This window comes from Bartonella florencae (assembly GCF_000312525.1).
Lineage (GTDB): Bacteria > Pseudomonadota > Alphaproteobacteria > Rhizobiales > Rhizobiaceae > Bartonella > Bartonella florencae.
Genome location: NZ_HE997453.1, coordinates 228,497 through 277,050, shown reverse-complemented (window position 1 = coordinate 277,050; position 48,554 = coordinate 228,497). Strand labels below are relative to the sequence as shown.

Genomic DNA, 48,554 nt, shown 5'->3' with positions numbered 1-48,554 from the left:
TCTCTCCTCCCAGCACCCCCACCCATTTATGTAACATAAAAAATAGAAAGGTCATGAGATGATATTTGATGATGGCGATAGATATGTAACAACCCGTGAATGTGCACAGCTTTTTAGTGTATCGACAACAACGATTCGCAATTGGGTTCTTCAAGGTGTATTTCCAAAGCCATATAAGCTAGGGAGAGCAGTGAGGTGGAGAAAGAAAGAGATCTTAGCCTTTACTCCAGAGAAAAATATGGAGCAAATAACAACAAATTAGATAAAATTGTATAAACTGTAATAGGTGGACTAAAAGGTGGTCTAAAAATGGTCGTTTAAAGAAAAAAACTATATATTTCAATATGTTAAAGACACAAAATGGTGCCCAGACGCGGATTCGAACCACGGACACGCGGATTTTCAGTCCGCTGCTCTACCTACTGAGCTATCTGGGCATGCTTCATAAAAAACATAACGCGTGTGCGGTTATAACATTAAAATTTCCTCTGTCCAGTCATCAAAAGAAAAATAATTAATTTTTTATAAGTTTATCTGCATATTCTGGACAATTATAACTACTATTTTCATAAAATAAACTTGCTAGGTATGTTGTGATGCGTTAGGGTATTGTTATCAGAATGTTATTTTATCGTAGTGGTGATGCGAGGAAATCTTTTTAAAGAATCAATACAAGAAACATGATAAAGAGGGATGTTTTTTACAAGTTTTCCATGTGTTTTAGGCTTGCGAAATAAAAAGAAGGCATTTTTGATTTTTGTCTAAGGGGACTATTGGCTCTAGTCTTTATAATATTCGTTTTTCTTTAAAGAAAGACAGGCCATCTATAAAGGGGAGAAATAATGATGATGTTACAAAAACCAAGTTGTCGTCCAAATAATCCTAATTTTTCTTCAGGTCCTTGTAGCAAAAGACCTGGCTGGACTTTTGAAGTGCTTAAAAATGCATTAGTCGGGCGATCGCATCGATCGAAAGAAGCAGAATTAAAACTTGCTGAAATTATTGATTTGACTCGTGATGTTCTTGAAGTTCCTTCTGATTATCGTATAGGAATTATTCCTGGTTCAGATACTGGTGCTGTTGAATCATCTCTATGGTCCTTATTGGGTGAGCGCGGCGTAGATATGGTAGCATGGGAAAGCTTTGGTTTTGGGTGGAGCGCAGATGTTGTTGAGCAACTAAAGCTTCCAGATGTACGTCGTTTTGAGGCGCCTTACGGTGAGTTACCAGATTTAACACAACTTGACTTTGATCGTGATGTTGTTTTTCCATGGAATGGAACAACTTCTGGTGTGCGTATTCCTAATGCAAATTTTATTCCAGAGAAACGAGCTGGATTAACAATTTGTGATGCCACATCTGCAGCTTTTGGGCAATATCTTGATTTTTCAAAATTAGATGTTGTTACTTTTTCTTGGCAAAAAGTTTTAGGTGGTGAAGCTGCACATGGTATGATAATTTTAAGTCCTCGTGCTGTTGAACGACTTAGAAATCACGTTCCAGCTTGGCCTATGCCTCAACTTTTCCATATGACGAAAAATGGAAAGTTAAACGAAGATATTTTTAAAGGAAAGATAATCAATACGCCTTCTATGCTTTGTGTTGAGGATTTTCTTGATGGATTGAAGTGGGCAAAGTCCCTAGGAGGTGCTGCGGCATTAAGAGCACGGGTTGAGAAAAACTTTTCTGTACTTGATGCTTTTGTTCGTAAAACACCATGGTTGGAATATTTGGCAAAAGATCCTGAAGTGCGTTCTAACACATCTATTTGTTTAGATATTGTTGATCCAGTGATTACGGCTTTAGATACTGAAAAGCGAGTATCTTTTATAAAAGCGGTCGTGAATCGTCTTGATGAGGAAGGTGTTGCTTATGATATTGGGTCGTATCGTGACGCTCCTCCTGGGCTTAGAATTTGGGCAGGTATAACAATTGAGGCTTCCGATCTTGAAATTTTAACTCAATGGCTTGAATGGGCGTTCCAAATTGAAAAGGCACAGCTTTAAATAATAACTGGTGATTTTCACAACGCGTTTTTTAATAGAAAAAGGATACGAGAGATTATGAAGATCTTTCGTATTCTTGTATTAGGCAAGTGACTTTTAAATAATTTACATGAATTGTAAAAGATTAAGAGGGGAAATGAATATTTTTTCATGTTGTGGGGAAAGCACAGATTAAGATCTCTAATTTTTTTTACTTTTTATAGCAAAAATGATATATCCAACATATCTTGGTATTCTCTTATCTTTATTATCATCAATTTGCAAATTTAATTACTTGAAGATTGAAAAAAATCTGAAATGAAGAGTCGCACTTGCTCTGAGGTTTCGTTATAAAGAAGTATTTGTTTTTGAATGCTGGTTTTTTTGACCAAACACGACGGAGAAAGTTATGGCCAATGTAGTTGTTGTCGGTACACAATGGGGTGATGAAGGCAAAGGTAAAATTGTAGATTGGTTGTCTGAACGGGCAGATATCGTGGTAAGATATCAGGGTGGTCATAATGCAGGGCACACATTGGTTATTAATGGCATTAGTTATAAATTATCGCTTTTACCGTCTGGTTTAGTTCGTGGAAAGTTATCCATTATTGGTAATGGAGTTGTTGTTGATCCTCATCATTTTGTGGCAGAATTAAAAAGACTATGTGATCAGGGTGTAAAAATTACACCAGAAATTTTACGAATTGCTGAAAATGCTCCCTTAATTCTTTCTTTGCATCGTGATCTTGATGCAATTCGAGAAAGTGGTTTATCGGGTTTAAAGATTGGAACAACAAAGCGTGGTATTGGGCCTGCTTATGAAGATAAGGTGGGACGTCGTGCTATCCGAGTGATGGATTTAGCAGAAAAAGATACGCTTATGGCTAAGATTGAGCGGCTTTTGAGGCATCATAATGCTTTGCGTCGTGGGATGGGTGTTGCAGAGATTGATTCTCAAGCGCTTTATGATGAATTGATGCAAGTTGCAGATAAAATTTTGCCCTTTATGGATTGTACGTGGCGCCTTTTAGATGAAAGTGATCGGATGGGGAAGCACATCCTTTTTGAAGGAGCTCAAGGTGCTTTATTGGATAATGATTTTGGAACTTATCCTTATGTGACATCATCTAATACAGTTACTGGACAGGCATATACTGGTTCAGGTATGGGGATTGGATCAATTCATTATGTCTTGGGTATTGCAAAAGCTTATACAACACGTGTTGGAGAAGGGCCATTTCCAACAGAACAGATAAATGATATTGGCGATTTTCTTGGCATGCGTGGGAAAGAGTTTGGTGTTGTGACTGGGCGAAAACGTCGGTGTGGTTGGTTTGATGCTGTCTTAGTACGTCAGATGGTAACAATTTGTGGTGTTCAAGGTATAGCGCTGACAAAGCTTGATGTTTTAGACGGATTAGATGAAATTAAAATTTGTATTGGTTATGAGCTTGATGGTAAAAAAATTGATTATTTACCCTCTTCTATGGGAGCGCAAGCCCGTGTGAAGCCTATTTATGAGACATTAGAAGGTTGGAAAAAAGCGACAGCACATGCGTTGAGTTGGGAAGATTTACCAGTACAGGCTATCAAATATATACGCTATATTGAAGAATTGATTGGTACGCAGGTCGCGTTATTATCTACGAGCCCTGAGCGTGAAGATACTATTCTTATTACTGATCCTTTTGCAAATTAATGATTATTTTTAGAGTATTGATGGGCTTTCACTATCTTTTTTTGACAAAGAGAGAATTTAACAGCGAGTGAAAGAAAGGTGCAAAATAGCATTGTTTATTTTTCATATTCATTTTAAACTACCACGATAGTTGTATCAATAGAAATAACAATTAGTTTAAAAAGGCTAAAATGAAGGTTTTTTAGCCTCACGACTGAGATTTCTTTCCTCAGTTTGAGAAAGATTATAGAGGATATGGTAGATTTCGTTGGAATCTTAAAAAAGGCAATCAACACGCAAAGTAATATTACACCACAATTGCGTAAACGGATTTATGAACGAGCTATCGAAACATTAGAGCATCAATTTGTTACAGCAAGACTACCACAAGCAATGGCAGATGAGCAAAGAAAGATTTTGCAAAATGCTATTGCAACTGTTGAAGCGGAATATTTAGCAGTTGAAAAGAATCTATTTTCTTCAATGATTGGATGGAATCCTATAGAGAAAGCTGGAGACAACAAGAACATAAAAAACTCTATATTGCCACAAGGGAATGCGTTTTCAGGGTTAGAAATAGAAAAAAGACAGGGTTCTATAAGTTTAACGGAAAACAAGGCGTTGAATAAGCCTTTTGTATCAGGAATACCGGATGCAGAACCTGTCAATATAGAAGCTGATTGGGTTTCTCATCCTGTTGATGAAAAGACGTTGACAACTTCTCCTGTAGCTGCTTCTTCGCAAAAGGATAATCCGCACATCGTTTCACATATTTTTTCCCAAGCTGTACGTCGTGCTAATCGTTCGTCGAAACAAAGACGTATTGTGATAAGTACGGCTATTGTTGCTAGTTTTATTGTCTTAACTGTTGGTATTTGTTTTGTTGGTGCACGTATATTCGTATCAAATGACCATCAATTGCTGGAAGAAAATTTTCAAGCTTCTCATTCATTCTCAAAAACACTTTCTGTCAAAAGAAAGTTAACGAAACGCTTATTAGAGGATGGGAGCGAAATTAATGTTGGTTTAGATCAAACGGCAGATTCTTTGGATGAAGAAGGAACTTCAAAAGTTGCTACCAGTAATTTTCAGTCAAATGAACAGTCGGGTGAAGCTATCTTTTATCAGGCGCGTACAGATTATAATGTAGAAAAAGTAGCAACGGGGAGTGCGCGTTGGACGCTTATAAAGGAATCTCGTGTGGGTGCTCCAGAGGAGTCTGCTATACAAGGTGATATAACAATTCCAGATGAAGGGTTATCATTACGGCTTATTTTACGCCGTAATACTGATCTGTCTTTTCCTGCTGCATATATTCTAGATCTTATTTTTATTCTTTCTGATAAATTTTCAGGCAAAGCTATAAGTAATGTCCAAGCATTAACTTTTAAAGCAAGTGAACATTCCATTGGACAAGCTTTAGCAAGAACTGTTTCAGCAAAGATTGATGATGATTTCTTTCTTGTTGCATTGAGTAGCAATCGTCCATTTCTTGACAGAAATTTACAACTGATGCGGGAATTGGATTGGATGCGTTTGGTATTAACGGATAAAAATGGGCGTATAAATGAATTAACCTTTGCAAAAGGGCCAACAGGTGAGTCTATTTTTAATGAAGTTATTGGACAATGGCTTGCGCAACCAGACAAGTTAACAGTTCTTGGTCAAAAAAAATAACCACCGATACAGGGTGAAATAGAAATCTACGAAAATAATTTCTACCACTAAAAAGGCTTTATAGATTAATTAAAAAAGATAGAGCCAAAATACTTGCTTTTTTCCCTTGCAGGAACGCACAAATAATTAGCTCTATCCTTAATTTTGAAGATTCTATACTTGATTTTGAGATAAAGCAGACGCTTGAATAGAACTTTGCACTTTTTCAAAAGCACGCATTTCAATTTGTCTTACACGTTCCCGACTAATATTAAATTCGTTTGAGAGTTCCTCTAGTGTAAGTGGTCGATCGCTTAAACGGCGTGCTTTGAATATACGCTTTTCACGTTCATTCAGGCTATCCATAGCATTTGTAAGCATAGAACGACGATTTTCCAATTCACTTTGTTCAATCAAAACCTGTTCTTGATTATGAGCGCCATCTATCAACCAATCCTGCCATTCGCCATTTTCACCTTCTTTTGAGCGAAGAGGTGCATTGAGCGAAGTATCACCTCCAAGTCGACGATTCATTGAAACAACTTCATCTTCTGTAACATTCAATTTGGTTGCAATTTCTTTTACTTGCTCTGCGTTAAGGTCACCACTATCAAGGGCTTGAAGCCTACTTTTTAATTTACGAAGATTGAAAAACAAGCGCTTTTGATTGGCAGTCGTTCCTATTTTTACCAAACTCCACGACCTCAATACATATTCTTGTATTGAAGCTTTAATCCACCATATAGCATAGGTTGCAAGCCTAAAACCCCGTTCTGGTTCGAAACGCTTAACAGCTTGCATAAGCCCAACATTACCTTCTGAGATAACCTCACCAATAGGCAATCCGTAGCCTCGATACCCCATTGCGATTTTAGCTACGAGGCGCAAATGACTGGTTACCAATCTATGCGCAGCTTTTAAATCATTGTGTTTACGATAACGCTGAGCCAACATATATTCCTCTTTTGGCTCAAGCATTGGAAAACGACGAACTTCCTCTAGGTAACGATTCAATCCTCCGTCACCTGTCGTTACTGATAGCAAATTCATATGGGCCATATAGCACCCTCCTTTTATGTGAATTCCCTAAGAAGGCAAATTCTATTTCAAGACATTATAAACATCTCTCCAAATTTATCCTAGTATAATTTTCAATTTTGTTCAAAAAGAGATATTTTATTGTGAAATCTTGAAAAGACGAAAAGTTTCAATTTATTTTTTTTAAATGCGTGATGAGTTCAGCCATATCTTGAGGGAGGGGTGAAGAAAAAGTCATAATTTTGCTTGTAGCTGGATGTTCGAAAGTTAGGCTGGTTGCATGGAGTGCTTGCCGGTTAAATTGGTCGATTGCATTCTTAATAATGGGATTAAGCATATTTGATTTTGTTTTAAAAGCGTTGCCATAAACAGTATCACCTATAAGTGGATGTCCGATATGTGCCATATGAACACGGATTTGATGTGTACGTCCTGTTTCCAGACGACATTCTATAAGGCTAGCAACAGATGTTATATCTGCATAATTTCCATATTTTTCTAGGAGAGAAAAATGTGTAATAGCATGACGAGCATAAGGATGTTTGTCATGGACAACCGCCTGTTTTGTTCGGTTATGGGGAGAACGGCCAAGCGATGCATCGATTGTCCAAATATTGCGGTGAGGTGTTCCCCAAATCAAGGCGTGATAACGCCGATCTAATGCGCTGGTGCGTCCATGGTCAGAAAATTGGGTGCTAAGGCTTTTATGAGCAAAGTCATTTTTAGCAACGACCATAACACCACTGGTATTTTTATCGAGACGATGAACAATACCAGGACGCTTAACACCGCCAATACCAGACAAACTATTACCACAGTGATGGATAAGGGCATTTACTAATGTTCCAGTCCAATTGCCATTGCTAGGATGAACAACAAGACCAGCCGGTTTATTGACAACAATAACATCATCATCTTCAAAGAGAATATCTAATATAATAGCTTCACCACTAGGTTCTGCATCACGCAGAATAGGCATTGTCAATTCAATGATTTGGTTGGGTCTTAATTTTGTTTTTGGCTCCTTTATGAGTTGACCATCAACTTTAAGATAGCCTTCACGGATGAGGGTTTGCAAACGTGAACGTGACAAGATATTATAATATTGCTTAGCAAGCCACTGATCAAGTCTTTGCCCAAGAGCACCTTCATCCGTTATTTGCTGTGTTACCATACGATTCCTATTAAGTTTTTAATAAGACTTTTACCAGTATGAAATTGCTTTGGTATCAAGAAATTCTTTAATTCCCCAGTGACCGCCTTCACGGGCACGCCCAGAAAATTTTACACCTCCAAAATAACTTCCCTTGGGTAACCCATGTCCGTTTACTTCTACCATACCAGAACGTACTTGCGCAGCGATACGGCGACATTTATTACGATCTTGTGATTGTATATAATTTGTCAGACCATATTCGGTGTCATTAGCTAAGGCTATAGCTTCATCTTCTGTATGAAAGGGAAGAATCGAGAGAACTGGACCAAAGATTTCTTCTCGGAAGATACGCATATGAGGTTTCACATGAGCAAAGACTGTTGGACGGACATAGTAACCGCGCTCCATTCCGATTGGTAAACCAGTTCCACCCGCAACAAGAGTTGCACCTTCATCAATTCCAGATTGGATAAGATTTTGAATTTTATCGTATTGTTGTTTTGAAACGACTGGGCCAATATGATTTCCCGCTTGGTAGTTTGGCCCCACTTTTGTTTTTTCAGCAATATCTTTGGCTGTTTTTATAGCGATCTCATAGATGCTTTGTTCCACAAGCATACGTGTTGGTGCATTACAGCTTTGTCCGCTATTATAAAAGCAATGTCGTACACCACGTTGAATAGCGTCTGTATCAGCATCTGCGAAGATAATATTAGCACCTTTACCACCAAGTTCTAGACAGACTCGTTTTAAAGTGTTGCTGGCATTTTTGGAAATATCTTTTCCTGCTTTGGTTGACCCAGTAAAACTGATCATTTCTAGATCTGGATGGGCTGAAAGATAAGCACCAACATGTGCACCATCACCATTGATTAGATTAAAAACACCAGCAGGCAAAGCAGCTTCATCTAAAATTTCAGCAAAAAGCATAGCAGAAAGAGGTGCAATTTCAGAAGGTTTTAACACCACAGTACAGCCAGCCAAGAGGGCAGGGATAACTTTAAGAGTCACTTGGTTCATGGGCCAATTCCATGGAGTAATCAATCCTACAACACCGATAGGGTCATAGTGAAGAATCGCTTGATCATTTCCTTTTATTAAAACTTCTTGGAATGAAAACTCTTTGTAAGCTTTGATAAAGTTGCGAATATGAGAACTGCCGGTGGCGGTCTGTGCATTGAGTGCCATATCAATGGGTGCTCCCATTTCCATTGAAATGGTTTTTGCCATATCACTTGAGCGTTTTTCATAGATTTCTAAAATTTTTTCAACAAATCCAAGACGCTCATGAGGCAGGATCGTTTTCCAAGTTTGGAAAGCTACTTTAGCAGCGTGAATAGCTTTATCTGCATCTTTTGTGCTGCCAAGGCTAATAACAGCACAAGCTTCTTCTGTTGATGGATCAATAACGTGGAAATCGTCAGGAGTGCTTGGATCATCCCATAGACCATTGATATAAAATTTCCGTTTATTCAACATGATTTCCTCCCTATTTTTAAATTTTGTTTCATTTAAGCCTTTTTGAACAAGGATAACAAGGATAATCTTATGACAAAGAAAAGAAATGAAATTGTTTTTATGGCAATAAGCATGAAGAGTGAGAAGAGCACGGTTTATGCTAACTATTTGTGCTATTTGCATAAGATTTTTCTATAGGAATTGAGAGGGAAAGAGAAATATGGACGTTTTTGTAGAATATAGCTGCATGACGCTGGAACCATTGCAATTTATTCCATAAATATCAAGAGACTATCATGAGGAAGAATTATAGCATTATTTTTTGTTAAAAAATCACAGTTAGCAAAAGGTTATTAACCTTCATACTGTAGCCTTTATGCATTCTTTTCGAAGAAGCAATTGTTCTCGTTGCTATAAGTTTGTTGGATACCATGCATAATTCAAAAACAAAATCTATTCCTACGCGTCCTTTTTCTGATGAGCATACACAAAGTACATCAGAAGGGAATTCATCGCTCAAGATTGCTGAAACATTTTCTTATCCGGAAGTATGGAAAAAGGCATTTGCTCTTGGACAGAACGTGCGTTTTACGCGAACACCAGAAGTTGAAATTTTGCGTCGTCGTATAGAAACAGATCCCACTTTCGCAAAACAGTTTAAAGTTTTTACGAAAAAAGAGCGCAATAGATCTACAGACATTATAGATTGTAGTGAGAACACACCAAATTCTCCTTCCACAAAAAAGATCATTAATCCTCAATCGATAGAAAATAAGACAGCAATTTGTCATGCAACAGTTTTGAAGCAATTAACACGGCAAGCTGCTCATAAGCCGCTTGGGGAGAAAAAAAAGGAGCATAAATTACGAGAAGAAAATGTGGTGCAAAAAACAAAGCTCGTTTTGCATCTTTCTGATGACGCATTTTTTGAGTGCGGATTCTTTATGCCAGAACAGGTTGAGGCTCAAATTTTAGGAGAGGATATAACATCGATGGATGGCACAAGTAATGAGATTCCAAGCGATGCTGCTGCTAGCTTTGAGGAATCAATTACTGCTCTTTATCGTGTTCTTGAATACCGCTTTCCACAATTCTACGATTCCATTACATCAGAATCTCCTGCGGAGAAGTTGAGAGGGACTGAACAAATTTCTAAATTAATGCACGCAAAAAATGCTACTGTTAAAGAAGTTCAAACCTGTCATTCTGAGCTGGTTGTTAAAGATTATGCTGATCGATTTGTTGAAGAAGCAATGGGTGAGCACCAAAACATTGGAAATATTACTGATAGTACAACAGAAGATATTGCCAAGAATTCAGAAAATTTTTCTATAATGAAATCAAAAAGTAAAGTCTTTCGATCTGCTCGTACATTGTTAGGCAATTATGATTCTGCTTTTACATCCAATATCCAATCTTTTGATAATGGCACTTATGAATTTCCTCCGATTGATTTATTGCAAGAACCTACTTTCCACGAAGGCACGATGATTCCTCAGGAGACCTTAGAGCGTGGTGCTGGACTTTTGGAAAGTGTTTTGGAAGATTTTGGCATTAAGGGTGAAATTATCCATGTTCATCCAGGGCCAGTGGTAACAATGTATGAATTTGAGCCTGCAGCTGGAGTAAAATCATCACGAGTTATCAATCTTTCTGATGATATTGCTCGTTCTATGTCTGCTATTTCTACACGTGTTGCTGTGATTCCTGGACGCAATGTTATTGGGATTGAGTTACCAAATGCGGTTCGTGAAACCGTTTATTTAAGGGAATTAATCCAAACAAGATCTTTTCGTGAAAGTCAATTTAAATTAGCTCTTGCTTTGGGGAAGGGTATTAATGGGGAGCCTGTCATTGCAGAATTAGCGAAGATGCCTCATTTATTGGTTGCAGGAACCACAGGGTCGGGCAAATCGGTTGCCATTAATACAATGATTTTATCGATTCTTTATCGAATGACACCACAGCAGTGTCGTTTGATCATGGTTGACCCTAAAATGCTAGAACTCTCTGTTTATGATGGCATTCCACATCTTTTAACGCCTGTTGTGACGGATCCCAAAAAAGCAGTAACAGCTTTAAAATGGGCGGTTCGTGAAATGGAAGAGCGTTACCGCAAAATGGCTAAGTTGGGTGTGCGCAATATTGATGGTTTTAATGCCCGTGTTGCACTTGCAGCACAAAAAGGTGAAACGATCATGTGCACTGTACAGTCCGGTTTTGATAAGGAAAGTGGAGAAATGCTTTATCATGAAGAGGCAATGGATTTAACTCAGCTTCCTTATATTGTTGTGATTGTTGATGAGATGGCCGATCTCATGATGGTAGCAGGTAAAGAAATTGAAAATGCTATTCAGCGTTTAGCACAAATGGCACGTGCAGCGGGTATTCATCTTATTATGGCCACACAACGCCCTTCTGTTGATGTCATTACGGGTACGATTAAAGCAAATTTTCCTACCCGCATTTCTTTTCAAGTGACATCAAAAATAGACAGCCGTACGATTTTGGGCGAACAAGGTGCTGAAACACTTTTGGGGCAGGGAGATATGCTTCACATGGTAGGTGGTGGGCGCATTGTACGCGTTCATGGACCATTTGTATCTGATGAAGAAGTTGAATCCATTGTGGCACATCTTAAAATGCAAGGAAAGCCTGATTATTTAGCAACGGTAACAGATAGTGAAGACGATAACAAAGAGAGTGAAGCAGCGGATTCAAGTGCTGGAGTTTCTACGGAAGAAAATCTTGATGAGGATGGTGATGAACTTTATATGCAAGCTGTCAAGATTGTCATGCGTGATAAAAAATGTTCAACATCTTATATTCAACGTCGGCTTGCGATCGGTTATAACAAGGCAGCTTCCCTTGTTGAGCGTATGGAAGAAAAAGGCATTGTTGGAGCCGCTAATCATGTTGGGAAACGTGAAATTTTACTCAGTCAAGTACAATAATAAGCAAGACAGTTTTAAAATGCATGACTTTAAAAATACCGAATAATTGTTATTTTTAAAATTAATGCTTGTTTTATTTTATTAAGAGCAAGTGCTTTCTTGCACTTGTTTTTTACTGTGAAATATTAAAAACATGAAATGGGGAGTGACAAAATAGAAGCAATATTTTGTATTAAGGCTGCTGGTACGTAGCGTAGAGTGATACAAAGAAGGGTTGAAGATGTCTTTGGCATTTTTAGATTATCTGGAATGTAAAGAAATTAAACAAGCCTTCCTGCGAAAAAAGATGGCTTTTGTTCTTTCCTCTGATTGTAGAAAAGTTCTTTGGTCAAATGGTGCGGCAGCCTATTTTTGGGGTTTTTCTTCTTTCTCAGAGATGAGAGAAGAATGGTCTTTTTTTGATCAAGTAAAGCGTCACAAGATATCAAAGGCTGCGCAATGTGCGAGTGCTGTTGTTTTAGAGGGTTTAAAGCATACTGTTGAATTTTCCGTAGTTTCTATTGATATTATGGGTGTAGGCAAGGCGTTTTTACTGGAATCTTTTCTGGAAGAAGAAATTTCTCTTATTGCGGGATTGGATGAGGAAACAATGTCTGTTGCCATAATTGATGAACATGGGACAGTGTTGGAGTCTTCCTCTCATTTTTCGTTTATTGATGAAACAGTCAAAATTCTACTACAAACAATTGAGAATGACACCCCCGTCAAAACCATTTTATCCATAGCAGATATTCGTACACAAGTTGGCGTTATTCGCTTGCAGGTGAAACCAGTGCATTTTTTGGTTTTATATGCACCATTAGAATCAGATGCATTGAAGAATGAGCAAGAACCTTTTCGTTTTACGTCTGAATTTTTGCCACAACGCTTTACGTGGAAAATGGATAAAAATGGACGATTTTATGAGGTTTCAAAAGAGTTAGCTGAAATTGTTGGACCGATTTCTTCCTCTATTTTAGGATTGAGTTTTCATGAACTTGCACATCAGTTTAATGATAAGCGGTATCGATTGCTCAGTGGTTTTATTACAGCAGCTCTACCATGGAGTAAACAAACGGTTCAATGGTCTGTTGATAATTGTCTAGAGTGGCTTGATGTTGAATTATCTGCTGTACCAATTTTTGATGACAAACAACGTCTTAAGGAGTTTCGTGGCTTTGGTGTTTTGAAGATACAAAAAGAAACGCAAGAGAAAAAAAATGAAACTCCCTATACCCAAATATCAAATCTTTCGGAGAGTGAACATTCAGCTTTTTGTGAGATTGCAGAGCAATTGCGCGGAGAATTGCATTCTTCTGTAGAATGCACGTATTCTGCACAGGAAACGGTTTTATTGCCAAGTGCACAGACAGTGCCAGCAAATGCTACAGAACAAACTCTTATAAAAGAACCAGCAGTGGTTTTATCATTGTTAGATACAGCGACGAATGGTGTTTTTTGGTTGGATGGCCAAGGCATTATTCAATCGGTCAGCAGTGCTGCTTTAGCATTAACGGGTTATGAAATAAATGAATTATTGGCACAGCCATTATCATCACTCTTTACTTTGCAAAGTCGATTTTTCGTTGAAAAATATTTTAAATTTATTCGTGTACAGGAAAAAAATCAGGTTATTAATCGCAGTGAAACAGTTGTTTTAATGACGAAAAATCGTAAAAATATTATGGTTTCTATAACAATTATACCTTTAGCACGAAAAGATGATTATGCTGTGATATTGCGTGATATGACAGCAACAATTCTACCAATAGATAAACGAGCAGAGGAAAATAAAATCGTTGGTTTTGTTCATGAAATGCGGACACCTTTGAATGCTCTCATTGGTTTTGCAGAAATTATGAAAGATGGCCGTTTTGGTGTGATAGATAATGAACGTTATCGTGGGTATTTACGCGATATTATCTCATCAGGGAAACATATATTATCACTTGTTAATCAATTACTAGAATGCTCGAAAGCAAATTATTCTAACTTAGATAATTATATTAAGACTGCCCCTATAGCTGAAGCATTTGATGTAATAGCTTGTTTGCGTACGAGTATGGCATTTCTTGAAACACAAGCTAATCATAACGGCATTATCATGCGTATAGTTGCTCCAACGCATGTGCCATTTATTAGTGTTTCACAACAAATATTTCGACAAATCATATGGAATCTTCTTTCCAATGCCATTCGTTTTACACCACCTGGTGGGCAAATTATTATCCACGTTTCTTGTGAAAGAAAAGAATGTTTAAAGATTTCAGTAAGCGATAACGGTGTAGGGATGAGCGATGAAGAAATCGTACAGGCCCTACAGCCTTATGGTCAGGTAAAACGCAAAGATGGACGCTCTGGCGACAGTACTTTTATTGGAACGGGCTTAGGACTGCCGATGTGCAAAGCAATGGTAGAAGAAAGTGGGGGCCAACTTTTATTATTTTCAAAACCCAATCACGGAACAACGGTGGAAATATTTTTTCCTCATGTTCCATGAGGCAAACCACGCGTAAATTTATTTTTTCTTAGCCAAAAGATCTCTGATTTCTGACAAAAGTTGTTCTTCTAAAGACATCTTTTGAGAGCTTTTCTCTTCTTCTTGTTTTCGACGGAGTCTATTTATAGCTTTAACAAAGAGAAAAAGAACCCAAGCAATAATGAGAAAATTGATAAGTAAAGTTATAAAATTACCATAGCTAATAGTCGCTCCAGCTGCTTTAGCAGCACTCAATGTCGCTTGTTTTTCACCAGCAAGCTGAATAAACATATTAGAAAAGTCGATTCCACCTGTAATAAGTCCAATGACTGGCATAAAAATATCATTGACAATTGAATTGACTAAGCTACCAAAAGCGCCCCCTATAATCACACCGATAGCCAAATCAATCATGTTACCTTTTAGGGCAAATTCTTTGAATTCTTTAAGCATTGTGTTTTCCCCTTTATATAAAAGACATACGACAACTTTAATTACCGCTTTTTATGAAAAAGGAAAGGGCGGTTTTTATTTTCTTGGTCAGCATTATATTACAAACACTCAAGTTTTTTCCAAAAATATTATAGTCTGTTAGAAAAGCTCACAAAAGCTTCTGTTTGACTTCAATGGGTGTAGAATTTGGAATGAGAGAAGTTTTTTTATAAACACAGAAAACTATTTTTGTTTTATAAAGGCATTAAAAAGCTTTTGAGATGAATATAGTAAAAAAGCTATTTTTTATTTTTAAAAACCTTTTATTATTCTTAATTTTCTGGTGATTTCAATTTTAAAATATCTCAACAATTACAAACAGGCAAAACTGATTTTTCAAAGATCACAAAGCATTTTTTTCTATTCAGTATGCGCAAACACAAATATGAATGACAATGATATTATGAACTTTTTGTAGTTATATTATAAACTTATCTTGTAGGAGGAGGAGGTTCTTATTTAGGTAATATACTATCTTTATTGACAATCTTTTATGTTAAAAGATTTACCTCAAGTTGAGGAGATCAGTTTTTTGTTTGGAGAAGGATTAATGAGTTTTTTTCGTTGTATTGGTCGTTCTGCTTTATTTATGCTGGATCCAGAACATGCGCATCGTTTAGCGATTATGGGTCTGAAAAGTGGATTGAGTGGTTGTAAAAAGGTTGTCGATAAGCGTTTGCGTGTGACTGTTGCGGGGCTTGAATTTGAAAATTTTATCGGACTTGCTGCTGGATTTGATAAGAATGCAGAGGTTGTTGATGCTATTTTTCATTTAGGGTTTGGTTTTACGGAAATTGGTACAGTTACACCAAAACCTCAAGCAGGAAATTCTAAACCACGGCTGTTTCGCTTGAAAGAGAATGAAGCAATTATTAACAGAATGGGTTTTAATAATGACGGACATCAAATTGTTTACAAGAGACTTAGCATATACAAAAAGACTGGTATTTTAGGAATCAATATTGGAGCCAATAAGGACACGATCAATAAAATTGACGATTATACGGCTGGTATTGCTTACTTTTATGATGTTGCTGATTATTTTACAGTTAATATTTCTTCACCGAATACGCTAGGTTTACGCGCTTTACAAGCGCGTGACAGTTTACATCTTTTGATGAATGCGGTTTCGCAGGCACGTAATGAGCAAAAGAAAAAGCATGAATTCTCCATTCCTATTTTTTTAAAAATTGCACCGGACTTATCAGAAAAGGAGTTAGATGATATCGCTGAAGAATTAGAACTTTCGGATTTTGATGGTCTTATCGTGTCCAATACCACTCTTTCACGCCAAGGCCTTAACAATAGACTCTTAAGTGATGAGGATGGGGGACTTTCTGGGCGTCCACTTTTTGAACTTTCTACTATTGTGTTGGCAAAAATGCGCCAAAAAATGGGCAAGAAAATTGCAATTATCGGCGTTGGTGGTGTAAGAGATGCAAAAACAGCTTTGGAAAAAGTGAAAGCTGGTGCAGATTTAATACAATTATATAGTGGAATGGTTTATGAGGGACCAGATCTTGCTGTAACTATTCTAGAAGAGATTTTGCAGTTTATGCAGCAAGATGGGGTTGATAACATAAAAGCTTATCGTGATCATGGTGTTGAGTATTGGGCAAAACGTTCACTTCCTTTGTGATAAAACTGTTTTTTCTTGACAAAAGTTGCAGGATTTTTTTAAAGGGGCTTGCAAACTCTTCTGATCTTCCTTATGTCAAACAGACAGAAAATAACGATTTATGAAAGAGTAAACAGTTATAGTACATTTATTTTGTGCGGTTGTAGCTCAGTTGGTTAGAGCGCTGGTTTGTGGCACCAGAGGTCGTAGGTTCGAATCCCACCAACCGTACCATGTTTAACATAATAATCTCTTTTATTCCGTGGAGTATTTACTCTTGGGTTGTCAATGGAAACGTTTTAACTCTGGTCGAACGCTCTCACATCTTAACTGTGATTTTATTGTTCATTATTGCTGTGAATATTAAAATTGTCCGACAGAGAGAACCCGTGATGATTACGAACATTCTGACATTTATTGTCCTGTTTGTTAATGATTTCGCTGGATGGTCTACACTTTTACTGAACTACCCCACAGTTTTTTGCTATCTGTCACTTGCTCTGGTTTCATTGATGAGCTTACTGGTAAAGAAACCCTTTACCATTTTTTATGCCAGTGCTGGTGTTTCTGAAGAAAAACGCAAACATATCCTCTTTTATCTCATCAATAAATATATTACATGTATTTGGGTAATCATCTTTTTTGCCAATGGTCTTCTAGTGGCTTTTTTTGCATGGACCCCGCAGATTTGGTTGGTCACTATGGGGTTAATTTGTGCTGGTATTCTTTTTTCTAAATATCTTCCTAACATCATGCAATATTTTTATCGTATCAAACATCATGGAGCATAATATGTCATTGTTTAACATTCTGACCGGAACCCCTTTATGGGCTTGGATTTTGCTTATTTTTCTCATTGCGAGGGGAATAATCGCATTGAAAGATAGGGAAATAAAGGTTAACCGCCTTTTTCTCTTGCCGGTGGTCTTTCTTTTTTTGGGCGCAAGCGATGTGATTAACCAGCTGGCGTTTCCAGGCTGGGGAGCAATCGCAATGTTGGGGGGACTGATGATCGGCTTTGGCGTTGGCTGGTTGCTCTGGCGTGCCACTCCGCGTTTAAAAATCAAAGAGGGAACGGATTTCATTATTCTGCCTGGTACGCCGTTGACGCTGACATTTATTCTTATCGCTTTTGTCATCAAATTCACATTGATTGTTTTTCTCCATGTTAAACCTGATTTGAAACATGCATTTGATTTTAATATTCTTTTTGGTCTTTTAAGTGGGTTCACTGGTGGTGTGCTTTGGGGCGGCACATTAAATTTATATAGAGCATTTCGAAAGAATCCAAATGAAACCCTATACCATTAGCTGTGGGTGCTTCCCATTAGAACTCTCTCAAGAGAAGCTTATTCCTAACAACAACGCTGCATACAAATGCAGCGTTGCCTCATAGTTTCAGATTTTTTTTGTCCCAGCGCGTGAATATGTGAGGGAAGTGATATATCTGACTATGCCCTCCTTGGGGGAAGAGCGAGCCTAAAGGTTTAGAATGCTATGAGTTTAAGCTAGCTGGACTTTGAGCAGATGGTTTATCGCTAATGGTAAACCATTTTGTTTTACGATTCAAAAAGAGGAGAGTGATGGTCTCATTGGGGTAGGTGGGCAAGAAAACTCTTAGCTTGGCAATACGTCTACAGTTTGTAGAACTATGTTGTGGAATCCATACGCAAAGCGGTTGCTGGCATGATGCTTTTGTCAAGCATTATGATATGGTAGAAACCGGTTTTTAAGAGTTCAACTGTGATCACTGTACGACCCAGTAGCATTACGCCTGAGTATTTAGGAGCGGCAGGCTCAGTACAGGCTACGCGTACAATATGCAAAGCACGCTTGCGGAAACCAGTGTATCATTATTGCCTTGTGCATGCAACCCTCTAGCTAGTACTTCACTGGTAAGGCTGTTTTTTGAAGCTGGTTGTAATTATCTGTGTGTTTTTTAAGAGAACGTTAGCACCGATGTATAGTGTGCAGTACCATTGACTTTTATATGACTATTGTCATTTCTCTTGTTTTTTCCCTTAAGATCCCTACACTTTTCGACCTTTTTTGCATATGAGTGATAACAGAGCACAAAACTTATCTAAAAAGGTCTTTGCTCGATTTATTATTTATTTTTCAATGGGATAGAAAATTATCACTTTTGAGTTAGCGAACGCATTTTATGGGTAGTCCCGAACTTATGGGGAATGTCACCAATATAATGTTTACTTGTTCAACTGTAACTCTAGAAGAACAGGTTCATCGTGGTCCAACTTGGCTTCGAATGGATGATACACCCTATAGAATTTTTGAAATGCCCCAGCGACGATTGGCTAAGAAAAGTGTTAGCGAATACCAAGATAACGTCGCTTTATCATCAGAAGTTCAATCTTGGCTGCGTAGGCAGTTTCTGAAAGCAACGTTTCCAGAACATTTACTAAATACTAAAACAGCTATTGTAACGCACATTAATAATCTTAATGAATACGTATTCGAGCACTTTAGGCAGGGGCATAATATTGCTCCTATCACATTACGAGAACCATTTTTTGCCTTATAGGCAAAGAATTATTGAAACGGGCTAGTTTTATGTGATGTATTGTGAACGATGGATGATTAACAAAACTTGTTGAATTACTTCAATGAGAATCACAAACCTTATGGAAAAATTTTATGCTCACTGCCACAGATCTATTTTGGCTATCGGTTGAGGGACGTGTACGTCCTCTCCAGTTAAGAGATGGTGCTTTATATTCAGATCGTTTTGGAGTGCGTATTGATTTTGAAATTAATTCCATTGTACAAAATCTTCGAACAGGACGATTGGTCCCTAGTTTATTTTTTATATTTTTAAGTGGTTCTTTATTGCCAAGAATTCGTTTTTTAGGGGGAGCATATCAAGTTTTGTACCAAGAAATTTTCCAAAAAATTTTATTGAAAATACTGAAAATGGATGTGCAAGATGAACAAAGGCTTGCTAAGGATATTTTATCAACGATTGTAACTGCTTGGGGGCATAATGTTGTACAAAAAAACGCATGGCATGAAGTCCAAAAAAACAATAAAGGCGCATTGCGCTTCTCTTTTAAGAACTGGGCATCTCCTCTTAGCTTAATGAGTCCTCATTATGCATCTTTTACGCAAGATTTGCGATGGAAAGACTTGACGGAAAAAATCAATACGTTTTTAAAAGATCTAGGTTTAATATGCCCTTCAATAGGAAAGGGTATTTCACAATGTTTGTTGTGATGAAGCAATTGCTCCTTCTTGGTATGCCTCTGGCTGTTGGATTTATATCTCAGATGATGATTTCCTTCACAGATGCAGCACTTGTAGCACATTTAGGTGTTCAAGCCTTGAGTGGTACAATGTTAGCTTTGAGTATGTTTAGTTTTGTTATGCTGTTGGGACTAGGGATTATTACCGCGGTTGCACCAAAACTTGCGGAAAGCTTTCGCAGACAAGATAGAGATGCATTAAAGGCATGGTTTGATCAAGGAATATGGCTTTCCCTTTTGATTGGAATGATGAGTGCGATCATTTTATTCAATACGAGGAATATTTTGTATCTTCTCGGCCAAGATGAGGCAATTGCCAATATAGCGCAGGAATATAATAGTGGTGCTGCTATAGGGGTGGTGTTTTTTTATCTTTATGTGAATAGCCGTGGATTATTTTCAGCAATTGGTCATCCAAAGCCCTTAACTTGGATTATGCTTGCAGCTATCCTCATGAATTTTCTTATCTCTTGGCCGCTTATTTTGGGTATAGGTCCTACAAGCGGCTTCGGTGTCTTTGGTGCTGGAATTGCGAGTAGTTTGATCCGTATTTTGATTGTTATGGCAGTAGCAATAATTCTGTCCCGCAATTCTACTTTTAGTTCCTTTCACTTTAATTATTTAAGACCAAAGTTAGAAATTGCACGAATAATACAATTACTGTTCATAGGGCTTCCCATTGGTATACGTATTCTTATTGCGGAGGGCTTTCCTTCTGTCATTGTCTTCATGATTACGGCTTATGGGGTCGAAGCTTTGGCTGTGCATACGATTGGAATGCGTCTCGATATGCTTATTTCTGTGGTGGCTTTGGGGATTTCCAGTGCAGCCGCGACTATAGCAGCGTGGTATCGTGCCGATGGGAATCATGTGGCTCTAAAACAGTTACGTATGAGTGTCACAATTTTTGCTATAGCTTATGTCTTGTTTTTATCAGGGGGTGTTTATCTCTCTTATGAATTCATTCTTACAATCATCTTTGATATTTCTTTGGTCCACGTTATTGTTTTCTCTTGGGAGTTGCTTCCGTTTATCTTATTGTCTTTTGCTTTTGGCACTTTAGGAGCTATGCTCAATGGCATACTTGTGGGTTTGCTTGATACGTTTTGGCCAACAATTCTTGTAACAATAAGCTATTGGGGGATAGGCTTATTTGGGGGAGCACTCATGGCACATTTTTTTGAATATGGTTTTATGGGTTATTGGCTTGGCATGATTGGTGCAAGCTTAATCGTTTCTCTCTTTAATTATATGCGCGTGGGTTATTTAATAAAACGCAATTCTATTTTGGGGGTATGGTGAATATTATAAGAGTGCCGTAAGCACTCGTTGTGAAGGTATATCTCCTCACCATCCATATAGAGGTTACCTCTATCTAGAACAATATAGGCTACAAAAATTGGCTTAATATTAAAAGAAGTGCTTTTAATTGTAGTCTCAATATTATTTGTTGAATTTTAAAAATGATGTGAGTTTATTAAAATCATTTGGCTTCAATTAGACGTGAGTTCGGTAAATGGGGATAGTTTAATACCGTAAAAAATGATTAGAAAAAATGTGCCTATATTTATAGGCCGTTGAAGTGTAATTAAAAAAGTTATTGTTTTTATAAGTCATTACAATTGCGGTGCTAAAGTGTCTGCTTTTGTCAAAAAAATTGCAGATGTTGACGGCATTATTCTTGCAAAAATTGCGTACGCGAACAAGGGAGAACTAGAAGTGGATGCTGACATAATCCCTTGTGAAAGTGGTTTTTATTGCGTCGAAAAAATGATGCGGAAATTTATGTTTTAGTTGTCCGTGATAGTACGTGTATGTGCTTGAGCAAGCCACATGTGAAGCAATTTTAAATTTATACGTGGTGATATGTCGTCAAATTGGAGATTCAGTGCTTCGATTTCTCAGAAATGTGACGTGCACCAGAATATAGCCATATTGGGGATGGGCTTGCGCCAATTGATAAGCTTATTGATAATGTTTGTAAGTGCCATAATAGCGCGCAAAAAGAAAGAGAAAAGCGCTGTCTTTATTATGCGAAACAGCGCGCCAATTTAAAACGCGAAATGATTGCTCTTGCAAAGCAAGGCAAAAAAAACAAAATGTCAAAATGTGGTAATGCGAATTGATCTAGCTGACTTGCGTAAGCGAAAAGAGATAAAACAAGCACAAGAAACTTTGAAAAATAAAGAGAACAGCTTATACGACACTTTGCATGAAAGTAAATTTGCAGAGGATACAGAAATGAATAGGATAAAAGGAATTGCGACGTACAAAAGAAATATTCATAGACATATTTTGTACTAAGCGTAACGGAGAAACACAAAGATGAGTATAATAGCGGGTGATGGATTAACTGGAGTATACGTGGGTATTGTAGGGCAGAGTTTTGGGCTAAGAATTGCGCTCTGTACGCTATCAGTTTTCTGCATCCTTTATATAAGCGTTGAGATCATCGCCCAATGCAACAACGTAAAGGGGTTGTTTTTCCTTTAGCGCTTGTTTGGTTAATTCCATAGTGCCGCTAGCTCTATCAGCCATTATGGTGATAATTTCCTCGGCCAAAGAACAGATCAATCGATTGCGGAAAAGGGTATGTGTACCTTTTTCGAGCGTGTCTTTTTTAAAAAGCAGCTGTTACCTTGTGGCAGGGTTGGGTGTGTCTATATGATCAGCTTGCCAAAGAAATGGAAGCGTTATCGCGATAGCCACCAATAGTAGTCCAGCGATAAAGGCAGCAGCAAATTGCAATGATATAAAAGAACCAAGGACGCCGACCAAAAAGCTTCCGACCGGCATTCCAGCATAGCCTATCACCCGAAAAGCAGAATTAGCTCGCCCGAGAAGTTGCTTTGGTGTGAGACGCTGCCTGAAGGCGGTAACACCAATAAACCATAAGCTTGCTCCAACGCCAGCGATAAAGGTGACGCCCCATACGACGAGAGCACTTTTTGAAAAGGCTGGAATCAGCAGCAAGGCAACCGTTCCTAAGCTGTCAGTGAGAACAGCTAGGCGCACCGGTGCATAGCGTATACGCGGCGCAAAGAGGGCACCTGCCATTGTACCAAGCGCGTAGGCTGCAAACATCACGCCATATTGGCTGCTATGGAGGCCCAGATACCGACCGTCGGTAACGAAGAAGATGAACGAGGTTAGGAATGCACCAAATACCACCGATAGAAAGAATGTGAGTACTGTAAGGGAAATGAGATGCCGATTTGAAAAAATGAAACGAAAGCCGGCAATGATATAATGGAAAGTGATGTTTTCTTTATCAAATGCTGGCGATGTGGGAACAGCACGGCGAGCGGTAAAAATCAACGTGATAAAAAGCGCGATTAATAGTCCGAGAAATAGCAGTGTGCTATGCGCTAAAATGCTGCTTGTTATGATAGGGGCAAGAAAAGAGGAGACTCCGAAATCTAAAAACAAGACAATTGAGTAGAAGGTCATTAACCGCTCTCCCTCCATGATAAGTGGTGGAATTGTCAGTATATAAGCTTCGGCAGAAACGACGATGAATCCAGCAATGGTTGCATAGAAGAAAATTTGTTCGGCTGGAGCAATCTGTATCATAAGCAGTACGAACAGTACAATATGCAGTAGCATGAAGATGAGGAGAGCGTAGGTGGCAAGTTTTATTTTGTCACAGCGATCAAGTAAAACGCCTGCAAGGATGCCAAAAATTGGCCACGCTAATGAGAAGAGATCTTGCGCCCAACTTACTCCGACTACGCCATATCCAGATTGTCTTGCTAATAACGGAATGGCAGTGCGCAAAGCACCGCTGAGTAAGGCGAGCAGACTAACGGTTAGGCAAAAATAGCGTATGTTCTTATTGGCAAAAAGCGTGAACATTCTTTTTTCCTTAAGATGCCACACAGATTTCTGCTGGTCCATCAAGTACGGCGGTTGTATTCAGCATGTTTGCGACATAGTCATCCAAGATATTCCTATCTGCTTGAGGTAGAAGAAAAACCATGAGGTTGGAATACCATTGCCAACCACACTGAGTCAGCTGGAGATCGTTATCACTTTCTGCGATGAGACCTGCGTCTATGAGCTGTTGTAGGTTATTGTATACAAAAGAGGGGAGTGCGGTCCAGTCAATCCTTTCTTTTTGGACATAGCCGTTATAAGGTAGCCGCATACACAAAGCCTTGGAGGCTTGTTGCTCCGCTGATACCCAATTGTAGTATACTTTGGATTTTCCTTTAAGTTGTATGTCGGTAATGTATCCGCTTCGACTGGGATTGGCTCGTGTGACGAGTGAGCCGAGAATCGATAGTGCTGACGTCCCGAAGCCAACCACATAATCGTCATGATAACCATGCAAATACTTGTGATAGCGGAAATAATGAGCGGAACTCGTTTTAGCGAGCGTGAGAGGAGTGTTATTGGTAATTTTGATATAGGAATGTCCATTACACGGCGCATAGCCGCAGCTGCGCATAACGATGTCGCTAAATAAGCGAAGCATTTGTCGATGCATGAGGCTGGACGGTTTTAGCCCTTTTTGTGCGTAAGACTTATGCAATTGCGATGTGATAGCCAGATTGTTGATTGCATAGAGGTTGATGGTTTCAGGGTGAAGATCGCTGGCTTGCTTCAAATCGTATAATAGTTCTTCGGCTCGCTGGCTGTGCATGCCATATAGTATGTCTAAACCGACATGTCCAATTATCTCTTGTGACCAAGCCACGGTATTTTTGATTTGTTCACGTGTTGAGGTGAGGTTAAACAATGATCGGAAACGCTCAATAAAACTCTGTACACCGAAGCTGATCCGGTTAACGCCTATCTCACGGGCAGCATAAAGTTTATCACGTGTGACGCTCTTCGGTTCGCTTTCCAGTGTAAACTCGGCTAAGGAAGAGAGATCAAATTCGGCATGCAATACTTTTCCGATGTGTCGGATATTATCTGCGGACAAGAGCGAGGGTGTGCCACCCCCTATATAGATGCTACGGATGGGACCTCTAAGCGAGCGAATGAAATTTCCTTTGTTTCTGATCTCTGTGGTAAGCGCTGACATATAAGCTTCGATTTGCTTAACGTGCTTATAAGCTCCTTTCTGAAAGGGACAGAAGGAACAAATGGTTTCGCAAAAGGGAATATGCAAATAAAGAGAAATGGTACGTGCTTGTGGAATCCGCTTACTTTGCGCTAGCTTATTAAAATCTAGGTAATCATAAAATTCATTTGAAATAGTGCGAAACAGCGGATATATGAAATTGTAAATCGGTTTGAGTTGATCGAACTTCACAAAAGGATGATTCACGAGTTGCATAAGTTACCTCCCCCAATTTCTTAACTCGCAATACATTATTGACGGGCGACTGATAGCCCAGTCGCCCGAGTGTATCACCAAAGAATGTCACGGAAAATAATGAATCCTCCCCTTTTGTAGAAGTTATATGTATTATACATATAACTTATTATATGAACGGGCTAGCTTGTCTAAGAGGCATGTAAAGATAAAAAAATGTCTATAGCGTGCAAGAATGTTTTGCAAGTAGCGAACTTTTGGCGAATTTAGAGCGTACAGCTGTTGTGAGTGAGAAGAGTGTGTATGATCATGTGGTTTATGAAAGCAGTGTGGAGAAAGAGTTTGCACAAAGTCTCAAAAATGATCCTGAAGTCAGATTGTTTTTTAAATTGCCAAGAAGTTTTAAAATAGCAACGTCCATTGGTTCTTATACGCCGGATTGGGCGGTCTTTTTAGAGCGGGATGGCAAACAGAAGCTTTACTTTGTGCTGGAGACAAAAGGGGCAAACAGCGAGTTTGATTTGCGCCTTAAAGAAATGCTGAAGATTAAATGTGGCAAAGCGCATTTTGATGCACTGCAAACGAGCGTTGTATTTAATAACCAGCCGGTGACAAATTGGCGTGAATATAAGCGTACTTTATCCGAAGCGGGGCATGAGTTTCCAAGTGCTGCGGTGGTTGTTGCAAAGTGATTGGTGCATGAAATACTTTAATATGAGCGCGGGGGAAGAGCAAAGCTTTTTATACCAAGATAATAAATTGACAAAAGGTAGCTATAAAGTAGCTATAGTATGTGCTTCATGTTAAATTTAATTGTTTTCATTTAATACAGGAGGTAAAGTTATGAAAACTAAAGATATGTATAAACCACTGAAAAAAATTCAAATTAAGCGGGTTGATGTTACTGCGCTCAAAACTCTGTCAAATGAGCAGAAAATGGCTACTCGACGCACCCTTCTGAATTGAGATTTTTAAAACTATAAAGCTGGTGGCAAAAAAGCTGCCAGCTTTATAGCTTTTGGATGTATTAATGACGATAGATTATGAAGTTAAAAAATTGCTCTATGGCTGTGCAGCAATGAGCGGGGTTCGGCTGATTACGGGTTCTTTCCATGCTTTTTTTCTATTGTCTATGGGCATTAGTATAACGCAGCTCGCTTTATTGCAAATTGTGTTTAGCGTGGCTATTTGTATTTTTGAAGTGCCTTGTGGGGTTTTAGGAGATAAAATCGGCGTTAAACAAAATGTTATCTTTTCATGTTTCTTTTTTTCACTCTTCTTCTTTTTATGTATCTACACGCCTAATCTTTCTGTCTTAATTCCGGCAGAAATTATTTATGCTTTAGCCTTTGCTTTGTGTTCTGGCGCTGATAGCGCGTGGATTAAAGGTTTAATCGACGGCGGTCTTTACAAGGGTAGTTTGGTCTATCACCAAGTAAACGCCTATAAGCGGGAACTAATAGCATTCATGAATATGGTTGCTGGTGCGCTAGGTGTTCTTATTGTTTTGTGTATGGATAATTATCAGTCGGCATATTATTTTTGTTCTTTTGGGTTTCTCGTGCTTGTATTCTGGTTTAGTCGGCTGACGGGGATAGGGATTGCATCCGTTTGGAGTAGTCAGCTAAGAAACTCAGGTTCTTTGTTGCATGCAACAGAAGCTTTTTCTGATTTAGTAACCTCAAAAATCGGGTTATATTATATATTGATATGTGGTTTTATTGTTGCTGCCTTGCAGCCAATATTTCATTTTTGGCAACCTTTTATTTTGGGACAAACAGGCGTATTGGACAATGCAACAGGGAAGACTAAAATTCTTATTCTTGGCCTATGCTTTGTATCTTATAGTTTTGTCAAATACTTATTTAATCGCTTTGTCATTAAATCTCTTATGCAAAAATATGCTCCTATGGCGATAACTTTGTGGTCACTCGTTCTGAGTGCTTTTGTTATGCTTGCTCTGCTTCTCGTCGCAAACAGTTGGGCCCCTATTATTTTATTCACCATATTTCACAGTTTTTTTTCTGTCCCTGTGACACAGTTTGAATCAGAATTTTTTAAACATATTCAACAAAAGAATGCGAATACGGTTTTATCCATTGTTAGTTTTCTTGCACGTATTTTTGGTATTTTGGCGCTTGTGCTGATTGGTTGGTTGGCCAGTAATATTGGTATAGAAGCAGCTTTTTGTTTCGCTTTGCTTTGTATATGTTTGGTTATCCCGCTTAATTTGGCCTGGCTTTATACTGATAAAAAGTTAATAAAAGACGAGAAAGGTTGAGAATGAAGATACAGTTGAACAGGGCCTTGCCTATGTCTTACATAAAGACACAGGAAAAAATAGTGTGTGGGTTATCTTATATGGATTTCATCAAAATTGATAGTTGTCCATCGTTTTTAGGAGAGATGCTTACCGATTTAAATGTGCCAAATGATTGAGCTGCTATGAGCCAGAAATAGCACGAACGAGCCTATCAAGAGGCTTATGATATTGATGTATTGTTACAAGAGCTTATGGAGTATAAGATTGTATCTACTGTTTGGGAACAGGATAGATACGTTAGACATGGATTGTTTTTGGATATGGCAGGAGTAGATCATGATCTTGCTATGCGGTCTTTACAGCAGGCTAAAATTGGGGTGATCGGTGCAGGTGCAGTGGTTCTAACGTATCAGCCCTTTTAGCTGCTGTAGACACATCGCGAGCTTAGTCACCATTTTTTACGCTTAGGTTTTTCAAGGGCTTTAATTTCTTTATCAAAATCAGATTTAAATAATTTATCCTGAACGATTCGGTATTTTTCAAATTCAGTTTCGGCATGTTCTTTGGCAATTTTTGCTGTGATTGTTCCAGCATTTTGTAAAATATTCCGTTCGTCTAGCTCGAGGAGCTTATCTAATTGTTTTGCCCAATCTTCCATAGTCATTGGCATTTTTCGCTTGGCGCGACTCTCTGCTAAATCAAGATAAGCACTAACAATTAAGCCAAGCTGTTTCAATTCATCTTGTGTTAGGTAGTTTTTAGCAACTGTGACATCGGTTTTTACAATTTTACCATGTGGAGAATTCTCCCACGTTACTAAGCCCATATGTTTTTTGTTGCTGTCTGCTCGCGTAGCAATCAGTCAGCTGCTGTGTGTCCGTGCACAGCAAAATGCAGCTTATTCTGAACTTTTTTGAAAAATTCGCGTGTTGTTGGCGCATCTTTGTTATAATCTATACTGGTTGTATAAATATCCGTAATTTTTTGATAAAAACGTCGTTCACTAAGGCGAATTTCTCTTATTTCAGCGAGTAAATGTTCGAAATAGTCTTCATTAAGAGCCTGTCCGTTTTCAAGGCGCTTTTTGTCTATAACATAGCCTTTAATTGCAAAGTCACGTAGTATTTGCGTTGCCCATTGTCGAAATTGTGTCGCGCGTTTGGAGTTGACCCGATATCCAACAGCGATAATGGCATCTAGGTTGTAAAATTGAGTATTATAGTTTTTACTATCAGAGGCAGTTATCCGGATTTTCCGGATAACTGCGTTTTCATCTAATTCTTGAGTTTCAAATATATTTTTTAAATGTTCGCTGATTGTACGGACGTCTACGCTGAATAACTCTGCCATAAGCTTTTGACTAAGCCAGATCGTATCATTTTCATAGCGAACTTCAATGCCTTCTTCACCCGCTTGTTGAGTGAAAATCAGAAATTCAGCAGTGCTATTGCGGATGATTAATTTTTTAGGGGGCATTTGGTACCTTCTTAAAACGTGCCTTTTACTGCTGGATGTTACGAATTTTCTGTTGGCTGTCAAACAATATTGGCAAGAAGCTAGAGGCGATGGCCACGCTCGTTTGCACTTTTACCTTGATAGAAGTTATACATTCCATAAAAATTAAGTTGAGAAGTTTTTTCATGTCATTCATACGTGGCTGATATAATAGGAATAGGACTTGATTATTTTTAAAGTTGATATGTTATGACGCAAAAAATAGTAAATCAAAATATCATCACGGCAGCTAAACAGCTGTGTGAACGCCAGCCTTATGGCGACGAGCCGTTTTTTATATTCGATGTTGATTCTGCACTGGAACGGGTTCTGTGTTTGCAAGCGGTCTGTCAGCAATATTTTCTGGACGCAGTTATTGCTGTTTCGGTTAAGTCATGCTCCTTAGGTTTGTTGTTGCGACTAATCGCTGAGAACGGACTCTGTACAGAAGTATGCTCGGCAGATGAGCTTCAGCTAGCTTTAAAGGCTGGTTTTACTGGCGATAGGATTGTATTGGATGGGCCTTATAAATCTCTCAACGATCTTTCTCAAGGGATTGCTAAAAATGCACTGATTCATGTCGACAGTCCGCACGAACTCAAGGCCATAATTGATCTGGTTTCTGATACTGACCGTGTAGTGGGTCTGGGCTTAAGATTGGCGCATTTTTACAAAAATAGCCAGCGTTCTCGTTTTGGAGTGACCGTGGAAGAATTTGAGGAAGAAATCGTTCCCTTGCTGCAATCTTGCAAGAATGTTTATCTTAAGGGCTTTCATCTTCATATCGGTTCAAATTTGGAAAGTCCGGCACGAATTATTGAGAACTTGCGTGATTGGCTTCCCTTCCTTTTAAAAAATATGCCTAAGGGAGGGCATCTTGATATGGGGGACGGATTTCCAGCAGATTCCTTGTCAGCAGATGCTGAAGTTACAGCTACGAAATCACGGGAGCTTTTCCAAGGAGTTTTTAATGTTTTATCTGAACAAGACCCCACTTTACCGGCCAGATGGAAATTGATTTTTAAGCCTGGTAGGTATATCAGCGAAGATCATGGTTATGTTGTAGGGCGAACTGTGAGTATTAAAAAGCGCGGTCAGGTTGATATCATACAGACAAATCTTGGCATTAACTGGATACCTTCTGTGCGTGTTTGGCATCATTCGCTTGTGCCGTTAGAAGAGAAAAAAAACGCTTGTAGTAAACATGGTCAGATCTTAGTAGGTTTTAACAGTTTTGAAAATGATTGCCTTTTTCCCAAGGCAGATTATGGTTTGGGTAAAGATCAGTTGTTTATTATTCGCGGTTGCGGTTCTTATAATTTACAAACTGCTAATGAATGGACGCGTTTTAAACCTCCCGTATACGCTTTATACAAAAAAGAAATCGTAACCGCTAGGCTTGCAGAAAATGCCTTACCAGCTGGACGAGTGGATCTATTGCATGCAGAGGAAGCTATTAGTGTGGATAAAAATATCCAGCTCGCACCTGCGTCCTCGAGATACGCTTCCGAACTTTTTAAGATCATAGATCGTAATAGAAAGGAATTAAATCAATATATGGCTTGGCCACGTTATGTTACGAATGAACATGATGAAGCTATTTTTCTTGACGTTTGCTTTTTGCAACATCAGAAGAATGATGGAAAAACATATGCTATTTTATTTGATGAAGTTCCAGTGGGATTACTTTCTTTCAATAGCATTGATAGTGGTAATAAGACTGCTTATATCGGCTATTGGCTTGATTTAAAACTTCAAGGAAAAGGGATTATCACTAAGTCTGTGAAGGCCTTGATACAATCTTATTTGAAATCTGGCGAAATAAAAAGATTTGTCATAAAATGCTCAGTAGACAACCAGAGAAGCAACGCAGTAGCACAGCGCTGTGGCTTTGAACTTGAGGGCAGATTGAGAAAAGCTGAATTGTTGAATGGAGTTTTTCATGATCAGAATATTTATAGCTTTATACTGTGTGATTAACTAACAAAATTATTTCTTGGTATACTATGTGGGTTTGTACCGATGAGGTAAATTGTCAATGTTGAATAAAATTCAACTGCGCAAATAAGAAGTCATATGTACAGCGTCTGGAGAGGGGCAAAAAAATCATTGAGGGGGGATAGTGCTTTTAAATCAAGCTAGATTTGTTAGCAGAATAGGAAATTCGCCTTTCGTTCAGCCGTCCACGAGTACTGACTGCTTCTCGTTGTCTTAAGCGTTTATCGAAGTTGCGGTAAGTCGCAATTAATGAGATGCTATGATTGGGTATTTTGCTGTATAGATTTAGGAAGCAGAAGTGGCGATGCGTATCGCTTCTTTGTGTCCATTCAGAGTAGAGATGTAATAATTACGTTGAGCATCCACTATGAGATTTTATAAGATTATTGCTTGTCAGAATGGCTTTAGGCCTTTTGTTTTTTTACAAACAGAACGTTAGCACCGATGTATAGCGTGCAGTACCAATTTTTCACTATAGTTGATAGGATAGCTTATTGAGTGTAAGGTTCTCTTCCCTTGATGAATGTTGTAGCATTCTTTAAAAATATTCGTTGATAAGTTTTTTTCGTGTCATTCATACATGGCTGATATAAGGCTGATATAATAAGAATAGGACTTGATTATTTTTAAAGTTGATATGTTATGGCTGTGAAAAATGGTAAACAAATAAAAAACAAGGGTTCTAAGCCTGTTTCTGGTTTTCTTAAAAATTTACGAGGTGTAAGCAATTGGCATCAAGTTTCGCAGTGGCTGGCTTTTCGTAATGTAGAAGATATTGAATGTATCACGCCTGATCAAGCAGGTGTGCCACGTGGTAAGATGATGCTTTCTAAAAAATTTACATCGGAAACATCATTGGCATTGCCTTCAGCAGTTTTTATGGCAACAATTTCGGGAGATTATCCTGAAGATGGTCATGGCTTTGAATATCCTAAAACAGATGGTGATTTGCGTCTTGAGCCTGATTTATCTACGCTAAGCATTGTGCCATGGGAAGATGCTCCAACAGCACAGGTGATTTGTGATCTTGTCTATCAAAATGGGCAGGTTGTGGATTACACCCCACGAAATGTTTTGCGAAAAGTAGTCAACTTTTATACACAGATGGATCTAAAGCCGGTTGTTTCACCAGAAATTGAGTTTTATTTAGTAGAGAAAAATCCTGATCCTGATTATCCTTTAGTTCCTCCCGTTGGTCGTTCTGGGCGTTCAATTGGTGGGGGACAAGGTTATTCAATTGCTGGTGTGAATGAGTTTGATGAGTTTATTGATGATATTTATCATTTTTCGGAAGCGCAAGGGCTAGAAATTGATACGCTCATTCATGAGGAAGGTGCAGGCCAGTTTGAAATCAATTTACGTCATGGTGATCCGATTGAATTGGCTGATCAAGTTTTTATGTTCAAACGCACAATTCGTGAAGCGGCACTTAAGCATAATATGTATGCAACTTTTATGGCCAAGCCTATTCAAGGACAGCCGGGTTCTGCGATGCATATTCACCAATCAGTTGTTAATAAGAAGACAGGTATGAATATTTTTACACAAAAAGATGGGGAAGAGAGTGTTTGTTTTCGCCATTTTATTGGTGGATTGCAACAACATATGCCAGGGGTTCTTGTGATGCTTGCTCCTTATGTAAATTCTTATCGACGTCTCATGCCCGATGTTTCAGCACCTGTTAATTTGCGATGGGGATATGATAACCGTACCACAGCTTTTCGTGTACCTCGCTCTGCTCCCTCAGCACGGCGTGTTGAGAATAGGCTTCCTTCGTCAGATGCTAATCCTTATTTAGCTCTTGCAGCTTCTTTGGCTTGTGGTCTCATCGGATTACAACAAAAGCTTGAGCCAGATGAGCCAACAACAAGTAATGTTAATGCTGGTAATATTGAATTACCACGTGGTCTTATTGAAGCGGTTAATTTATTTGAACAGGATACAGCGATACGTGCTATTCTAGGAAATGTATTTGTAAGTACTTATGCTGCAATCAAACGACAAGAGTTTGAAACTTTTATGGAAGTCATTAGCCCATGGGAGCGCGAATATCTCTTGCTTAATGTTTGAGGTTTATTACGATGATTGGTTATAATCCGATTTCTCCAGGAATTTCTTGGTATGAAGATACTTTAGAAGAGCGCCCATCTTATCCGTTTTTAAGTGAACAGACACAGTGTGATGTGGCTATTATTGGGGGTGGATTGACAGGGCTTTCTGCAGCTTATCATTTAGCAAATGCTGGAGTGTATGTTATTTTGTGTGAAGCTTCTCGTTTTGGTGATGGTGCTTCAGGACGTAATGGTGGCCAATTGGGAACAGGGCAACGGCAATGGGTAGAAACACTAGAGAAAAAATATGGTTTTGAGAGAAGCAAAGCATTGTTTGATTTAGCTGAAGAAGCCAAAAGAGATATTTTATCTTGGTGTGCGATGTCTGATTGTCAATGTGATTTTATGGCAGGGCAACTTTCTGTGTTTCATAAAAAACGTGCGCTAGCATCTTATCAACGCCATATTGAGATGATGCAGCGTTATGGCTATCACGGACTTACTTTTATGGATAGGGATGAAACGGAAAAGCGACTTGGCTCCTCTTTTTATTATGGTGGGATTTATGATACGGATACTGGTCACATCAATCCCTTAAAGCTTGTCGTTGGGTTGGCAAAAAATGCAAAAAATGCTGGTGCTAAGCTTTATGAGAAGACACGGGTCACAGCGTTAGAGTGCAATGGTAGCCATTGGAGAGTGACAACAGAAAAGGGCAATATAACAGCGGAGCATGTTTTACTTGCGACCAATGCATATAAGCTTGGACTTCAAGGGTTTATTGAGAAAAAGATTTTTTCTATTCGCTCTTATATTGGAGCAACAGAACCGTTACCAAAAGAGTGTTCGATTCTTCGAGGTGGTGAATCGGTTGATGATTCTCGCTTTATGGTTCGTTATTTTCGCAAAAGCATTGATAATCGCTTATTATTTGGTGGAGTAGAAAGTTACGATAATCAATATCCTACAAATTTAGAGGAACGAGTACGACGGCAGATTACTGAAATTTATCCTCATCTACATTCTGTTAATTTAACCCATCACTGGGGAGCGACGGTCGCCATCACGGTTGAACGCATGCCTTATGTTAGCCAACTTTTCTCAAGGATGACTTATTGTGGCGGTTATTCAGGGCATGGCGTTATGCTTGCTCCTTTTATGGGAAAATTATATGCAGAATGGTTGATTGGAAAACGTGAACGTTTTGCTTGGTTTCAAGATTTAAAGATTTCTTCTTTTCCAGGGGGGAGAATTTTGCGCTATCCACTTGTATTTTTAGCAATGCACTGGTTTTCTTTAATGGATCGTTTTTGCTGAAACAGTGTTTGAAATGAAGAAAATTAATGGCTTGTTTAATATCTATCTGCTTTAATAACTGGAGCGTCTATAAATTGTTTTAGTTTTATACTTGAATGGGAAGATAGATAAGTTCATGGTAAGTAAAATTATTCCAGTCTCTCCCTTTGATTGTATTGTTTTTGGTGGTAATGGCGATTTAACAGCACGCAAACTTATACCTGCTCTCTATCATTGTCAGTGTGTTCGACAATTTAGTGAGCCAACGCGTATTATTGGTGTTGCACGTTCTGCATGGAGTCGTGAGGAATATCAAAACTTTGTTCGCGCTTCTTTAGAAAAACATGTTCATAAGGAAGATCTCAATCAACTTGAACTTAATCGTTTTCTTGCACGTTTAACTTATGTTTCTGTTGATATTACCTCACATCGAGGATGGCGAGATCTTGCGCTGGTGCTGTCAAAAGATTCAGCGAAGATTCGCGCTTTTTATTTAGCGGTTGGTTCCCCCCTTTTTGCTGATATTGCGATGAGATTAGGGCAAAATGATTTTATCACACAGCAAACACGCATTATCATTGAAAAGCCCATTGGACGTGATGTCAAAACAGCGACTAAACTCAATGACATATTTGCAGAAGTATTTCATGAAGACCAAATCTTTCGCATTGATCATTATCTTGGCAAAGAAACGGTTCAAAATTTGATGGCTCTACGGTTTGTTAATACGCTTTATGAGCCGTTATGGAATTCCAACTATATTGATCATGTTCAGATAACGGTTGCTGAATCTTTAGGTTTAGAAGGGCGTGCAGAATATTATGAGAGTACAGGTGCGCTACGCGATATGGTGCAAAATCATATGTTGCAATTGCTCTGTTTGGTGGCGATGGAAATACCATTTACGAATAAAGCAAATGCTGTGCGTGATGAAAAACTGAAAGTTTTACATTCTTTAACACCTCTTGATATTCATAATGTAGAACAACATACTGTGCGTGGGCAGTATGTTGCTGGTACATTAAATGGTGTTTCTGTAGGCTCTTATCTTGATGATCTTGGAAAAAAGGCAAGTCGGAGCGAAACATTTGTAGCATTGAAGGTTAAGATTAATAATTGGCGTTGGGCAGATACGCCTTTTTATTTACGAACAGGTAAGCGCATGCCCACGCGAATGTCTGAAATTGTGGTTGTTTTCAAACCTATTCCTCATAATATTTTTAATGTAGACTCGGATGAGATTTTTTCTAATCGGCTTGTTATTCGTCTCCAGCCTGATGAAGGCGTAAAACAATGGTTGATGATTAAGGATACAGGCCCTGGTGGTATGCGATTTCGTCATATTCCCTTGGATATGAGTTTTGCATCTGCATTTTCTCAGCGTAATCCTGATGCTTATGAACGCTTATTGATGGATGTTATTCGCGGAGATCAAACACTCTTTATGCGTCGTGACGAAGTTGAAGCAGCTTGGCGTTGGATTGATCCTATTCTTGAAGGGTGGCAAGCAATAAAGCAGCCGATGTATAAATATAATGCGGGTTCATGGGGGCCAACTGCTTCGACAGTTTTAATGGAACGTGATAGGCGTATATGGAATAACTTAGTTTAGAGCAATAAGTATGCATGGAATGAATATTGACCATTTAAATTTTGAAACCCCCACAACTCTTGCTTTAGCGTTGGCAGATCGTGTTGCAGCAGAACTTAGCATAGCTGTTTTGGAGCGCAAGCGTGCGATTCTAGCGGTTTCTGGTGGTAAAACACCAGAATTGTTTTTTCATTATTTGTCAAAGGCTGATATTGATTGGCAAAATATTATCATCACTTTGGTTGATGAACGCTTTGTCCCTACAAACGATGAACGTTCAAATGAATATATGGTACAGCGTTATTTGTTACAAAATTTTGCGACTAAAGCACGTTTTGTAGGACTTTATCATAAGGCATTGACTGTTGAGCTTGCAGCTTTTTCAGCAGCAAGTCGTGTTAATACTTTGCCTAAGCCCTTTGATGTTGTTGTTTTAGGAATGGGGATTGACGGACATACGGCTTCCTTTTTTCCTGATGCTGATCGTTTGAAACAAGCGCTTGATCTTCGAACACAGGCACTTGTTTTACCACTTCATGCAAAAAGTGCGATTGAGCCAAGGCTTACGCTAACACTACCGGTCATAATGCAGTCTCGTTGTATTATTCTCCATATTGAAGGTTTTCAGAAACGCGATTGTTTTAAAAAGGTTTGTCAGGATGGACCTGAGATGGAAATGCCTATTCGCGGGGTTTTACGTAATGCTCATCATCTTGTTCAGGTTTATTGGTCTCCAAATGACAATGAAACAAATGAAGTAGAACATAAGACGAGTGAAGCAGATATACAATCTCCTTAACTTATATTGAGATTGTTTCAATGAAAGGGGGAATAAACATGGCACTTTCCAAGACAATTGCTATGGTTACACGAAGGATTCATGAACGCTCTCTATTAACGCGAGAAATTTATTTAAATCGTATTGCAAAGATGCAAGAAAACCGTCCCAAGCGGAGTTTTTTGGGATGTGCTAATCAAGCCCACGGTTTTGCGGCTTGTGGTTCAATAGACAAAGAGCGTTTGAAGGATAATATTGCTGGGAATATTGGTATTATTACCGCCTATAACGATATACTTTCAGCGCATCAACCTTTTGAAACTTTTCCTCACGTAATTAAAGAGGCTGCCCGCCTAGTTGGTGGTGTAGCACAAGTAGCAGGTGGTGTTCCCGCGATGTGTGATGGCGTAACACAAGGGAAAGCAGGGATGGAGCTTTCTCTTTTTTCACGTGAAGTCATTGCAATGGCGACAGCTATAAGCTTATCACATGATATGTTTGATGCCGCACTGTATCTTGGGGTTTGTGATAAAATTATACCTGGCTTAATGATTGGAGCGCTAACATTTGGTCATTTACCAGGAATTTTTGTCTCTGCTGGCCCTATGACAAGTGGTCAAGGCAATGATGAAAAAGCAAGAATACGTCAGCTTTATGCGGAAAATAAGGTAGATCGCCAAACCTTGTTGGAATCAGAAGCGCGCTCATATCATGGGCCAGGAACATGCACATTTTATGGGACAGCTAATTCAAATCAGATGATACTAGAGATGATGGGGCTACAGATGCCAGGAAGTTCTTTCATCAATGCCAATACACCATTACGTGACGCTTTAACAAGGGAAGCCACGAAGCGTGTACTTGAAATGACAACTCTTGGTGATAATTATAGGCCAATTGGTGTGATAGTTGATGAGCGTTCTTTTGTGAATGCTATTGTAGGATTAAATGCAACAGGAGGCTCTACCAATCATGCGATTCATTTGATTGCCATGGCAGCTGCTTGCGGTATTCAATTGACATGGCATGATATTGCAGAAATTTCATCAATAGTTCCTCTGTTAGTACGGATTTATCCTAATGGTTTGGCTGATATAAATCATTTTCATGCAGCCGGTGGTATGGGATTTGTCATTCGCGAACTTATTGAGGCTGGTTTAGTGCATGAAGATGTCTGTACAATTTTAGGAACAGATCTCAATGCCTATGCAATTGAAGTAAAGCTTGATGCTGATGGTTGCATAGTGCGTGAACCTGCTGTCAAGGAAAGTGGCAATCATAAGATCTTAGCAGGATGGAGAAAACCGTTTCAATCTGATGGTGGCATTCGTGTTTTGTCAGGAGATTTGGGAACAGCTATTATGAAAGTTTCATCGGTCAAACTTGAGCATTGGCGTATTGAAGCTCCAGTTCTTATTTTTAATGATCAAGAGGAATTACAAAAGGCTTTTAAATCTGGGGTATTGCATAACAAAGACTTTATTGCTGTCATTCGTTATCAAGGACCAAAAGCCAATGGCATGCCAGAGCTCCATAAATTAACGACAATTTTAAGCATTTTACAAGATAAAGGACAAAAAGTAGCATTGGTAACCGATGGTCGTATGTCAGGTGCTTCAGGAAAAGTTCCTGCTGCAATTCATGTGACACCAGAAGCTTTGGATAATGGTCCTCTTGCACGTTTACAAGATGGTGATATTGTTTGTCTCGACGCGCATCTTGGCAAATTAACTCTTTTAGAAGATTTATCAAAATTTAACGCGCGCATAATGAGACCTCCTGATCTCTCAAAGAATGAATACGGTGTTGGGCGTGAGCTCTTTCATGTTTTTCGCCAGTCCGTTAATCGTGCAGATCAGGGGGCATCTGTTTTTATGTCATAAGTAAAGTGTTAAAAGAACGAAAGTAATATTCACGCAATCAATATGCATAAAACTTTTTAAAATTTTGGCACGGGCAGACTATGTGCTCGAGCAGCCGCCTTGAGTGTATTAACCATAAGCATGGCAATCGTCATAGGCCCGACTCCTCCTGGAACAGGAGTAACGGCCGCAGCTTTTTCTTTTATTTTTTCAAAATCAACATCCCCAACAAGACGCGTTTCCCCCACACCTTTTTCTGGAGCTGGAATACGATTAATACCGACATCAATAACAATAGAACCCTTTTTAATCCAGTCTTTTTTAATCATTTGTGGGCGTCCTACAGCTGCCACTAAAATATCGGCACTACGACATACATCATCAAGGTCACGGGTACGACTATGAGCTATTGTTACAGTAGCATTGGCTGCTGTTAAAAGGGCGGCCATAGGTTTGCCAACAATATTAGAGCGGCCAACGACAACAGCATCAAGACCGGACAAGTCTTGTCCACATTGTCGTTCAATCATCATCATGGCGCCAGCTGGTGTGCAAGGAATGATTGCATCCTCAAGAGCATTAGCTGCCAGTTTTCCTACATTGATATAATGAAAACCATCCACATCTTTTTGGAAAGCGATAGCTTGTGTGATGCGGTTTGTATTCATGTGTGCGGGCAAGGGAAGCTGTACTAAAATACCATGGATTTTAGGATCAGAATTTAAGGTTGCAATGAGTTGGAGGAGTTCTTGTTCTCGTGTTTCTTTTGAAAGCATATGTTTGATTGAAAAAAAACCACACTCTTCAGCTTTTTTGCTCTTTGATGTAACATATACCTGACTTGCAGGGTCGTCTCCAACAATGATAACAGCAATACCAGGTTGTATATTATAGTGATTGTGAAGTTTTGTTGTTTCAGCCTTAACTCTTACAATAATCTCTTCAGCGAGCTTTTTTCCGTCAATAATATGATTCATGAGAGATCCTTTCGATAGGGCTGTTTATTTTTTTTGTAAAGCATTTGCTGATAATACAACAGAGTTTTATGGTTATATTCATATAAGAACGGTAAGAGTATTTCGATAGTGTTTATGTATTCTATAGTTTTTAAAAGATTTTAAAATAATTGCTTTGTAAAAAAGCAGCAACATTGCTGTTTGAATAAATTTTGGATAAAAACAAGAGTGAGAAAGTTATAAAATAAAATAGAGCGAAATTATAAGAAGTTTTTTTACAATCATTGATGTTATCTCTTAATTTATTATAGGGGTGAAAGTGTAGAGGAAGGTTGTGCACGCCAGAATAATAAAATTTTTGAGCGGAATTTTTATTACAATTACTTTTTTATTTGGAATTGGTATTCTTATTTTACCGTATCTTGTGTCTACAGATACGATTCGCATTCGTTTAGCACAGGATTTGAGTGCGTGGACAGGTTATGATGTGCAATTGCGTGATCCACCGCGGTTGAATCTATTTCCTTACCCTAAAGCATATCTTTCTGGTGTTACTTTAACATCAAGAATGAATCATGTTGTACCGCTGATGGAAGCTGAATCCATAGAAGTTGATCTTTCTTTGATAGATCTGCTTTGGGGAAATATCTCTTTTTTAGAGACACGAATTGTGCGTCCCCAGTTTATTATAGAAAAACCAGTTAAAACAGTAACGGATTTTTTTGATAGATTTTCACGCTCCCAAGGCGCATTAGGATTAGCCATAAGCAATGCTCGTGAAATGTTGAAGCATAATCCAGAGCATCCAGATATAGAGAGTCTTTTGAATCAGCCTTTTGGACGAATTACGATTGAGGATGGTGTCCTTGTTTATCATGATAGTATATCTCGTGTAGCAGAAAAAATAACAGGATTAAATGCCACTTTAGATTGGCCGGAATTGACGAAAGGAGCACGGTTTCGTGCAGATGCTCGTTGGCGTGGAGAGTTGACAAAATTATTAATAGATGCTGATCAAGCCTTACTGCTTTTGGCAGGAGGAAAAAGCCAAGTTAAGGCAAGTCTCAATTCAGTGCGTGGAGGTATAACTTTTGTAGGGCAGGCACGATTATCTGAATATTATATTTTTGATGGGAAAGTGTCGATGCGTTCTCCGGGATGGAATCAGACACTCTCTTGGATTGGAGGCAATCAGTTTTGGGGACATAGATTAAAAGTGCCTATTGTATGGGAGTCTCGCTTCTTAGCACAGCCAATGCACGTTCAAATGAATGATGTTACATTTACGATGGGAACAGCCAATGCACGTGGAGCTTTAGACGTTGACTTTCACAACTATGTACCAATCATCATTGGATCTTTAGCATTTGACAATCTAGATTTTGATCTCTTTAGACCAGTGTTTTTTTCAGTTAAAGGGAAAAATCCATTCTTTGAGATGGAAATTTTTGATCGTATTGGGGTGGATATACGGCTTTCTGCACCACAAGCAAAATTAAGCAATATTACACTTACAAATTTAGCTGTTGCGATACAAATCAGAAATGGTCATGGCATTTTTGATCTTGGACATGCAAATATTTTGGGTGGATCACTTCAAAGCAATATTGAAATTACACCAGCTGGTCAGAAGTTGCGGCTTGAAGGGCGTGCTTCAGGAACTTCTATTGATATGCAGACTGTTTTAGAGGTTTTGGGAATTACTCCGTTTTTACAGAGCAAAGCGAATTTTACCATGACATTACGAACGCTTGCCAATTCTTGGTCAGAAATTTTTGCAAAAATGCGGGGTGAATTAACACTGAGTATGTCTTCTGGCCGCCTGTTAGGATATGATTTGAATGATTTACAGATAAGGCTTGCAAAAAATGAACAATTTCTTTTAATGAATGATAATACCTTTTCAACAGCTTTTGAGCGTTGGAGTATTCAAACAAGCTTTTCAGATGGTACGACAAAGATAACAGAATCATTAATGCGTACAGCAGATTGGAGTTTATCCATGTGGGGAACAATTGCATCTGCTATTATGCAAGATTGGCAAGATAAGCTCACATTACAGGCGAAACTGCAAAAAAATAATAGCTCAGAAACTCTATGTAGAGACGTTCACTGCCTTGCTAATAGTTTGATGCGACCTCCTACTTTTTCTCTCAACTCCAAAGGACAGGATCATGGTAATTTCTGGGTTAAAAAAGATGCTGATGCAAATTAATCGCCATTCTTCATTATGAGCATTGGTTGAGGATTTTATAGAATTTCTAAAAAATAATATGTTATTGTGGAGTTTCTAAAAATAAATTGATGAGTACTTATTGAATCTCAGAAGAAATACCATAACCATCTGTGGAGATTGTGTGCTTTCCGTCCGCTCCAACCGAGCCAATCCCGACAGTGACCATAATAAAGACTAAGAAAGTAGTAATAGTAATAATTGTAGCTTTTTTAGCAGACATATTTTTTCTCCAATCATGCAATCAACAACTGAATGCAATGGTGAATTATCATAAAATTTTATGAAAGCAGAATCACTTAAAATTCCATTGGTTCCAATTATTATCTCATAAAATTTAAAAAAACCTATAATTCTTTATGTATGAGAGCTCTATAGATATAATTTTTTCTTTTTGTTATATATTTTTCTTAATTTTTTTGAGGATCACAGTGAGTTTTAGCACGATTTTATTATGCGCATAAATTATAAACTTAAAAGATTATTTATCCGACAGACATTGGCTTTGAATGAAGAAATAAAAATAGAGGGAGCACAAGCTTCTTATCTTGTGCGTGTTTTGCGGATGCAAGAAGGAGCAGAAATTTTACTTTTTAATGGACAGGATGGTGAATGGCTTGCTAGGCTTATTACCGTTGGAAAAAAATTTGTTGTGGTTCGGCTTATTCATCAAGAAAGATTGCAAACGAAGCCTTCAAATCTCATTTATTGTTTTGCTCCACTCAAAAATGCGCGTTTAGATTATATGGTGCAGAAGGCTGTTGAAATGGGAGTATCGATTTTGCAACCTGTTATAACCCATCATACACAGGTTACGCGTATCAATATGGCACGTATGGAGGCTAATGTTATTGAAGCTTCTGAACAGTGTGGTATTTTATCTCTTCCTAAATGTGTAGCAGCTATCTCGTTAGCAGAACTTTTAGCAGGTTGGAATGAGATACAACCTTTGTTTTTTTGTGATGAGGCACACAAATTATGTAATCCATTACCTCTTTTGAAAAAGTACGAAAATACAAAGCCAGGCATTCTCATTGGACCAGAAGGTGGATTTAGTGAAGAAGAGCGGAACTTTTTAAAAAAGCACCCTTTTGTAATCCCAATATCTTTAGGACCGCGTATTTTACGTGCTGACACTGCAGCGGTTGCTGCTTTGGCTCTTCTTAATGTTACTATGGAGAATTGGTCAATTCATTGAGAAGCTTGTGAAATTATTCTAAATAATTCATTTAAAATGATGTAACTGATGATAGGATACAATAAGTTATGGCGCTTGATATAAATGATGAAAGTGAAATTTATAACTTAGATTCCTTGGTTAACTATTTCCAAGGGGGATGTAAAGTAGAGCATGATTGGCGTATTGGTACAGAACATGAAAAATTTCCATTCTATATAGACGGTTTTCGCCCTGTTCCTTATGGAGGCTCAAGAGGAATTCGTGCACTCCTAGAGGGAATGCAAGAAGCTTTAGGATGGAAACCTATTGTAGATGAGGGAAATATTATTGGACTTATAGGAGAAGTTGGTCAAGGTGCCATTTCTTTGGAGCCTGGAGGGCAATTTGAATTATCTGGAGCACCACTAAAAACGATTACTCATACTTACTATGAGGTAATGGAGCATTTAGCGCTTCTCAAGAAAATTTCAAAACCGTTGGGTATTGCTTTTCTTGGAATGGGTGCTAGTCCAAAATGGACCTTAGCGCAAACTCCACGGATGCCTAAATCACGTTATCAGATTATGGCCAATTATATGCCCAAAGTTGGCCATAGTGGTCTTGATATGATGTATCGCACATCGACTACTCAGGTTAATCTTGATTTTTCATCTGAGGTTGATATGCGACGAAAAATGCAAGTATCCATGAAATTACAGTCTATTGCGACAGCATTATTTGCCAGTTCACCTTTTACGGAAGGGAGGCCAAATGGTTTTTTATCTTGGCGCTCTGAAATTTGGTGCGATACTGATAATCAGAGATCTGGAGTTCTTCCGTTTGTTTTTTCTGAGCACTTTGGTTTTGCCGATTACGTTGAATGGGCACTTGATGTACCAATGTATTTTGTTGTGCGCGATAATCATTACTATGATTGTACACATATAACATTTCGTCAATTCATGAATGGAGCATTAAAAGGGCAGGTTGCCAATTCAGTACCCAATATGGGGGACTGGATTAATCATTTATCAACTTTATTTCCCGAGGTACGTTTAAAAAGATTTTTAGAAATGAGAGGTGCTGATTGTGGTTCTTGGAAGCGTATCTGTGCTTTGTCAGCTTTTTGGGTTGGACTTCTTTATGACAGTGAAGCGCTTAATGAAGCAGAGGCTTTGACAAAAGATTGGTGTTTTGAAGAAGTTTTAGAGATGCGTGAACGTGTTCCTAAAGAAGGATTAAGAACACCTTTTCGTCAGACCATTATTTTAGAAATAGCCCGTCAGGCTATTGCTATTTCACGCAAGGGCTTAAAAAATCGCAGACAATGCGATGCTGATGGTTTGGATGAGACAAATTTTTTAGTTCCCTTAGAAGAGGTCGTTGCAATGGGGCAAACAGATGCGGATAAATTTTTATCACTTTATCATTCCATTTGGAGTGGTGCTGTGGAACCTATATTTTTAGAATGTGCCTATTAATTTTACAGCAAAAAACTGCTTTGAAAAAGTAAAGCATATTATTGTTGCACATTCATAATTTCTCTCTAGAGAGAAATTCCCTTTGTTTTCAATCTCATCTCCTAGTATCGTTCATAAAAGCAAATAATAAAAATTTATTGAATATTGCCAACTTTGCTTCTTCAAATACAAAACATCTTTATCATGTCTGTATTCAATCAAAAATTGATAGATCTGTTTTTTTCTTAAGAACTTTCATAAGAGGTATGAGCAATTTCGTAAATATTTTTTATCGGTATAGCTTTTTCCACGTATGATGTATAAGAACATAATTTTTATGCTTCATAATAATTAAATTTTTAGTAAGAAAATTTAATTATTTTTTAATGCTCCATTATATTATAAATAAAATATCTTGATAAATTATTATTACACTACAGAGCATTTTAAAAATATGCTTTTAAAATTCTTTTATGAATGCTTTCAGTTGCCAGAGGTTGTGTAATATTTTGAACAGGCAAATATTACGATGTTGTCGACTTGATCTTTCATAAGTGAAAAGATGATGGTATACATGCATAATGACTTTTTCTTTGTACTATTTATAGATTCTGTTGTAAGATAGTTCTTTGCAGTATTGAGCAGGCATTGTTTTAAACAAGCGTGTAAATTTGCAGAATAGTAGGCTCCTATTTTGTATTCTTTAAACCGTGATTAGTAGATAAAAATTTCTCTTTTAACTTATAAATTAAAAAAATAATGATTTCGTAAAAGCATTGTAAGCTTTATATTTCAGTTTCAAATATCATGCATTTATCTTTAATTTTGCAAATCATTCAATATCAATCAGAAAAATAGTGGGCATAAAAGTGAGCATAAACAATGACATTTAATTTTTTTATCAACTTATTTCTATTTGTTATTTTTTTGTTATGGCTTGTCCAAAGTAAAAGAATGAAATGGAGCCTCTCACTACGTGTGATGTTAGGGCTTATCATTGGTTTGATTTTTGGAAGTGTTTTGCAGATTATTTATGGAGAAAGTGAAGCCACTTTATTAAAATCCATTGAATGGTTTAACATTGTTGGTGATGGCTATATCTTATTACTCCAAATGATTGTTATGCCATTGGTTTTTGTCTCTATCGTCTCAGCGGTTGCACAGTTGCATTCTGTCTATGCTGTTGGCAAAATGAGTATCATGACCATTTCAATATTGCTCTTTACCACGGCTCTTTCAGCGTTGGTTGGTATTTTGGTTGTTAATACCTTTGGATTAACAGCAAGTAGTTTGGTACATGAAGGACAAAATGTTTCTGCTGTTCTTGGAGAGCGTATTTCTCAACTTGGAGATATGAATGTTCCAAAGATGATTTTGTCCTTGATTCCTAAAAATCCCTTTGCTGAGTTAAGTGGCGCTAAGCGCACATCAATTATCAGTATTGTTATTTTTGCATCGTTTTTAGGGGCTGCGGCTCTTTTTTTAAAGAAAGATGATCCAGAAAAAGGGGAAAAAGCCCTTTTATTTATTCAAGTTGCACAAGCTTGGATTATGCGGTTAGTCCGTATTGTGATTGCTTTGACGCCTTATGGTATTTTCGCACTTATGACTAAGGTGGGAGCATCTTCGCACGTTGCCGATATTTTAAATTTATTGGTTTTTATTATCGCTTCCTATGTTGGTATTATTCTTATGTTTGGAATTCATGGGGTATTGCTTGGCATATCAGGAATTAATCCTTTTCGTTTTTTAAAAAAGTTTTACCGGTTTTAACATTTGCTTTTAGCAGCCGTTCAAGTGCTGCAAGTATCCCTTTGAATATTGAAGCACAAACGCGGTGGATTGGTGTACCACAATCCATTGCAAGTTTTGCAGCTTCTTTTGGAGCCACAATTGGGCAAAATGGTTGTGCAGGCCTTTATCCAGCAATGCTTGCGACTATGATAGCACCAACCGTGGGGATTAATCCTCTTGATCCTATGTGGATTGCTACTCTTGTTGGTGTTGTAACATTGAGTTCTATTGGTGTTGCTGGTGTGGGGGGTGGTGCTATTTTTGCGGCATTAATAGTACTCCCCATTATGGGGCTTCCTGTTTCTTTGGTCGCTGTACTTATGTCTATTGAACCTCTCATTGATATGGGGCGTACAGCCTTAAATGTAAGTGATTCAATGTTAGCTGGAACCATAACCAGCCAAATGTTACGGACAACGGATAAAAGTATTTTTGAAAAATAAGCTTTATGCAACTATATTTTTTTCGATTGTAGAACATTTGCAAGGGATATCTGTGCTGATCCTGGTTGTATAGGTTTTTGCTGGTTTGGGTGGGGAGCCCAACCAGAGAGCCAAATGAAAGAAAAATGCGCGCGAATACGGCTATCAGGATCGCTAAACCGTTGTGCGTAGATTTCAGCAGCACGAAGAAAAAATCGCTTAGATACAGGGCGTCGTGAGCGATTGATAAGCGCATTTTGCATACCCATAGCTTTAAGATCATGCATGAGATCAAACATTGTATTGTAGCGTATTGTGATATCTTCAATATCTACTACAGGAAGAGCAAAACCAATACGCTGTAAAAGAGCCCCCGCATCGCGAATGTCCGCAAAAGGATAGATCCTAGGACTTGCTCCACCATAGATTTCAATTTCAGCTTGTAGGAGGCATTCGCGTAATTCTGTGAGTGTACCAGCCCCCGCCATAACAGCCAGAAATAAGCCATCTGGTTTTAGGATATTTTTTATCTGACTAAGAACGCCAGGGGTATCATTGGTCAACTGTAATGAAAGAAGTGAAACAATAAGATCACAATAATTTTGAGGAAAATCAAGAAATTCTCGGGAACGTAAATGAAATTTTTGATCATGACTTTGATAAAGCAAGTCGGTTTCGACGCGTTCTATGGAATGGACTTTTCTAGATTTCAGGAGAGCTTGCGTAGCAAGATCTGTATGGCTGTGTAAATCCAGAGCTAATGTAAAGAGACGATCAACAGTACTGAGGCGTTTGTAGAGATCTTCAGCCATATGGGATAGTAAAAAGTCATGTCCTTCTTTTGCTTTTTGGAAAGCCCGTTTGCGGAATTGTTCAATGCGGTCGTGATCAAAAATGAAAGGATGTGACATATTGTGGAACACTTTCGATTTATGAAAGAATATATTTTGAAAAGGTTCATATTTGTGCGCGCTCTGTCAAGTTTATAATGTGAAATAAAAATAAGTTTATAGAAGCTTAAGAGTTTTTAAAGAAATTAAATTTATAAATTGAGGAAATACAAAGGAACTTTTGTTCTACGAGGAATTTGTAAAAGCCTAAATTTATAATGTTTTATTTTCGAGAAGCGGCTTTAAATAGCGGGGATATACTCAGTCAATTCATTGGGCACTTTAAAGCGATGCTTTATCCACCAATTTGTCTTGGATGTAAGCAAAATGTTTCTGCTTATGGTACGATTTGCTCTAAATGTTGGAAAGATCTCCAATTTATTACAAAACCTTATTGTCCTGTTATGGGGACGCCTTTTGTTTGTGATATGGGGGATGGTTTTCTCAGTGGTGAAGCACTGCGTAATTCTTACCCGTTTTCACGTGTTCGCTCAGTCATTGTTCATAAAGGGCTTGCACGCACCTTGGTAACGCGCTTAAAATATGGTGATCATATAGAATTGGCATCTTTTATGGCTAATTGGATGATATCTGCTGGACGTGAGGTTATCGATGAGTGTGATGTTATTATTCCCATTCCATTGCATTTTCGTCGTTTTTGGGAGAGACGTTATAATCAATCTGCTGAGCTTGCACGTTATATTGCAGCATCACAAAAAAAACTTTTAAAACCCGGTTGGCTTATTCGTTGTCGGCATACGCGCCCGCAGGTTAGTCTTTCTTCAAGAGAAAGAAAACTTAATGTAAAAAATGCCTTTAAGGTTTCGCATAAAGTTAAAAAATATCTCAAAGGATGTTCTATTTTACTGATTGATGATGTATTTACAACGGGTGCAACAGTTACAGCGGCTGCTGCAGCATTAAAGCGTGCAGGAGCGCGTCAAGTTGATGTGTTAACATTTTCTCGTGTACTAAAAGAAGTTTCTATCTTTCCTGATTCGTAAGAGAAGCTTTAAATGGGAACTATTTTGAAAATATTGGAGAATAACATAATGAAAGAGATCATACTTTATACACGTCCTCATTGTCCTTACTGCACGAGAGCAAGAGATTTACTTGATAAAAAAGGGGTAAAATATACAGACATTGATGCATCAACTTCTCTTCGCCAAGAAATGGTGCAGAGAGCGAATGGACGTAATACATTCCCACAAATTTTTATAGGCGATTATCATGTCGGTGGCTGTGATGATCTGTATGCTTTAGAAGATGAGGGAAAACTCAATTC

The 48,554-nt window shown here is 38.3% G+C and carries 35 protein-coding genes, 2 tRNA genes and 2 pseudogenes (1 of these 39 cut by a window edge); 27 read left to right on the top strand and 12 right to left on the bottom strand.

Annotation, left to right across the window (positions count from 1 at the left end):
• The first annotated feature begins 58 nt into the window (after nucleotides 1–58).
• Nucleotides 59–262, top strand: a complete 204-nt coding sequence (locus BN202_RS06670; protein WP_019219846.1) for a helix-turn-helix transcriptional regulator — start codon at nucleotides 59–61, stop codon at nucleotides 260–262.
• 99 nt (nucleotides 263–361) lie between these two features.
• Here BN202_RS06670 and BN202_RS06665 read toward each other — a convergent pair.
• Nucleotides 362–437: transfer RNA gene (locus tag BN202_RS06665), tRNA-Phe, on the bottom strand.
• Between the two features lie 405 nt (nucleotides 438–842).
• Here BN202_RS06665 and BN202_RS06660 point away from each other — a divergent pair.
• From BN202_RS06660 to BN202_RS06650, 3 genes are all read left to right on the top strand, one after another.
• Entirely contained in the window at nucleotides 843–2,006 is a 1,164-nt protein-coding gene (locus tag BN202_RS06660; RefSeq protein ID WP_019219845.1) for a phosphoserine transaminase, read from the top strand.
• A gap of 388 nt (nucleotides 2,007–2,394) precedes the next feature.
• On the top strand, nucleotides 2,395–3,684 hold the full coding sequence (locus BN202_RS06655) for an adenylosuccinate synthase (protein ID WP_019219844.1): 1,290 nt from the start codon (nucleotides 2,395–2,397) through the stop codon (nucleotides 3,682–3,684).
• A 234-nt stretch (nucleotides 3,685–3,918) separates the two neighbouring features.
• Entirely contained in the window at nucleotides 3,919–5,340 is a 1,422-nt protein-coding gene (locus BN202_RS06650; RefSeq protein WP_019219843.1) for a hypothetical protein, read from the top strand.
• Between the two features lie 153 nt (nucleotides 5,341–5,493).
• Here BN202_RS06650 and rpoH read toward each other — a convergent pair whose 3' ends face one another.
• From rpoH to BN202_RS06635, 3 genes are all read right to left on the bottom strand, one after another.
• Nucleotides 5,494–6,378: an RNA polymerase sigma factor RpoH gene (gene rpoH / locus BN202_RS06645; protein WP_019219842.1), complete on the bottom strand. Its 885-nt coding sequence runs from the start codon at nucleotides 6,376–6,378 to the stop codon at nucleotides 5,494–5,496.
• Nucleotides 6,379–6,526: 148 nt separating this feature from the next.
• Nucleotides 6,527–7,531 carry an RluA family pseudouridine synthase gene (locus tag BN202_RS06640; protein ID WP_019219841.1) on the bottom strand — a complete coding sequence of 335 codons (1,005 nt, stop codon included), beginning with the start codon at nucleotides 7,529–7,531 and terminating at the stop codon, nucleotides 6,527–6,529.
• Nucleotides 7,532–7,561: 30 nt separating this feature from the next.
• Nucleotides 7,562–8,992: an aldehyde dehydrogenase family protein gene (locus tag BN202_RS06635; protein WP_034987709.1), complete on the bottom strand. Its 1,431-nt coding sequence runs from the start codon at nucleotides 8,990–8,992 to the stop codon at nucleotides 7,562–7,564.
• Between the two features lie 410 nt (nucleotides 8,993–9,402).
• On the opposite strand from BN202_RS06635, the gene BN202_RS06630 reads away from it, so the two are divergent.
• Together BN202_RS06630 and BN202_RS06625 are read left to right on the top strand one after the other, a co-directional pair.
• Nucleotides 9,403–11,925 carry a DNA translocase FtsK gene (locus tag BN202_RS06630; protein WP_034987641.1) on the top strand — a complete coding sequence of 841 codons (2,523 nt, stop codon included), beginning with the start codon at nucleotides 9,403–9,405 and terminating at the stop codon, nucleotides 11,923–11,925.
• A gap of 220 nt (nucleotides 11,926–12,145) precedes the next feature.
• Nucleotides 12,146–14,404, top strand: a complete 2,259-nt coding sequence (locus tag BN202_RS06625) for a PAS domain-containing sensor histidine kinase (RefSeq protein ID WP_019219838.1) — start codon at nucleotides 12,146–12,148, stop codon at nucleotides 14,402–14,404.
• Nucleotides 14,405–14,422: 18 nt separating this feature from the next.
• Here the strand turns inward: BN202_RS06625 and mscL are convergent, their stop codons facing one another.
• Nucleotides 14,423–14,836 carry a large conductance mechanosensitive channel protein MscL gene (gene mscL, locus BN202_RS06620; RefSeq protein ID WP_019219837.1) on the bottom strand — a complete coding sequence of 138 codons (414 nt, stop codon included), beginning with the start codon at nucleotides 14,834–14,836 and terminating at the stop codon, nucleotides 14,423–14,425.
• Between the two features lie 589 nt (nucleotides 14,837–15,425).
• On the opposite strand from mscL, the gene BN202_RS06615 reads away from it, so the two are divergent.
• From BN202_RS06615 to BN202_RS06585, 7 genes are all read left to right on the top strand, one after another.
• Nucleotides 15,426–16,514: a quinone-dependent dihydroorotate dehydrogenase gene (locus BN202_RS06615; RefSeq protein WP_034987707.1), complete on the top strand. Its 1,089-nt coding sequence runs from the start codon at nucleotides 15,426–15,428 to the stop codon at nucleotides 16,512–16,514.
• Nucleotides 16,515–16,650: 136 nt separating this feature from the next.
• A tRNA-His gene (locus tag BN202_RS06610) sits at nucleotides 16,651–16,727 on the top strand.
• A 158-nt stretch (nucleotides 16,728–16,885) separates the two neighbouring features.
• Complete coding sequence (locus tag BN202_RS06605; RefSeq protein WP_019219834.1) at nucleotides 16,886–17,284, top strand: hypothetical protein; 399 nt, start codon at nucleotides 16,886–16,888, stop codon at nucleotides 17,282–17,284.
• Nucleotides 17,208–17,804, top strand: a complete 597-nt coding sequence (locus BN202_RS06600; RefSeq protein WP_244426421.1) for a DUF6622 family protein — start codon at nucleotides 17,208–17,210, stop codon at nucleotides 17,802–17,804. The genes BN202_RS06605 and BN202_RS06600 overlap by 77 nt, the downstream gene beginning before the upstream one ends.
• Before the next feature lie 853 nt (nucleotides 17,805–18,657).
• On the top strand, nucleotides 18,658–19,035 hold the full coding sequence (locus tag BN202_RS06595) for a hypothetical protein (protein WP_019219832.1): 378 nt from the start codon (nucleotides 18,658–18,660) through the stop codon (nucleotides 19,033–19,035).
• A gap of 113 nt (nucleotides 19,036–19,148) precedes the next feature.
• Nucleotides 19,149–19,724, top strand: coding sequence for a hypothetical protein (locus BN202_RS06590; RefSeq protein WP_019219831.1), 576 nt, complete (start codon nucleotides 19,149–19,151; stop codon nucleotides 19,722–19,724).
• Entirely contained in the window at nucleotides 19,712–21,055 is a 1,344-nt protein-coding gene (locus BN202_RS06585) for an MATE family efflux transporter (RefSeq protein ID WP_019219830.1), read from the top strand. Before BN202_RS06590 ends, BN202_RS06585 begins: the two co-directional genes overlap by 13 nt.
• A 1,113-nt stretch (nucleotides 21,056–22,168) precedes the next feature.
• Here the strand turns inward: BN202_RS06585 and BN202_RS10580 are convergent.
• From BN202_RS10580 to BN202_RS06570, 3 genes are read right to left on the bottom strand one after another with little or no spacing between them, the layout of a single operon-like run.
• On the bottom strand, nucleotides 22,169–22,384 hold the full coding sequence (locus BN202_RS10580) for a DNA-processing protein DprA (protein WP_482762591.1): 216 nt from the start codon (nucleotides 22,382–22,384) through the stop codon (nucleotides 22,169–22,171).
• Nucleotides 22,385–22,387: 3 nt separating this feature from the next.
• A complete protein-coding gene (locus BN202_RS06575) occupies nucleotides 22,388–23,608 on the bottom strand; it encodes an MFS transporter (RefSeq protein WP_019219826.1) in 1,221 nt (406 codons plus the stop codon).
• Nucleotides 23,609–23,618: 10 nt separating this feature from the next.
• Nucleotides 23,619–25,040, bottom strand: a complete 1,422-nt coding sequence (locus BN202_RS06570; RefSeq protein ID WP_019219825.1) for a coproporphyrinogen-III oxidase family protein — start codon at nucleotides 25,038–25,040, stop codon at nucleotides 23,619–23,621.
• 206 nt (nucleotides 25,041–25,246) lie between these two features.
• Between BN202_RS06570 and BN202_RS06565 the strand changes: the two genes are divergently transcribed.
• Together BN202_RS06565 and BN202_RS06560 are read left to right on the top strand one after the other, a co-directional pair.
• The gene (locus BN202_RS06565; protein ID WP_019219824.1) at nucleotides 25,247–25,711 is read left to right on the top strand and encodes a restriction endonuclease; all 465 of its coding nucleotides are present in this window, start codon (nucleotides 25,247–25,249) and stop codon (nucleotides 25,709–25,711) included.
• A gap of 338 nt (nucleotides 25,712–26,049) precedes the next feature.
• Nucleotides 26,050–27,300, top strand: coding sequence for an MFS transporter (locus BN202_RS06560; protein ID WP_019219822.1), 1,251 nt, complete (start codon nucleotides 26,050–26,052; stop codon nucleotides 27,298–27,300).
• 430 nt (nucleotides 27,301–27,730) lie between these two features.
• Here the strand turns inward: BN202_RS06560 and BN202_RS10345 are convergent.
• Nucleotides 27,731–28,632, bottom strand: a pseudogene (locus tag BN202_RS10345) (virulence RhuM family protein).
• A gap of 354 nt (nucleotides 28,633–28,986) precedes the next feature.
• Here BN202_RS10345 and rimL point away from each other — a divergent pair.
• The 6 genes from rimL to edd all read left to right on the top strand — a co-directional run bounded on the left by rimL (nucleotide 28,987) and on the right by edd (nucleotide 38,373).
• A complete protein-coding gene (rimL, locus tag BN202_RS06550; RefSeq protein ID WP_019219818.1) occupies nucleotides 28,987–30,756 on the top strand; it encodes a 50S ribosomal protein L7/L12-serine acetyltransferase in 1,770 nt (589 codons plus the stop codon).
• Between the two features lie 660 nt (nucleotides 30,757–31,416).
• Nucleotides 31,417–32,844, top strand: coding sequence for a glutamine synthetase family protein (locus BN202_RS06545; RefSeq protein ID WP_019219817.1), 1,428 nt, complete (start codon nucleotides 31,417–31,419; stop codon nucleotides 32,842–32,844).
• 11 nt (nucleotides 32,845–32,855) lie between these two features.
• On the top strand, nucleotides 32,856–34,142 hold the full coding sequence (locus BN202_RS06540) for an NAD(P)/FAD-dependent oxidoreductase (RefSeq protein ID WP_019219816.1): 1,287 nt from the start codon (nucleotides 32,856–32,858) through the stop codon (nucleotides 34,140–34,142).
• Nucleotides 34,143–34,257: 115 nt separating this feature from the next.
• The gene (gene zwf, locus BN202_RS06535) at nucleotides 34,258–35,733 is read left to right on the top strand and encodes a glucose-6-phosphate dehydrogenase (protein ID WP_019219815.1); all 1,476 of its coding nucleotides are present in this window, start codon (nucleotides 34,258–34,260) and stop codon (nucleotides 35,731–35,733) included.
• A gap of 10 nt (nucleotides 35,734–35,743) precedes the next feature.
• Entirely contained in the window at nucleotides 35,744–36,511 is a 768-nt protein-coding gene (pgl, locus tag BN202_RS06530) for a 6-phosphogluconolactonase (RefSeq protein ID WP_019219814.1), read from the top strand.
• Nucleotides 36,512–36,549: 38 nt separating this feature from the next.
• A complete protein-coding gene (edd, locus tag BN202_RS06525; protein ID WP_019219813.1) occupies nucleotides 36,550–38,373 on the top strand; it encodes a phosphogluconate dehydratase in 1,824 nt (607 codons plus the stop codon).
• Between the two features lie 56 nt (nucleotides 38,374–38,429).
• Here edd and folD read toward each other — a convergent pair whose 3' ends face one another.
• Nucleotides 38,430–39,329 (bottom strand): bifunctional methylenetetrahydrofolate dehydrogenase/methenyltetrahydrofolate cyclohydrolase FolD, encoded by a 900-nt coding sequence (gene folD / locus BN202_RS06520; protein WP_019219812.1) that lies wholly within the window; start codon nucleotides 39,327–39,329, stop codon nucleotides 38,430–38,432.
• A gap of 313 nt (nucleotides 39,330–39,642) precedes the next feature.
• Between folD and BN202_RS06515 the strand changes: the two genes are divergently transcribed.
• Complete coding sequence (locus BN202_RS06515; RefSeq protein ID WP_019219811.1) at nucleotides 39,643–41,523, top strand: AsmA family protein; 1,881 nt, start codon at nucleotides 39,643–39,645, stop codon at nucleotides 41,521–41,523.
• A gap of 97 nt (nucleotides 41,524–41,620) precedes the next feature.
• On the opposite strand, the gene BN202_RS09970 is transcribed toward BN202_RS06515, so the two are convergent.
• Complete coding sequence (locus BN202_RS09970) at nucleotides 41,621–41,764, bottom strand: hypothetical protein (RefSeq protein WP_019219810.1); 144 nt, start codon at nucleotides 41,762–41,764, stop codon at nucleotides 41,621–41,623.
• A gap of 231 nt (nucleotides 41,765–41,995) precedes the next feature.
• Here BN202_RS09970 and BN202_RS06510 point away from each other — a divergent pair, with 231 nt between their 5' ends.
• From BN202_RS06510 to BN202_RS06500, 3 genes and pseudogenes are all read left to right on the top strand, one after another.
• The gene (locus BN202_RS06510; RefSeq protein WP_019219809.1) at nucleotides 41,996–42,739 is read left to right on the top strand and encodes a 16S rRNA (uracil(1498)-N(3))-methyltransferase; all 744 of its coding nucleotides are present in this window, start codon (nucleotides 41,996–41,998) and stop codon (nucleotides 42,737–42,739) included.
• 68 nt (nucleotides 42,740–42,807) lie between these two features.
• Nucleotides 42,808–44,181, top strand: coding sequence for a glutamate--cysteine ligase (locus BN202_RS06505; protein ID WP_019219808.1), 1,374 nt, complete (start codon nucleotides 42,808–42,810; stop codon nucleotides 44,179–44,181).
• 861 nt (nucleotides 44,182–45,042) lie between these two features.
• Nucleotides 45,043–46,397, top strand: a pseudogene (locus BN202_RS06500) (L-cystine transporter).
• A gap of 11 nt (nucleotides 46,398–46,408) precedes the next feature.
• On the opposite strand, the gene BN202_RS06495 reads toward BN202_RS06500, so the two are convergent.
• Nucleotides 46,409–47,287 carry a methyltransferase domain-containing protein gene (locus BN202_RS06495; protein WP_019219807.1) on the bottom strand — a complete coding sequence of 293 codons (879 nt, stop codon included), beginning with the start codon at nucleotides 47,285–47,287 and terminating at the stop codon, nucleotides 46,409–46,411.
• 197 nt (nucleotides 47,288–47,484) lie between these two features.
• Between BN202_RS06495 and BN202_RS06490 the strand changes: the two genes are divergently transcribed.
• Both BN202_RS06490 and grxC read left to right on the top strand, forming a co-directional pair.
• Complete coding sequence (locus BN202_RS06490) at nucleotides 47,485–48,270, top strand: ComF family protein (RefSeq protein ID WP_019219806.1); 786 nt, start codon at nucleotides 47,485–47,487, stop codon at nucleotides 48,268–48,270.
• Between the two features lie 48 nt (nucleotides 48,271–48,318).
• Nucleotides 48,319–48,554, top strand: partial view of a glutaredoxin 3 gene (grxC, locus tag BN202_RS06485; protein ID WP_019219805.1) — the 5' portion only. 28 nt of this gene lie beyond the right edge of the window; only the first 236 of its 264 coding nucleotides appear in the window; its start codon is at nucleotides 48,319–48,321; its stop codon lies off the right edge, out of view.

Bases quoted from the DNA above. Each gene is read 5' to 3' on its own strand.
- BN202_RS06545 (WP_019219817.1), top strand. From the start codon at position 31,417: ATGGCTGTGAAAAATGGTAAACAAATAAAAAACAAGGGTTCTAAGCCT.
- mscL (WP_019219837.1), bottom strand. From the start codon at position 14,836: ATGCTTAAAGAATTCAAAGAATTTGCCCTAAAAGGTAACATGATTGAT.
- BN202_RS06670 (WP_019219846.1), top strand. From the start codon at position 59: ATGATATTTGATGATGGCGATAGATATGTAACAACCCGTGAATGTGCA.
- BN202_RS06560 (WP_019219822.1), top strand. From the start codon at position 26,050: ATGACGATAGATTATGAAGTTAAAAAATTGCTCTATGGCTGTGCAGCA.
- BN202_RS06660 (WP_019219845.1), top strand. From the start codon at position 843: ATGATGATGTTACAAAAACCAAGTTGTCGTCCAAATAATCCTAATTTT.
- BN202_RS06575 (WP_019219826.1), bottom strand. From the start codon at position 23,608: ATGTTCACGCTTTTTGCCAATAAGAACATACGCTATTTTTGCCTAACC.
- BN202_RS06585 (WP_019219830.1), top strand. From the start codon at position 19,712: ATGTTTGTTGTGATGAAGCAATTGCTCCTTCTTGGTATGCCTCTGGCT.
- zwf (WP_019219815.1), top strand. From the start codon at position 34,258: ATGGTAAGTAAAATTATTCCAGTCTCTCCCTTTGATTGTATTGTTTTT.
- BN202_RS06570 (WP_019219825.1), bottom strand. From the start codon at position 25,040: ATGCAACTCGTGAATCATCCTTTTGTGAAGTTCGATCAACTCAAACCG.
- BN202_RS06655 (WP_019219844.1), top strand. From the start codon at position 2,395: ATGGCCAATGTAGTTGTTGTCGGTACACAATGGGGTGATGAAGGCAAA.
- BN202_RS06640 (WP_019219841.1), bottom strand. From the start codon at position 7,531: ATGGTAACACAGCAAATAACGGATGAAGGTGCTCTTGGGCAAAGACTT.
- rimL (WP_019219818.1), top strand. From the start codon at position 28,987: ATGACGCAAAAAATAGTAAATCAAAATATCATCACGGCAGCTAAACAG.
- BN202_RS06630 (WP_034987641.1), top strand. From the start codon at position 9,403: ATGCATAATTCAAAAACAAAATCTATTCCTACGCGTCCTTTTTCTGAT.
- pgl (WP_019219814.1), top strand. From the start codon at position 35,744: ATGCATGGAATGAATATTGACCATTTAAATTTTGAAACCCCCACAACT.
- BN202_RS06490 (WP_019219806.1), top strand. From the start codon at position 47,485: ATGTTTTATTTTCGAGAAGCGGCTTTAAATAGCGGGGATATACTCAGT.
- BN202_RS09970 (WP_019219810.1), bottom strand. From the start codon at position 41,764: ATGTCTGCTAAAAAAGCTACAATTATTACTATTACTACTTTCTTAGTC.
- BN202_RS06615 (WP_034987707.1), top strand. From the start codon at position 15,426: ATGAGTTTTTTTCGTTGTATTGGTCGTTCTGCTTTATTTATGCTGGAT.
- BN202_RS06635 (WP_034987709.1), bottom strand. From the start codon at position 8,992: ATGTTGAATAAACGGAAATTTTATATCAATGGTCTATGGGATGATCCA.
- BN202_RS06505 (WP_019219808.1), top strand. From the start codon at position 42,808: ATGGCGCTTGATATAAATGATGAAAGTGAAATTTATAACTTAGATTCC.
- rpoH (WP_019219842.1), bottom strand. From the start codon at position 6,378: ATGGCCCATATGAATTTGCTATCAGTAACGACAGGTGACGGAGGATTG.
- BN202_RS06650 (WP_019219843.1), top strand. From the start codon at position 3,919: ATGGTAGATTTCGTTGGAATCTTAAAAAAGGCAATCAACACGCAAAGT.
- BN202_RS06605 (WP_019219834.1), top strand. From the start codon at position 16,886: ATGATTACGAACATTCTGACATTTATTGTCCTGTTTGTTAATGATTTC.
- BN202_RS06625 (WP_019219838.1), top strand. From the start codon at position 12,146: ATGTCTTTGGCATTTTTAGATTATCTGGAATGTAAAGAAATTAAACAA.
- BN202_RS06595 (WP_019219832.1), top strand. From the start codon at position 18,658: ATGGGTAGTCCCGAACTTATGGGGAATGTCACCAATATAATGTTTACT.
- BN202_RS06510 (WP_019219809.1), top strand. From the start codon at position 41,996: ATGCGCATAAATTATAAACTTAAAAGATTATTTATCCGACAGACATTG.
- folD (WP_019219812.1), bottom strand. From the start codon at position 39,329: ATGAATCATATTATTGACGGAAAAAAGCTCGCTGAAGAGATTATTGTA.
- BN202_RS06590 (WP_019219831.1), top strand. From the start codon at position 19,149: ATGCTCACTGCCACAGATCTATTTTGGCTATCGGTTGAGGGACGTGTA.
- edd (WP_019219813.1), top strand. From the start codon at position 36,550: ATGGCACTTTCCAAGACAATTGCTATGGTTACACGAAGGATTCATGAA.
- BN202_RS06495 (WP_019219807.1), bottom strand. From the start codon at position 47,287: ATGTCACATCCTTTCATTTTTGATCACGACCGCATTGAACAATTCCGC.
- BN202_RS06540 (WP_019219816.1), top strand. From the start codon at position 32,856: ATGATTGGTTATAATCCGATTTCTCCAGGAATTTCTTGGTATGAAGAT.